This window comes from Mycolicibacterium elephantis DSM 44368, assembly GCF_004014805.1.
Lineage (GTDB): Bacteria > Actinomycetota > Actinomycetes > Mycobacteriales > Mycobacteriaceae > Mycobacterium > Mycobacterium elephantis.
In genome coordinates, this window is sequence record NZ_ATDN01000010.1 from 1 (window position 1) to 56,431 (window position 56,431).

The 56,431-nt window shown below is 67.2% G+C and carries 58 protein-coding genes and 1 pseudogene (1 of these 59 cut by a window edge); 17 read left to right on the top strand and 42 right to left on the bottom strand.

The genetic code is table 11. The features are described from left to right. From MELE44368_RS08345 to MELE44368_RS08395, 11 genes are all read right to left on the bottom strand, one after another. On the bottom strand, window positions 1-813 hold an 813-nt coding region (locus MELE44368_RS08345; RefSeq protein WP_128108086.1), incomplete at its 3' end, for a DUF222 domain-containing protein. A 67-nt stretch (window positions 814-880) separates the two neighbouring features. Next, on the bottom strand, window positions 881-2,581 hold the full coding sequence (locus MELE44368_RS08350) for a PE-PPE domain-containing protein (protein WP_164890061.1): 1,701 nt from the start codon (window positions 2,579-2,581) through the stop codon (window positions 881-883). Between the two features lie 101 nt (window positions 2,582-2,682). Next, complete coding sequence (locus MELE44368_RS08355; protein WP_241566525.1) at window positions 2,683-3,006, bottom strand: cupin domain-containing protein; 324 nt, start codon at window positions 3,004-3,006, stop codon at window positions 2,683-2,685. 92 nt (window positions 3,007-3,098) lie between these two features. Beyond that, window positions 3,099-3,608, bottom strand: a complete 510-nt coding sequence (locus MELE44368_RS08360) for an Rv2253/PknI dimerization domain-containing protein (RefSeq protein ID WP_128108088.1) — start codon at window positions 3,606-3,608, stop codon at window positions 3,099-3,101. Then, on the bottom strand, window positions 3,608-4,882 hold the full coding sequence (locus tag MELE44368_RS08365) for a cytochrome P450 (RefSeq protein ID WP_128108089.1): 1,275 nt from the start codon (window positions 4,880-4,882) through the stop codon (window positions 3,608-3,610). Before MELE44368_RS08365 ends, MELE44368_RS08360 begins: the two co-directional genes overlap by 1 nt. Continuing rightward, window positions 4,879-5,508 (bottom strand): TetR/AcrR family transcriptional regulator, encoded by a 630-nt coding sequence (locus MELE44368_RS08370; protein ID WP_128108181.1) that lies wholly within the window; start codon window positions 5,506-5,508, stop codon window positions 4,879-4,881. The genes MELE44368_RS08365 and MELE44368_RS08370 overlap by 4 nt, the downstream gene beginning before the upstream one ends. A gap of 56 nt (window positions 5,509-5,564) precedes the next feature. Beyond that, entirely contained in the window at window positions 5,565-6,002 is a 438-nt protein-coding gene (locus tag MELE44368_RS08375; protein ID WP_128108090.1) for a nitroreductase family deazaflavin-dependent oxidoreductase, read from the bottom strand. A 6-nt stretch (window positions 6,003-6,008) separates the two neighbouring features. Next, complete coding sequence (locus MELE44368_RS08380) at window positions 6,009-7,265, bottom strand: cytochrome P450 (RefSeq protein ID WP_128108091.1); 1,257 nt, start codon at window positions 7,263-7,265, stop codon at window positions 6,009-6,011. Continuing rightward, window positions 7,262-8,050, bottom strand: a complete 789-nt coding sequence (locus MELE44368_RS08385) for an SDR family NAD(P)-dependent oxidoreductase (protein WP_128108092.1) — start codon at window positions 8,048-8,050, stop codon at window positions 7,262-7,264. Before MELE44368_RS08385 ends, MELE44368_RS08380 begins: the two co-directional genes overlap by 4 nt. Beyond that, a complete protein-coding gene (locus MELE44368_RS08390) occupies window positions 8,047-9,267 on the bottom strand; it encodes an amidohydrolase family protein (protein WP_128108093.1) in 1,221 nt (406 codons plus the stop codon). Before MELE44368_RS08390 ends, MELE44368_RS08385 begins: the two co-directional genes overlap by 4 nt. Then, window positions 9,264-10,688 (bottom strand): aldehyde dehydrogenase family protein, encoded by a 1,425-nt coding sequence (locus MELE44368_RS08395; RefSeq protein ID WP_241566526.1) that lies wholly within the window; start codon window positions 10,686-10,688, stop codon window positions 9,264-9,266. The genes MELE44368_RS08390 and MELE44368_RS08395 overlap by 4 nt, the downstream gene beginning before the upstream one ends. 217 nt (window positions 10,689-10,905) lie before the next feature. Between MELE44368_RS08395 and MELE44368_RS08400 the strand changes: the two genes are divergently transcribed. From MELE44368_RS08400 to MELE44368_RS08425, 6 genes are read left to right on the top strand one after another with little or no spacing between them, the layout of a single operon-like run. Next, window positions 10,906-12,096, top strand: coding sequence for an MCE family protein (locus MELE44368_RS08400; protein ID WP_128108095.1), 1,191 nt, complete (start codon window positions 10,906-10,908; stop codon window positions 12,094-12,096). Next, the gene (locus tag MELE44368_RS08405; protein ID WP_128108096.1) at window positions 12,093-13,121 is read left to right on the top strand and encodes an MCE family protein; all 1,029 of its coding nucleotides are present in this window, start codon (window positions 12,093-12,095) and stop codon (window positions 13,119-13,121) included. Before MELE44368_RS08400 ends, MELE44368_RS08405 begins: the two co-directional genes overlap by 4 nt. Continuing rightward, complete coding sequence (locus tag MELE44368_RS08410; protein WP_128108097.1) at window positions 13,114-14,169, top strand: MCE family protein; 1,056 nt, start codon at window positions 13,114-13,116, stop codon at window positions 14,167-14,169. Before MELE44368_RS08405 ends, MELE44368_RS08410 begins: the two co-directional genes overlap by 8 nt. Window positions 14,170-14,171: 2 nt before the next feature. Then, window positions 14,172-15,479, top strand: a complete 1,308-nt coding sequence (locus MELE44368_RS08415; RefSeq protein WP_128108098.1) for an MCE family protein — start codon at window positions 14,172-14,174, stop codon at window positions 15,477-15,479. Then, complete coding sequence (locus MELE44368_RS08420) at window positions 15,476-16,720, top strand: MCE family protein (protein WP_409366111.1); 1,245 nt, start codon at window positions 15,476-15,478, stop codon at window positions 16,718-16,720. The genes MELE44368_RS08415 and MELE44368_RS08420 overlap by 4 nt, the downstream gene beginning before the upstream one ends. After that, complete coding sequence (locus MELE44368_RS08425) at window positions 16,720-18,153, top strand: MCE family protein (RefSeq protein ID WP_128108100.1); 1,434 nt, start codon at window positions 16,720-16,722, stop codon at window positions 18,151-18,153. Before MELE44368_RS08420 ends, MELE44368_RS08425 begins: the two co-directional genes overlap by 1 nt. Before the next feature lie 4 nt (window positions 18,154-18,157). On the opposite strand, the gene MELE44368_RS08430 is transcribed toward MELE44368_RS08425, so the two are convergent. The 5 genes from MELE44368_RS08430 to MELE44368_RS08450 are packed head-to-tail and all read right to left on the bottom strand — an operon-like array spanning window position 18,158 to window position 23,438. Beyond that, window positions 18,158-19,351, bottom strand: coding sequence for a thiolase family protein (locus tag MELE44368_RS08430; RefSeq protein ID WP_128108101.1), 1,194 nt, complete (start codon window positions 19,349-19,351; stop codon window positions 18,158-18,160). Further along, window positions 19,348-19,761 (bottom strand): Zn-ribbon domain-containing OB-fold protein, encoded by a 414-nt coding sequence (locus MELE44368_RS08435; RefSeq protein ID WP_241566527.1) that lies wholly within the window; start codon window positions 19,759-19,761, stop codon window positions 19,348-19,350. The genes MELE44368_RS08430 and MELE44368_RS08435 overlap by 4 nt, the downstream gene beginning before the upstream one ends. Continuing rightward, window positions 19,758-20,972: a CaiB/BaiF CoA transferase family protein gene (locus MELE44368_RS08440; protein WP_128108102.1), complete on the bottom strand. Its 1,215-nt coding sequence runs from the start codon at window positions 20,970-20,972 to the stop codon at window positions 19,758-19,760. The genes MELE44368_RS08435 and MELE44368_RS08440 overlap by 4 nt, the downstream gene beginning before the upstream one ends. A 14-nt stretch (window positions 20,973-20,986) precedes the next feature. After that, window positions 20,987-21,823 (bottom strand): mycofactocin-coupled SDR family oxidoreductase, encoded by an 837-nt coding sequence (locus MELE44368_RS08445; protein ID WP_128108103.1) that lies wholly within the window; start codon window positions 21,821-21,823, stop codon window positions 20,987-20,989. 10 nt (window positions 21,824-21,833) lie between these two features. Next, window positions 21,834-23,438: an AMP-binding protein gene (locus MELE44368_RS08450; RefSeq protein ID WP_128108104.1), complete on the bottom strand. Its 1,605-nt coding sequence runs from the start codon at window positions 23,436-23,438 to the stop codon at window positions 21,834-21,836. A gap of 95 nt (window positions 23,439-23,533) precedes the next feature. Here MELE44368_RS08450 and MELE44368_RS08455 point away from each other — a divergent pair, with 95 nt between their 5' ends. Continuing rightward, window positions 23,534-24,361, top strand: coding sequence for a carbon-nitrogen hydrolase family protein (locus MELE44368_RS08455; RefSeq protein ID WP_128108105.1), 828 nt, complete (start codon window positions 23,534-23,536; stop codon window positions 24,359-24,361). Next, window positions 24,358-25,311, top strand: coding sequence for an LmeA family phospholipid-binding protein (locus MELE44368_RS08460; protein WP_128108106.1), 954 nt, complete (start codon window positions 24,358-24,360; stop codon window positions 25,309-25,311). Before MELE44368_RS08455 ends, MELE44368_RS08460 begins: the two co-directional genes overlap by 4 nt. A gap of 3 nt (window positions 25,312-25,314) precedes the next feature. Here MELE44368_RS08460 and MELE44368_RS08465 read toward each other — a convergent pair whose 3' ends face one another. Together MELE44368_RS08465 and MELE44368_RS08470 are read right to left on the bottom strand one after the other, a co-directional pair. Further along, window positions 25,315-27,024, bottom strand: coding sequence for a zinc ribbon domain-containing protein (locus tag MELE44368_RS08465; RefSeq protein WP_128108107.1), 1,710 nt, complete (start codon window positions 27,022-27,024; stop codon window positions 25,315-25,317). Beyond that, a complete protein-coding gene (locus MELE44368_RS08470; RefSeq protein WP_128108108.1) occupies window positions 27,021-28,667 on the bottom strand; it encodes a S53 family peptidase in 1,647 nt (548 codons plus the stop codon). The genes MELE44368_RS08465 and MELE44368_RS08470 overlap by 4 nt, the downstream gene beginning before the upstream one ends. Window positions 28,668-28,672: 5 nt before the next feature. Here MELE44368_RS08470 and MELE44368_RS27495 point away from each other — a divergent pair, with 5 nt between their 5' ends. Further along, window positions 28,673-28,909, top strand: coding sequence for a hypothetical protein (locus tag MELE44368_RS27495; protein WP_206613724.1), 237 nt, complete (start codon window positions 28,673-28,675; stop codon window positions 28,907-28,909). Window positions 28,910-28,958: 49 nt separating this feature from the next. On the opposite strand, the gene deoC is transcribed toward MELE44368_RS27495, so the two are convergent. The 6 genes from deoC to MELE44368_RS08505 all read right to left on the bottom strand — a co-directional run bounded on the left by deoC (window position 28,959) and on the right by MELE44368_RS08505 (window position 32,920). Then, the gene (gene deoC, locus MELE44368_RS08480) at window positions 28,959-29,654 is read right to left on the bottom strand and encodes a deoxyribose-phosphate aldolase (protein WP_128108110.1); all 696 of its coding nucleotides are present in this window, start codon (window positions 29,652-29,654) and stop codon (window positions 28,959-28,961) included. 2 nt (window positions 29,655-29,656) lie between these two features. Further along, window positions 29,657-30,073, bottom strand: a complete 417-nt coding sequence (locus MELE44368_RS08485) for a DUF2599 domain-containing protein (protein ID WP_128108111.1) — start codon at window positions 30,071-30,073, stop codon at window positions 29,657-29,659. Continuing rightward, window positions 30,073-30,354, bottom strand: a complete 282-nt coding sequence (locus tag MELE44368_RS08490) for a DUF2516 family protein (RefSeq protein ID WP_046752623.1) — start codon at window positions 30,352-30,354, stop codon at window positions 30,073-30,075. Before MELE44368_RS08490 ends, MELE44368_RS08485 begins: the two co-directional genes overlap by 1 nt. Window positions 30,355-30,402: 48 nt before the next feature. Further along, complete coding sequence (locus tag MELE44368_RS08495; protein WP_128108112.1) at window positions 30,403-31,023, bottom strand: heparin-binding hemagglutinin; 621 nt, start codon at window positions 31,021-31,023, stop codon at window positions 30,403-30,405. 65 nt (window positions 31,024-31,088) lie between these two features. Beyond that, a complete protein-coding gene (locus MELE44368_RS08500) occupies window positions 31,089-31,502 on the bottom strand; it encodes a helix-turn-helix domain-containing protein (protein ID WP_128108113.1) in 414 nt (137 codons plus the stop codon). Between the two features lie 89 nt (window positions 31,503-31,591). After that, window positions 31,592-32,920, bottom strand: a complete 1,329-nt coding sequence (locus MELE44368_RS08505; RefSeq protein ID WP_164890062.1) for a DUF445 domain-containing protein — start codon at window positions 32,918-32,920, stop codon at window positions 31,592-31,594. A gap of 103 nt (window positions 32,921-33,023) precedes the next feature. Here MELE44368_RS08505 and MELE44368_RS08510 point away from each other — a divergent pair, with 103 nt between their 5' ends. Together MELE44368_RS08510 and MELE44368_RS08515 are read left to right on the top strand one after the other, a co-directional pair. After that, a complete protein-coding gene (locus tag MELE44368_RS08510) occupies window positions 33,024-33,722 on the top strand; it encodes a TetR/AcrR family transcriptional regulator (protein ID WP_128108114.1) in 699 nt (232 codons plus the stop codon). Between the two features lie 19 nt (window positions 33,723-33,741). Next, window positions 33,742-34,584: a polyphosphate kinase 2 family protein gene (locus tag MELE44368_RS08515; RefSeq protein WP_128108115.1), complete on the top strand. Its 843-nt coding sequence runs from the start codon at window positions 33,742-33,744 to the stop codon at window positions 34,582-34,584. A gap of 6 nt (window positions 34,585-34,590) precedes the next feature. Here the strand turns inward: MELE44368_RS08515 and MELE44368_RS08520 are convergent, their stop codons facing one another. From MELE44368_RS08520 to MELE44368_RS08540, 5 genes and pseudogenes are all read right to left on the bottom strand, one after another. Then, complete coding sequence (locus MELE44368_RS08520) at window positions 34,591-35,598, bottom strand: aromatic/alkene monooxygenase hydroxylase subunit beta (protein WP_128108116.1); 1,008 nt, start codon at window positions 35,596-35,598, stop codon at window positions 34,591-34,593. A gap of 4 nt (window positions 35,599-35,602) precedes the next feature. After that, window positions 35,603-35,914 carry an MmoB/DmpM family protein gene (locus tag MELE44368_RS08525; protein ID WP_128108117.1) on the bottom strand — a complete coding sequence of 104 codons (312 nt, stop codon included), beginning with the start codon at window positions 35,912-35,914 and terminating at the stop codon, window positions 35,603-35,605. A gap of 34 nt (window positions 35,915-35,948) precedes the next feature. Then, window positions 35,949-36,344, bottom strand: a pseudogene (locus MELE44368_RS08530) (Rieske 2Fe-2S domain-containing protein); the annotation flags it as partial. Beyond that, complete coding sequence (locus MELE44368_RS08535; protein ID WP_128108118.1) at window positions 36,238-36,483, bottom strand: toluene-4-monooxygenase system B family protein; 246 nt, start codon at window positions 36,481-36,483, stop codon at window positions 36,238-36,240. The gene MELE44368_RS08535 and the pseudogene MELE44368_RS08530, both read right to left, overlap by 107 nt. Before the next feature lie 4 nt (window positions 36,484-36,487). After that, window positions 36,488-37,984: an aromatic/alkene/methane monooxygenase hydroxylase/oxygenase subunit alpha gene (locus tag MELE44368_RS08540; protein ID WP_128108119.1), complete on the bottom strand. Its 1,497-nt coding sequence runs from the start codon at window positions 37,982-37,984 to the stop codon at window positions 36,488-36,490. Window positions 37,985-38,206: 222 nt separating this feature from the next. Here MELE44368_RS08540 and MELE44368_RS08545 point away from each other — a divergent pair, with 222 nt between their 5' ends. Beyond that, complete coding sequence (locus MELE44368_RS08545) at window positions 38,207-38,698, top strand: beta-class carbonic anhydrase (protein ID WP_128108184.1); 492 nt, start codon at window positions 38,207-38,209, stop codon at window positions 38,696-38,698. Between the two features lie 77 nt (window positions 38,699-38,775). Beyond that, window positions 38,776-39,327: a MarR family winged helix-turn-helix transcriptional regulator gene (locus MELE44368_RS08550; protein ID WP_164890063.1), complete on the top strand. Its 552-nt coding sequence runs from the start codon at window positions 38,776-38,778 to the stop codon at window positions 39,325-39,327. A gap of 34 nt (window positions 39,328-39,361) precedes the next feature. Here the strand turns inward: MELE44368_RS08550 and aceA are convergent, their stop codons facing one another. Next, entirely contained in the window at window positions 39,362-40,648 is a 1,287-nt protein-coding gene (aceA, locus tag MELE44368_RS08555) for an isocitrate lyase (RefSeq protein ID WP_128108120.1), read from the bottom strand. A gap of 235 nt (window positions 40,649-40,883) precedes the next feature. Next, window positions 40,884-41,699 (bottom strand): acyl-[acyl-carrier-protein] thioesterase, encoded by an 816-nt coding sequence (locus MELE44368_RS08560; protein ID WP_128108121.1) that lies wholly within the window; start codon window positions 41,697-41,699, stop codon window positions 40,884-40,886. Between the two features lie 100 nt (window positions 41,700-41,799). Between MELE44368_RS08560 and ramB the strand changes: the two genes are divergently transcribed. After that, entirely contained in the window at window positions 41,800-43,215 is a 1,416-nt protein-coding gene (gene ramB / locus MELE44368_RS08565; protein ID WP_128108122.1) for an acetate metabolism transcriptional regulator RamB, read from the top strand. A gap of 10 nt (window positions 43,216-43,225) precedes the next feature. After that, window positions 43,226-43,777 (top strand): carboxymuconolactone decarboxylase family protein, encoded by a 552-nt coding sequence (locus MELE44368_RS08570; protein WP_128108123.1) that lies wholly within the window; start codon window positions 43,226-43,228, stop codon window positions 43,775-43,777. A gap of 9 nt (window positions 43,778-43,786) precedes the next feature. Here MELE44368_RS08570 and MELE44368_RS08575 read toward each other — a convergent pair whose 3' ends face one another. From MELE44368_RS08575 to adh, 7 genes are all read right to left on the bottom strand, one after another. Then, the gene (locus MELE44368_RS08575) at window positions 43,787-45,175 is read right to left on the bottom strand and encodes a phenylacetate--CoA ligase family protein (protein WP_128108124.1); all 1,389 of its coding nucleotides are present in this window, start codon (window positions 45,173-45,175) and stop codon (window positions 43,787-43,789) included. Window positions 45,176-45,185: 10 nt separating this feature from the next. After that, entirely contained in the window at window positions 45,186-45,455 is a 270-nt protein-coding gene (locus tag MELE44368_RS08580; RefSeq protein ID WP_128108125.1) for a hypothetical protein, read from the bottom strand. Then, a complete protein-coding gene (gene lpdA / locus MELE44368_RS08585) occupies window positions 45,452-46,846 on the bottom strand; it encodes a dihydrolipoyl dehydrogenase (protein ID WP_128108126.1) in 1,395 nt (464 codons plus the stop codon). The genes MELE44368_RS08580 and lpdA overlap by 4 nt, the downstream gene beginning before the upstream one ends. Before the next feature lie 62 nt (window positions 46,847-46,908). Next, the gene (locus MELE44368_RS08590) at window positions 46,909-47,388 is read right to left on the bottom strand and encodes a hypothetical protein (RefSeq protein WP_128108127.1); all 480 of its coding nucleotides are present in this window, start codon (window positions 47,386-47,388) and stop codon (window positions 46,909-46,911) included. After that, window positions 47,381-47,659 carry a putative holin gene (locus tag MELE44368_RS08595; RefSeq protein WP_128108128.1) on the bottom strand — a complete coding sequence of 93 codons (279 nt, stop codon included), beginning with the start codon at window positions 47,657-47,659 and terminating at the stop codon, window positions 47,381-47,383. The genes MELE44368_RS08590 and MELE44368_RS08595 overlap by 8 nt, the downstream gene beginning before the upstream one ends. A gap of 27 nt (window positions 47,660-47,686) precedes the next feature. Beyond that, complete coding sequence (locus MELE44368_RS08600; RefSeq protein WP_128108129.1) at window positions 47,687-48,139, bottom strand: DUF779 domain-containing protein; 453 nt, start codon at window positions 48,137-48,139, stop codon at window positions 47,687-47,689. A gap of 80 nt (window positions 48,140-48,219) precedes the next feature. Then, window positions 48,220-49,743 (bottom strand): aldehyde dehydrogenase, encoded by a 1,524-nt coding sequence (adh, locus tag MELE44368_RS08605; RefSeq protein WP_128108130.1) that lies wholly within the window; start codon window positions 49,741-49,743, stop codon window positions 48,220-48,222. A gap of 64 nt (window positions 49,744-49,807) precedes the next feature. Here adh and MELE44368_RS08610 point away from each other — a divergent pair, with 64 nt between their 5' ends. Continuing rightward, complete coding sequence (locus MELE44368_RS08610; protein WP_128108131.1) at window positions 49,808-51,853, top strand: prolyl oligopeptidase family serine peptidase; 2,046 nt, start codon at window positions 49,808-49,810, stop codon at window positions 51,851-51,853. Here the strand turns inward: MELE44368_RS08610 and MELE44368_RS08615 are convergent. Both MELE44368_RS08615 and efeO read right to left on the bottom strand, forming a co-directional pair. After that, on the bottom strand, window positions 51,810-53,069 hold the full coding sequence (locus tag MELE44368_RS08615; RefSeq protein ID WP_128108132.1) for a Dyp-type peroxidase: 1,260 nt from the start codon (window positions 53,067-53,069) through the stop codon (window positions 51,810-51,812). The genes MELE44368_RS08610 and MELE44368_RS08615 overlap by 44 nt on opposite strands. After that, window positions 53,066-53,989, bottom strand: a complete 924-nt coding sequence (efeO, locus tag MELE44368_RS08620; RefSeq protein ID WP_128108133.1) for an iron uptake system protein EfeO — start codon at window positions 53,987-53,989, stop codon at window positions 53,066-53,068. Before efeO ends, MELE44368_RS08615 begins: the two co-directional genes overlap by 4 nt. Before the next feature lie 140 nt (window positions 53,990-54,129). On the opposite strand from efeO, the gene MELE44368_RS08625 reads away from it, so the two are divergent. Next, window positions 54,130-55,035, top strand: a complete 906-nt coding sequence (locus MELE44368_RS08625; protein ID WP_128108134.1) for a crotonase/enoyl-CoA hydratase family protein — start codon at window positions 54,130-54,132, stop codon at window positions 55,033-55,035. Between the two features lie 135 nt (window positions 55,036-55,170). Here the strand turns inward: MELE44368_RS08625 and MELE44368_RS08630 are convergent, their stop codons facing one another. Together MELE44368_RS08630 and MELE44368_RS08635 are read right to left on the bottom strand one after the other, a co-directional pair. Further along, on the bottom strand, window positions 55,171-56,151 hold the full coding sequence (locus tag MELE44368_RS08630; protein ID WP_128108135.1) for a DUF2889 domain-containing protein: 981 nt from the start codon (window positions 56,149-56,151) through the stop codon (window positions 55,171-55,173). Window positions 56,152-56,179: 28 nt separating this feature from the next. Beyond that, window positions 56,180-56,431: the 3' end of a hypothetical protein gene (locus MELE44368_RS08635; protein ID WP_083042924.1), read on the bottom strand. 600 nt of this gene lie beyond the right edge of the window; only the last 252 of its 852 coding nucleotides appear in the window; the start codon falls outside the window, past its right edge; its stop codon occupies window positions 56,180-56,182.

A 56,431-nucleotide genomic window follows, 5' to 3' on the forward strand; every position in this document is an offset into this window, starting at 1 on the left:
CGCAGTGGTGGGGGTGGTGGTGATGGCGTGGATGACGATGGCGGTGGCGCGGGGGTCGGGGGCGCTGGCGCGTGGGCAGTGTGGGCTGTTGCAGTGACACGCCAGCTGCTCGGCTCCGGCGGCGATCGCACCCAGGGCGGCGGCGCGGCGTTGACCGGCGCTGCGCGGATCCGCATCGCACACGCTGGTGCTCAGCTCGAGGATGCGTTGGTGTAGCAGCGCGGCATCGGGGGCGGTCAGCCGGCCATACACGGAGGCGGTGCCGGTGGCGTCATCGGGCTTGCCGATCTGCACATCGCAGTTGCGCGCGGCTTCATGAAAGCGCCGCCGGGCATCGGGGTCATGGGTTTCCACGATGGCGTCGATGGCCAACTCCAGGCGCTGCTGCGACAGCGCGCCCCACCCGCGGGCGTGCTCGGCGATCGCGGCATCGATACGGGCGGCCAACTCCGCGCTGATGACCAGGTGGGTGCGCCAGGTGATGGTGGACACCAACGCCGCGCTAATGGCCCCGGTGCTGAACAGGGCGGCGACCTTGGGTAGCCGCTCGCGCAAAGCGAGCCCGATGGCCAGTTGTTGTTTGGCGCGGTGATGGCTGATGCCCATCGCCGCGGACACTTCGGCGGCCGCGCACGCCCACAGATCCACCAGCCACTTTTGGCGTTCGTCGTCTTCGGGTTCCGTCGCGCGTGCGGCCAGCTCCCCGGCCGCGGCCAGCCGCCGCGCCGCGGCCTGGGCTTCGGCGCGGGTGCAGGCCTGGATCTCGGCCACCAGATCGGCCTCCTCGACCGACCGAAACTCCGAACCGAACATACGTTCGATACTGCCAAAGGGGTCTGACAAAACAGACCCCGCAGGTCAGCGGCTTATCTGGCCTAGTTCATGCAGCGGTCCCAGTACTCGACTTGGTGCCGCCCTGACCGGCTGCCGAGTCCCCGGTGCCCGCGTTGTCCGCCGTACCGGGGGTGCGCGACGCCGGTTTCTCAGCGACATCGGTTCCGGACGCGGTCGTAGAGAATTCGGTCTCCGAAGACGTTTCCTCGTCCTCGGACAGAGCGTCATCCTCCGCTGGGGTTCCGTCCGCTTCCAGGACTTCGTCCTCCGCCAAGGTCTGGTCCTCCGACAGGGCCTCTACGTGTGGATCGACCTCTTCCTCCGCGACGGTGGCATCCTCGGGTAGCGCTTCGTTCCCCATCGCAGTGGCGTCCTCAATCGAAGAGTCGTCATCCACCGTCGTCTCGGCAGCCAACGGAGTGGCGTTCTCTGACTCATCCTCGTCGAGGCGCAGCGGCTGCCCCGCGGATCGACGGGTGGTCTCGTTCTCGGCAGCGGAGGAGGCGAGGTCATCTGTTTGCACGGTGGGCACGCCGAGATGCGGAGCAATACGACGCAGGATGTGGATCAACGTGTCAGTCAACACATTCGGAGGCGCATCAGGACGCGGATACAGCAGGTTGTCCTCTGCCCACGCCGTCAACGGGAACAGCACCGGGTCGATGATCAGATTGAGCAAATCGGGCACGCCCAGCGAATTCAAGACGCTGTCAAACGCCGTCGCCACTGGCCCCTCGATCGCCGCGAACGCTTGGAACGGATTGAAGTAGGTGTTCAGCTGTCGCACCGCATTGCGGTAAGGAACACCGATCACATTGGCCGACAACGCCTCCAACGACTCCAGTTGCGCCGTCAACAGTTCGTAGCCCGGAAGTTGGCCGCCGAAGATCCTTGCCGCGTTGTTGGCGCCCTCGACAACCGCTCCCGCGAGCTGGATCGCGAAGGTCACCGGATCGATCACCGGAATCAGCTGCGCCGGTGTGGGTTCCCCGAACGGGATCGTGCGGTCGTAGCCCGCATCGACCAGCACCCTGAAGAATGGTTCGAAGACGTCGATGACCTGTTCAGGTACTCCGAACAGACGGAAGGGGTCGAACAGCGGCAGATCCTCGGTGGGGATCCAGTAGTAGGTGGTGTCACCGTATTGCTGGACCACGGTGCCCGGGACGTATTTCGGGCTGTTGGGATCGAGGCTGACCTCCGGACCGTAGAGCGCGTGCACGAACAGCACACCGAATATCGCGTTGAGGGTCGCCACCGGGTTGAACAGAAACTGCGGGGTGTCGGCCAGACCGTCGAACTCACGCACGATGTCGATCGTCTCGAACCCGAGGTCGGTGGGTGCCGCGCCGTTGAAGGTGAAGTCGAAGAACGGGATCGTGATGCCTGCCAACCGCGAAGCGATCCCGCCGTTCGGCCGGTTCCCCACCCCGATACCCACGAAGATGACTTCGGGCACCTCCTCCCCCCGTGCCTTGCGTTCCGCCAGCTCTGCTTTCACCCGCATCGTCACCACGGTGCTCTGTGAGAAGCCGAACACCACGAACGGTTCATTCTGCTCGGCCATGGCATCGAGCAGCAGGTCGATGCCGCCCTCGACGGACCCGTTGATCCCGATGATCTGTGAGCGTTGCCGCACTGCGATCGGGGTGTACCCCGCCGCGTCGGGAACGGTCGGTGCGATGAAGTCCCTCACCGCAGAGTCCATGAATCCCTGGCTGGGAACGGGAAATGTGGTGCCATCCATGATGAGTGCGTTGGTAAGCAGCCGCACGGCTGTGGGAAGCGTTGTGGTCCAACCCAACGCGGCTGTAAGGGTCAGTGCCAGCAATGAAAGCAGGAACCTGTTCACGCGCCGCCCCGGTCGGCGGTGCGTTGCATCGCGTCCATGCATTGCTGCAGGGCGAACGCCGGGTTGAACTCGATGTGCTTGGTGGGTCCGGAGTATTTCAGGATGTGTCCGGCCGGGAAGAAGTACACCTCACCGGCCACTGCTTCCTCGTCGGGCCGGTCGGTGTTGGGATACGTTGCGCTGACTGCTCCTTCAACGACATAGCCGTAATGCGGGCACATGCACAACCCGCCGGGCAACCCGCCGATCCGGTAGAGCTCGGTGCAGTCCAGCGGGTGAACGACCGAAGTGAAGCCGACCTCCATATCACCCCACTGCACCGAACGGAATCCGTCTCCCGCCGCAGGCCAGCGGCCACCGCCGCCACTCGGAAGATCGGTTGGTTTGGCGTGTGGCATATCGGCCTTTCGGGTCAGTCCAGCTTCTCCAGCCGGAACGGCATCTCGATTTCGGTCTTCTCGTTGAGGCTGCAGCCGCCGCTTTCACCCGACGTCTTGTCGAACCCGGCGAACAGTCGGGAGCCAGGCAGCATGAACCCGTCGTCACCCACGGGAAAGAAGCGGTAACTCTGGTGACCCGTCACCGTTCTGCCGCTGCCGTCCGCGCACCGCTGCCAGTCGGCTAGATCGCGCTTGACGATGTATTCGCCGTTGCGGACGGTGATTTCGGCACTCCAGCCCGCGTCACTGTCCACAGTGCCGCTGCAGGTGACGACGTTCGTGCACGTCATGGCGATGGTCCACACGCTTCGGACGGTGGCCTGGTTGCGGCGGACTTCGTTGGTGGTGGCCCAGCCGCCGTTCGAGGTGGCCAGGAAGGTGCCGTTGAGGGCCCAGTCGGCGGCCGCGTGCGCGCGGGGCGCGGCGACGGCGCCGGCCACCACAACCGCGGTCAGCGCCGTCACCAGAGTCGCAACGCGCATCAGCTCACCGGCGTGAACCGAAGGTGCAGATCGGTCAGGCCCCGCAGAATGTAAGTCGGCTCGTACGTCAGCCGTCGGGCATCGGGCGGTCCGTGGAATCGCTCGTCGAGGTCGATATCGGTCATCCGCGCCAAGATTCGCTCCAGCGACACCCTTCCCTCGACACGCGCCAGCGGAGCGCCGGGACACGAGTGCGCCCCGCGTGCGAACGCGATCTGCTCGCGCACGTTCTTGCGGTCGAGCCGGAACTCGTGCGGGCACTCGAACCTGTCCGGGTCGCGGTTGGCCGCCGCCGCGGAGATCATCACCGTCGTGCCGGCAGGGATATCCACTCCCCCTAGCGTCGTCGACCGCACCGCCAGCCGGAATTCGGTCTTGACCGGGCTTTCCATCCGCAGCGCTTCTTCGATGAAGATCGGCACGAGGGTGGGGTCGTCACGCAGGCGCTGCTGCAGTTCTGGCCGCTCGCACAGGATCAGCAGGGCCGCACCGAGCAGCTTGGCGGTGGTCTCCTGGCCGGCACCGAACAGGAAGCTCGCCGTGCGCACCACCTCGGTGACCGCGGGTTGGGAGCCGTCGGGGTACGTCGCCGTGGCGAGATCGCTCAGCACGTCGTCACCCGGGTGGGCGCGCCGCTCTTCGATGTACGCGCTGAACTTCTCGTCGAGAAACTCCAGCGGGTTGATCGCCGCCGCATCACCCTCGATGTTCCCCATCAAATGCGGGTTGGCCAATGCGTCCCGGAACTCTTTGTGATCCTCACGGGGGACACCCAGTAGGTCAGCGATCGCCAACAACGAGAACGGCTTGGAATACGCGGTGAGGAACTCACATTCGCCGCTGTCGACGAACTCGTCGAGCTGGCTGTCGGCCAGCTCCCACAGGAAGTCCTGATTGGCCTTGAGCCGACTGGGCGTCAGAAGGCGCGACAGGATCGAACGGGCCCGGGTGTGGTTGGGCGGGTCCATCGCGACCATGTGCTCGTGCAGCGGCATCTGGGTGCGGTGCGCGTCGATCTGGTCGCGGATGTCGTCCCCTTCGGGGGTGAACGGCAGCGGCGGGAACGGGCCGCCCACGGCCACACAGTTCGACCACTGCTCGGCGTCCTTGAACACCTCGAGAGTCTCTTCGTATCCGGTGACCGCTACGACACCGTGATGCGGTTCTCTCACGGCCCGACCCTGGCTGCGCAGGTACTCGAAGTACGGATGCGGGTCGGGTACGAAAACCGGGCTGGTGAAGAAGTCGATGTCACCGAAATCGGATTTGGTCACTGATCAACACCTTTCGCGAACTGAGGGGTGCCGCCGAGTGCGGTCAGGCAGAAGTTCCACAGGTTGTCCTTGACGAGCTTCAGTTCACCACGACTGTCGTCGGCAAAGGCGTAGAAGTGATAAACCGACCGGACCAACTCGCCGAGGAACCACGAGTCCCATTCCGGATCAGAAGGCTTGAGAAGCCCCATTTCGATCGCCGTCTCGACCTCGGTACGCAGCAGCTCGATGAATGGCTTCTCGGCTTCGGCGAGCTCCTTGGGAAACTGCCGGTGCAGCCGCCACCGGGTGGACACCACGAATTTCGCCAACGCCGAATCCTGACGGTCGCCGTCGAGGCGTTCCAGCGTGCTCGTGATGTAGAACCGCAGACGGTCGAGCGGATCAGTGCGTCCGCTGGCCGCTTGCGTCCACCGCTCGCACGCCTCGGTCATGGCGTCGCCGATCAGTGCCAGCAGTAGTTCGTCCTTGCCGGCGAAGTAGCGGTAGAAGGTCTGGAGTGCAACGCCCGCCTCCGCGACGAGTTCCTGCGTGGTGAATTGGTCGCCCTTGGTGGCGATCAACCGCCTTGCGGCATCGAGCATCTGCCCGACGTGCTGGGCGATCCGCACGCGTGAGCGCTGCACCGCCGCGGACCGTTCGACGGCGCGTTCGACCCACGTTTCGGAGGGTGCTCCTCCGTTCATGATGTCGGAGACAACACGACGACGGGAATCGGCCGATCCGTCCGTGCTTGGTAGACATCGTAGTTCGGCCACAGCCCGGTCATGATGCGCCACAGCCGTGGTTTCTCCTCGGCGGTCGCGGTGCGCCCGGTCACGGCGATGCGCTCATCGCGCACCTGGATCTCGGCGGCGGGGTGAGCCCGGAGATTGAGGTACCACTGCGGATGCATCGGAGCGCCTCCCATGGAGGCCACGACGAGGTAGTCGTCGCCGTCGCGGCCGAAGATCAGCGCCGACGTCCGCGGCCGGCCACTGCGCCTGCCCGTGACCGTGAGCAGCAGGGTGGGCACACCGTTCCACAGGTAGCCCACCTCGCCGCCGGTATCGCGGTAGGCCGCGATGTGATCGTCACCGACCAGCGTGAGATCTGGTGCGGTGTAGTATCTTTCGGTCATAGCACCTCAGGCCGGGTCGAAGAGGACGGGAATCGCGGTCGCGCCGCGTTCGTACAGGCCGACGAACCGGGGTGGTTCGGCGTCGGGTTCAAGTCGCAGGTTCGGCAGGCGGTCCAGCAACGCCGAGATCGCGACGGCCATCTCGGCCCGGGCGACGTGCATACCCAGACAGATGTGTGCGCCCTGCCCGAAGCCGAGGTTCGGCCGCAGCGGGCGGTGGATGTCGAACTCGTCGGGACGGTCCCATCGCCGCGGATCCCGGTTGGCCGCACCGATGTTGATGTGCACCACCGAGCCGGCGGGTATTTCCACGCCGCCGAGTTCGGTGTCCCGCATCACCCAGCGGGAAAACATCGGATCGGTCGGCATCCAGCGCACCGACTCCTCGATCGCCGGCCGCAACAACGAGCGGTCCTGCCGTACGGCGTCGAGCATCTCCGGGCGTTGCAACAGCGCGGTCAGCGTCGTGCCCATCTGCTTCCACGTGGTGCCCGAACCGGCGCCGAGCAACAACAGGACAAAGGAATCGATCTCGCGTTCGGTCAGGAACGTGGTGTGCCCGTCGTCGTCGGTGATCTCCGCCTGAACCAGCACGCTGATCAGGTCGTCCTGCGGCTGTTCGCGCCGCGCCGCGATCACCGGGCGGATCAGTTCGATCACCCGCTGCGGGTCGCGCGCGAGCGCCGCGCGTATCTCGAGTGCCTGCTCGACGGGAACCCCGAAACTACCGGTGATCGTGAGAATCGGGATGGCCGCGCAGAAGTCGACATTGAGCTCCGCATGACCGTCACGCGCGAACCCGTCGATCAGCATGTCGACGGTCGCCGAGATCCAATTGTCGATCCACCAGTTGCAGTTCGACGACAAGAACGACGGCTGCACCAGCGCGCGGTAACGCTTGTGCTGTGCACCGTCCATGGACAGCATGCTGTTGGTCAGACCCAGCGGGCCGTTGTCGAGGTCGACCGGTTCGGGCGACGATGCGAACACGTCCGGATCCCGGTGCGCGGCAAAGCATGTCTCGTAGTCGAACAACGTGAAGTGGGGCCGGTCAGGATAGGGCAGGCCGTGGAAGTACATCGCGCCCTCACAGCCGGTGAGCTCGTGCAGAACGCCGGGCAGCACGGGCCCCTGCTCACGTAGCCGATGCCAGATCGGATACGGATCTTCCTGGTAGGCACCACCGCTGAGCTCGTTGTAGGAGCTGCGCAGGTCGAACAGTTCGCGCAGACGCTCGCGGTCCAACAGCTGGGAGGTGCTCATCGGGCCACGTACCCTCCGTCGACCGGCAGTGCCACCCCGGTGACGTTGCGCGCCGCGTCGGACACCAGGTACAGCGCGGCCTCCGCACAGTCCTCGGCGGTGATCGCACGGCCCAGAGGGTGCTGTGCGCCGACCTTCTCGGCGATTCCGGCACGCTGCGCTTCGCCCACTTCCAAGCCGCCCGCCGCCATGAAGCCGGTCAGCGGCATGGCCGCCGGGCAGATCGCATTCACCCGGATGCCGAACGGTGCGGCTTCGATCGCGACCGCGCGGGTCAGCTGCAGCACGCCGCCTTTCGTCGCGCCGTATACCGGACCGCCCCACGCCACCAACCCGGCCACCGAGCCGGTGTTGAGGATCACGCCGCCGTCGCCCTGCGCTTTGAACTGCAGCACAGCGTGTTTGCAGCCGAGGAACACTCCCCCGAGGTTGACCGCGACCAACCGGTTGAAGTCCTCGAGCGTGTGGTCCTCGAGGGTTGCGCCGAGCCGCGGGGTCGGAATTCCGACGTTGTTGAAGACGATGTCGAGCCGGCCGAACGAGTCGACCGCAGCGGCGATCATCGACCGGACCTGCTCGTCGACCGACACGTCGACACCCACCGCGACCGCGGTGCCGCCGGACCCCTCGATCCGGCGGACCGTCTCCTTGGCCTGGTCGAGGTCGACATCGGCCGCCACCACCCGCGCACCTTCTTCGGCGAACCTCAGCGCGGACGCCCGACCCACTCCCGAGCCGGCGCCGGTGACGACGGCGCTCTTGCCGTCGAGGACTCCGCCGCTCATGCGCTCGCCAGCACGGGCGGCTCGGCGGGGGTGAAGCGGTACAGCTTTTCGGCATTGCCGCGCAGCAGCTTGTACTGAATGCCTTCCGGCAGGTCTTTCATGGTGCTGCGGGCGACCTCGATGCAGTCCGGCCAGGTGGAGTCCGAGTGCGGATAGTCGGTCTCGCACATGATGTTGTCCTCGCCGAGCTCGTCGATGCTCTTGATCGCATGACGGTCCTCGATGATGCAGCCGAAGATGTGGTTGCGGAACGTCTCGCGGATATCGAGCGTGTCCAGATCCGCTGCGTTGCCTGCGTGACCCATGAACTTCGTGCCGCGCTTGACCCAGTACCGCTGCTTGTCGAGGACCTGCTCGGCGCGTTCGAGAAAGTAGGGCATCCAGCCCATTTCGCCCTCGGACAGCGCGATTTTCAGGTTGGGGTAGCGCTGGAACAACCCGCTGAACAACCAGGAGAGCATGGTTCCCGACGTGCGGGAGGCGCCCCAGGTCAGATTGGCCATGAACGGCGCGTCACTGCAGATCTTGGGTAGCTGCGACGACGAGCCGACATGCATGCTGGCCACCATCCCGGTCTCGTTGGCCGCCGCCATCACGGGCTCCCAGTATCCGTCGGGATCGTGAATGGTCGGCAGCCCCAACGGCTCCGGGTTCTCCGAGAAAGCGAACGTCGTCACGCCCCTGGCCGCCATGCGCTCGATCTCCCTGGCCGCCAGCGGTGGATCCCACATCGGGATCAACATCAACGGGATGTACCGGCCGGCGGCCGCCGCGCACCATTCCTCGACAAGCCAGTCGTTGTAGTGCTGCAGGCATTCGAACCCGAACTCACGATCGCTGGCTTCCATGAAGAGCTGCCCGCAGAACCGGGTGATCGTCGGGAAGCACAGCGAGGCAAGCACACCCGCACGGTCCATGTCCTCGACGCGCGCCTTGGGGTCATAGCAGCCCGGACGCATCTCGGCATAGGACAGCGGTTCGGGGCTGAACTCCTCCTTGGATTTGCCGACCACCGCGCTCAACCCCGAGTTCGGGTAGCGCTTTCCGTCGTAGACCCACATGTCGACCCCGTTCTCGTCGGGTTCCATGTGCGGCGCCTTGTCGCGGTCCTTGGCGGCGACGCGGTCCACCCAGAGGTTCGGTGGTTCGAGGATGTGGTCGTCGACCGAGATCAACCAGTTGAGGTCATAGTTGGCTGCATCGCCGTCAGCGCTCATCGTGAAAGCTCCCCTATCGACATGTGTTTGACTTCCTGGAACTCGCGGATCCCGTCGGGGCCCCGTTCGCGGCCGAGGCCGCTCTGCTTGTATCCGCCGCTGGGGGCGTAGGCCGAGAACACTGTGGTGTTCACGTTGACCGCCCCGGTGCGCAGGCGACGCGCCACCTGCACCGCCGTCGCCACATCCGCCCCGTACACCTGGCCCGAGAGTCCGTAGATGCTGTCGTTGGCGATCGCGATTGCGTGATCGAGGTCGCGGTACCCGAGCACCGCGATCACGGGGCCGAAGATCTCATCCTGCGCAGCGGGATTGGCGTTGTCGGGAACCTCGAGCACGGTCGGTTCGACGTAGTAGCCGCGGCTCAGCCCGGCCGGCCGGCCGCCGCCGCAGACCACCTTGGCGCCGTGTTCCTCGGCCGACGCGATGATCCGCTCACACTTGTCGCGCTGTGCGGCGCTGATGACGGGCCCCATGGCGGCGTCGGACTGATCGGGCGGTCCCACCTTGATCGAACGATAGGCACCGCTGACCGCCTCCACCGCCTGCGCGCGCAGATCCTCGGGAACCAACATGCGCGTCGCGGCCACGCAGGCCTGTCCGGCGGTGCTCATCACCACCATCGCGGCACCCGCGGCGACGCGGTGAATCGCATCGGGCAGATAGATCTGCGCCGACTTGCCGCCCAGTTCCAGCGAGACCCGCTTCACTGTCGGCGCCGCCTGCGCCAGTATCTTTCGGCCCGCCAGGGTGGAGCCGGTGAACGACACCATGTCGACGGCCGGATGGGTGGTCAGCAATTCCGCAGCAGCAGTGCCGGATTCGACGACGACGCTCAACGCACCGGCGGGCAGCCCGGCCGCGTCGGCGGCCATACCGAAGACCAGCGACGAGATCGGCGTCAACGGACTGGGTCGCAAGATGACCGAATTGCCTGCCATGAGCGCCGGTATGAGCTTCTGAAAGCCCATGATCAGCGCGGCGTTGTAGGGCGTGATGGCCGCGACCACCCCGACCGGCTCATGCCTGCGGATGCTCAACGCGACCCGGCCGCGCACGAGATCGTCGACCGGAACGGGGCTGGCCTCTTCGTGGGTCATCGACTGGTACAGGTCGATGGTCTGGCGGGCCAGTCCGACCCCGGCACGCAGCTGCGTCATCTCCGCGAACCGGGTGGGTTGGCCGGCCTCGGCGACCATGGTGGGCACCAGGATCTCGGCGCTGCCCTCGATGTGGTCGACGAACGCATGCAGGATCCGTGCCCGGTCCGCCACTGCCAAGTCGGCCCACAGGCCGGCGTCGAAGCTGCGGCGCGCCTCGCCGATGGCGTGCTCGACCTGATCGAGCGGGGTGACGGTGACGTCGGCGACGTGGGTCTCGTCGGCGGGATTCTCGACGCTGACCACGTCGTCGCCGGTCACCCAGCAACCCGCAACGTATGTCCGCCGCTCCGCGAGAATCGCCACATCGCCCCTTTTCCGCGTTAACCGACCACGTCACAGTAGAACATAGTTCTACTTTTGACCATCTTGAGGTTCTGAAATTCGCTGTGTATTCTTCTCGTCACCACAAGTGTGAGATTTCGGTCACATCCTAGGGGGAGCCGTTGGTCGCCGCTAGCAAGTCGCTGAACGCTTCATGCGTCCCGGCTTGAAGCCTCGGCTGCTGGCCGGGTCGCTCGCGGTGCTCGGCATGGCCGGCGTCGTCGCGCTGGCGATCGCGATGTTCAACGGCAGCTTCACCGCCACGGTGCCGCTCACCGTGCTGACGGACCGCGCCGGCCTGCTCACGGATCCCGGCGCGCGGGTCAAGCTGAACGGGGCCCAGATCGGCACGGTCTCAGAGATCACCGAGCTGCCGAACGGTCGCGCCGCACTGAAGCTCGCGATCGAACCCGCCCGGATGGCGCTGCTGCCCGACAACGTCGATGTCCAGATCGGCGCCAACACGGTGTTCGGCGCCAAGTCAGTCGAGTTCGTCCCCCCGCCAGACCCCTCGACCGTACCGCTGCGCGCGGGCCAGGTGCTCGATTCCGAGCATGTGACGGTCGAGGTGAACACGATCTTCGAAGACCTCAACGCCGTTCTGCAGCACGTCGATCCGGTCAAGCTCAACGAGACCCTGGGTGCGATGTCAACGGCGCTGACCGGTCGCGGTGAAACGTTCGGCCGCTCGTTGCGAGACTTCAACTCCTTTCTCGCAAAGATCGAACCGAGCCTGCCTGCGCTGAGCCGCGAGCTGCAGGCGTTTCCCGATGTCGCCACCGCTTACGCCGACGCCGCGCCCGACCTCATGTCGATCATCGACAACGCCAGCCAAATCAGCCGCTCGCTGGTCGACCAGCATTCGGCCCTCGACAGATTCCTGGTGTCCAGCATCGGGTTGGCCGATATCGGCAACGACGTCATCGGCGGCAATCGTGAGCCGCTCACCGACCTGATGCGGCTCATGGTGCCGACCACCGACCTGACCAACGAGTACCACGAGGCCCTCACCTGTTCGCTGACCGGCGTCATCGCGTTCGCGCTCAAGCCGCCCGCGCCGGTGCCCGGCGTGAATGACCTCGGCGCCCTGACGCTGGGGTTGGAGCGCTATCGCTATCCACAGGACCTGCCGAAGGTCGCCGCGACTGGTGGACCGCAATGTGAAGGGCAGCTGCCGCTGAAGTTCAACACGTACCCGCCCAAACTCGTCGCCGACGTCGGCACCGACCCGACCCGGTACGGCAACCAGGGCCTACTGCTGAACTCCGACGGTCTCAAACAGTGGTTGTTCGGCCCCATCGACGGCCCGCCGCGTAACACCGCACAGTGGGGTCAGCCGGGATGAGCCTGACGCGGACCATTCTCAAGTTCGGCGCCTTCGCCGCCGTCATGACGGTTCTCACCGCCAGCCTGTTCTTGATCTTCGGTGAATTCCGAAGCGGTTCCAGCCGAAGCTATTCGGCGGTCTTCGCCGACGTCTCGAGCCTGGAGCCGGGTGATTCGGTACGGGTGGCCGGGGTTCGGGTCGGCACCGTCGGCACCGTCACGTTGCGACCCGACAACACGGTGTTGGTCGGGTTCGACGCCGACGAGGACGTGGTACTCACCAGCGGCACGCGCGCCGCGGTGCGGTATCTCAACCTCGTCGGTGACCGGTACATGGAACTCGTCGACGGTCCAGGATCAACCCAAATGCTGCCTAGCGGTGGACAGATACCCGCGGACCGCACGCAGCCGGCGCTGGACCTCGATCTGCTGCTCGGCGGGCTCAAACCGGTGATCCGGGGACTGGATCCCGACGACGTCAACGCGCTCACCAACGCACTGGTGCAGATCTTCCAGGGCCAGGGCGGCACCTTGCAGTCGTTGCTCAGCCGGACCTCGTCGTTCTCGAACACTTTGGCCGACAACAACACCGCGCTGGAAAGCCTGGTCGACAACCTCGACGCGGTGCTAGCCATCCTCGGTGAGGAGGGTGAGCGGTTCTCGGGTGCGCTGGACCGGTTCGAACAGCTGACGTCGGAGTTGGCCGCCGACCGCAACACGATCGGCGATGCCGTCACCGCGCTCAGCACCGGCACGGCGTCGATCGCGCGGTTGTTGTCCGAGGCCCGTGCCCCGCTGGCGGGAACGGTCGACGAACTTCACCGGGTGGCTCCGCTATTGGAGAAGGACAGGGACCTCATCGAGGTTTCGCTGCAACGCGCACCCGAGAACTACCGCAAGCTGGCCAGGGTCGGCTCCTACGGCAGCTTCGTGAACTACTACCTCTGCGGTATCACGGTGCGCGTCACCGATCTTGAAGGCCGCACGGCTGTCTTCCCGTGGATCAAACAACGAGACGGAAGGTGTGCGGAACCGGATGCTTAAGTACCGCGGCGCCAACCGGAAGCGGGCCGGCTTCATCGGAGTCCTGCTCATGGTGTTGGTCGTCGCCGTCGGGCTGCAACCCGAACGCCTGATGTCGTGGGCCACCGCGGTCCGGTACTACGCCGAGTTCGCCGAGGCAGGCGGGCTGAGCCCCGGCAACGAAGTCAAGGTCTCCGGGGTCAAGGTCGGCACCGTCACCGACGTCGCGTTGGGCCGACACGGTGCGGTCGTGACGTTCGTCGTCAAAGACACTGTGCGCCTCGGTGATCAGACCACCGCGCACATCAGGACGGGGACGCTGTTGGGTGCGCGGATCCTCACGCTGGAGCCCGACGGTGGGACCGCCATGAATTCCGGCGACATGATTCCGCTGTCGCGGACCGGATCGCCCTACTCGCTCAACGAGGCGGTCAACGACTTGACCACCAACGTCGCCGCGACGGACACCGCCACGCTGAACCATTCCCTCGACACACTGTCGGCCACCCTCGACCAGATCGCCCCGACCCTGGGACCCACCTTCGACGGGCTGACCCGGCTGTCGCGGTCGTTGAACAGCCGCAGCGAGACACTGGGCACGCTGTTGCAGAACGCCGCCGCGGTCACGCAGGTGCTCGCCCAGCGCAGCCACCAACTCAACACGCTGATTCTCAACGCCAACGACCTGCTCGCGGTGCTGGTGGAACGCAGGCAGGCGATCAGTGAACTGCTCGCCAACACCAGCGCCGTCGCCAAACACCTGACGGCGCTGGTCAAGGAGAACGAAGCCGAGCTCGCCCCGACGCTGGACCGGCTCAACGCGGTGACCGCGATGCTGGAGAAGAACCGCGACAGCCTCTCCGCGGCGCTCCCGGGGCTGAAGAGGTTCGAGATCACCACCAGCGAGGCGGTTTCCAGCGGGCCCTACTACAGCGCCTACGTCCCCAACCTCATACCTCCCCAGTTGCTCCAGCCGTTCTTCGACCACGCGTTCGGCTTCCGGGCGGGCGATCCGCACATGCCACGCGCGCTGTTCCCGTGGCCGCGCAACGGGATTCCGGGAGGCTAGCGATGACGCGGTCGAAGTCTGTCCTGCTCGCGGCGCTGATCGTCATGTTGGTCGCGGGCACCGCGGTGGTGGTGCGCCAGACACTTTTCGCACCGAAGATCATCACGGCCTACTTCTCCTCGGCCACCGGGCTGTATCCGGGCGACGACGTCCGGATCGTCGGGGTGAAGGTGGGCCGGATCCGGTCCATCACCCCGCAGCCCGACCGGGCCGAGGTTACCATCGAGGTGGACCACGACGTGCGGGTCCCCGCCGACGCCAAAGCCGTCATCGTCGCGCAGAACCTGGTCGCCGCGAGGTACGTGCAATTGGCGCCGTTGTACCGCGAGGGCGAGCCGCAGATGCCGGACGGCGCGGTCATCGACCAGGCGCGCACCGCGGTTCCGGTCGAATGGGACGAGGTCAAGGAGCAACTGTCCAGGCTGGCAACCGAACTCGGACCGGACAGCACACTATCCGGTAGTTCGGTGGGCCGGTTCATCGAAAGCACCGCCGACGCCATGGACGACAACGGCGCCAAGCTGCGGGAAACCTTCGCGGTGCTTTCGAAGCTCGCGCGCACCCTGTCCGACGGCAGCGGCGACATCGTGGCCACCATCGAGAACCTGCAGACCTTCGTCACCGCGTTACGCGACAGCAGCGACGACATCGTGCTGTTCGGGAACCGGCTGGCCACCTTCAGCACCGTCTTGGCCGACAGCAGAAACGATCTGGAGGCCGCGATCGCGGAATTGGGCGTGGCTGTGGGCGAGATCCAGCGCTTCGTCGCGGGCACCAGGGACAGGACCGCCGAACAGGTGCAACGTCTCGCCAACGTCACGCAGGTACTGGCCGACCATCGGTCCGATGTGGAGAACATCCTGCACGTCGCGCCTACGGCGTTCGCCAACTCCTACCACATCCTCAACCCGAATGTCCCTGGCGCGCTCGGCACGTTCGTGCTCACCAACTTCTCCAACCCAGTCGCGTTTCTGTGCGGCGCGATCGGTGGCATCGCCAACGCCACCGCGCCCGAGACCGGCAAGCTGTGCGCCGAATACCTCGGGCCCGCGCTGCGGTTGCTCAACTTCAACATCCTGCCGCAGCCGCCGATCAACCCGTTCCTGATGCCGTCCTACACCCCGGACAAGGTGGTGTACGCCGACCCCGCGCTCGCACCCGGCGGGGGCGGTGCCGCCGATCCACCGGAGCCGCCGCCGGCGGTGTCGGCCTACACCGGGGCCGGTGACGCGCCGCTGCCGCAGGCCCCGCCGTCGCTGCAGGGCATGTTGTTGCCTGCCGAAGTCCCGGGAGGGTCACCGCCATCGTGAACACGCGTGCCTTACGACGAAGCGCCGCGGCCGGGATCTGCGCCGCGGTGACGCTCACCTCGTGCGGATTCGGCGGGGTGAACACGCTTCCGCTTCCCGGTGCGGTGGCCAGCGGTCCTGGTAACGACTTCTATCACGTACAGATCGCCAATATCGGGACGCTGGAGTCGAATTCGCCGGTAATGATCGACGACGTGGTGGTGGGCAGTGTCGGGACCATCGACGTCGTCGACTGGCATGCCGAGGTCGAGGTGCGGGTGAAACCCGGCACCGTGGTGCCCGCCAACGCGTTGGCCACCGTCGGGCAGACCAGCCTGCTGGGCTCGATGCACGTGGCGCTCGACCCGCCGATCGGTGAGCCGCCGGCCGGCCGACTACAGCCGGGCTCGACGATCGCGCTGAATCGGTCGTCGACCTATCCGTCCACGGAGCAGACGCTGTCGTCGCTGTCGGTGATCGTCAACGCCGGCGGGCTCGGGCAGATCGGTGATTTCATACACAGCACCGCCACTGCGCTCTCGGGCCGAGAGGCCGACGTTCGCGACCTCATCGCTCGGCTCGACACCTTCGTGGGAACGGTTGACGAGCAACGGGATCGGTTCGCCGCCTCCATCGAGGCGCTGGACCGGCTCACCGGTGTGCTGGCGGCTCAGCGGTCTGACATCACCGACGCGCTACACACGGTGCCGCCGGCGCTCGACGTCCTACTGCAGGAACGCGTCCAGTTGGTCACCGCGATGCAGAAGCTGGGCGAGTTCAGCGACACCGCGACCGAACTGATCAACTCCACCCAGGACGACCTCGTCCGCAACCTGACGAATCTCGAACCGACCCTGAAGGCCCTCGCCGACGTCGGTCCGTACCTCGGCACGGTGGTGGCCTACCTGCCGACATATCCGTTCTCGCAGAACTTCATCGACCGCGCTATCCGCGGCGACTACATCAACATCTTCGCGGCCATGGACCTGACCGTGCCGCGGCTCAAACGCTCGTTGTTCCTGGGTACCCGGTGGGGCGACCCGAACGCCGACTTCGTCCCCGCACCGGGCGACCCGGTTCACCTCAACTACACCTACGCACCGCTCAACGTCGGTATGACGCCGCCCGCGCCGTTGGATGTACCCCGTCCGCAGACCGCACCAGATCCCGTTGCGCCATCGGTGCTTCCGGTGGCCCCGCCGGTGCCGACGCCGCCATCGCCTGCGATCTTCGCCGGGCCCTACCCCGCCGGGGAGAGCTGATGCTCAGCCGCATCGTCCGCACCCAGCTCATCGTGTTCACCGTCGCGGCGGTGATCGCCATGGCGGTGATGGTGTTCGGCTATCTGCAGGTGCCGACATGGCTGGGCATCGGGCACATCAAGGTGACCGTGCAACTGGACGGCACCGGCGGGCTGTACCGGTTCGGCAACGTCACCTACCGCGGCGTGCAGATCGGCAAGGTGTCCAGCGTGGAGCCGACCGCCTCGGGCGCCACCGCGGTGCTCTCCCTGAAGGATTCGCCGCGCATCCCCGCCGACGTCGAGGCACATGTGCGCAGTGTGTCGGCCGTCGGCGAGCAGTACGTCGACCTGGTACCCCGCGGCGACGGGCCCCCGTTCCTGGAGAACGGTGCGGTGATCGGCAAGCAGGACACCACCATTCCTCTCAAAGTGGGCCCGGTGCTCGACGAGCTCAGTGCCATGGTCAAGAGCGTGCCGAAGCAGAAGCTGTCCGATCTGCTCGACGAGTCGTTCCTCGCGTTCGACGGTGCGGGCTACGACGTGGGGTCGCTGCTGGACTCGGGCGCTCGGATCGCCGCCGACGCCGACGCCACCGCCGACCGTACCCGCATTCTCGTCGAGGACAGCGAGCCGCTGCTCGACTCGCAGGTGCAAAGCACTGAGACGCTGCGGGTCTGGGCGCACAGCCTGAGTGCGGTCACCGGTCAACTCGTCGACAGCGATCCGGACATCCGCACGGTGCTCGACACCGGTCCCGGCGCCGCCGACGAGATCGCACGCCTGCTTGAGCAGGTGAAGCCGACACTTCCGGTGCTGCTGGCCAACCTGACCACGGTCGGCGAGATCGGCGTCACCTACAACCCGTCGCTGGAACAACTGCTGGTGCTGCTGCCGCCGTACGTCGCCGGCTTCGGTTCACTGTCGCAGCTGAACAATCCGGTGGGCCTGTCGTTGGGCGGCTTCTCGTTGATGAACGGTGATCCGCCGCCGTGCACGGTGGGCTTTCTGCCGCCGTCGCAGTGGCGTTCACCCGATGACGAGACGGTGATCGACACACCGGACGGGTTGTATTGCAAGCTGCCGCAGGATTCACCGATCGCGGTGCGCGGAGTGCGCAACAACCCGTGCATGGGTAAGCCGGGAAAGCGGGCGCCGACGGTGGAGATCTGCAACAGCGACGAGCCGTACAAGCCGCTGGCGATGCGCCAGCATGTGTTGGGACCGTACCCGTTCGATCCAAACCTGGTGTCGCAGGGGGTGCTTCCCGATGACCGCGTGCTGCCTGACAGCCACACCTTCGCGCCGATCGAGGGGACGCCGCCCCCTCCGAACGCCGCTGCCGTACCCTATGACCCCCGCACCGGCCGCTACATCGGGGACGACGGCCAGGTCTATGAGCAGACCGATCTGAAGAGGCAGCCGACGACGTGGCAGGAGCTGTTTCCGCACTGATCCGTCAGATCGGCGCCGACGAGTACGCCACCACCCCGCCGAAGTGCGGTGCGGCCTGACACGCCAGGCCGATCGACACTTCGCGCTGCCGGTCACCGGCGCGCCGCGACAGCTGCAAATAGCACTCCAGCATCTGCGGCACGCCGTGCATGCGGCCGTTGCCGAGCGCACCGCCCCCCGACAGGGCGGGCACCGCGCCGGGACGGTCGGCGTCGATGCCGCCCGCCTCGACAAAGCGGTGGGCCTCCCCCACCGGGCAGACGCCGAGCACCTCGAGCCAGAACCACACCAGCGGCGAGAACCCGTCGTAAACCTGTGGCAGGTCAACGTCATCGATGCTCAGACCGGTCTCGCGCCACAGCCGCGCCGCGGTGCGCGCTCCGCCGTCGACGATGTCGTCCAGCGGCCAGTGCATGGGCAGCCGGCGCGGCGGTGGCGCGCTGCCGGCGTAGCCCGCGACGTATACCGGTGGGTGCGGCAGATCCCGTGCCCGCTCGGCGGTGGTGAGGACGAACGCGGCAACGCCGTCGACCGGGATGTCGCAGTCCAGTCGGCACACCGGATCGACCAACTGCGGTTCGGCGAGGTACTCCGCCGTGGTCAACTGCCTGCCGTGCCAATACGACCACGGCAGCCGGGCGCCGTTCCTACGGGCTTCGGTCACCACCGCGGCCATCGACTCCCGGCGGGCGCCGAACCGCTGCAGGTACTCGTTGTAGGGCAGCGCGATCATCGCCAGCGGGCCGAAAAGCCCTTGCGGCGCCGACCATTGCGCGGCTCCTCGTACCTCCCGCATCGGGTTGCCGTGGTAGCTGCCCGCCGGGTTGTGCAGCGCGCGGTGCACCACGACATAGTCCGCCGCGCCGCTGATCAACGCGTTGACCGCCATGCCGACCGAGCCGCTGAGCTGCCCGATGCCGTCGAACCCGGCGACGTAGGCCGGCGTCGCGCCGAGGCTGCGCGCCAGCCAGGTCGGGGAGACGATCGTCACGCCGTCGACGAGCTGATGTCCGCCTGCGCTCGGCAGCATGGCGGAGCCCACGAAGCCGTCCACCACGTCCACCGTCAGCCTCGCGTCGGCGATCGCGGCGCGGGCGGTGTCCACCGCCACCGCTCCCAACGGGCGTTTCGCGCGCCGTTCGATCGCGCTGTGCGCATAGCCGACGACGGCGACCCGGTTGCGGATGGGATCGCTCATCGCGCCAACTCGAAAGCGGGAACGGCCATTTCGTCCGAGAGGTCCTCGAATGCCACCCGCACCGCAGCACCGAGGTGCAGGTCGGCACCCACGCCGTCGAGCAGGCGGCCGATGAGCCGCAGGCCCGGCTGTTCGGCGAGTTCGACGTCGACGAGGACGAACGGCAGGTCGAAGCCCGGCAGGAACGCCTGGCGCACCACCGTCCAGGACCGCACCGTGCCGCGACCGCTGACGGGGGTGAACTCGTAGCGGGGATCGGTGGAGCCACACGCCGTGCACACGACGTCGGGCGGCATGGTCAGCACCGCGCACCGACCGCATCGGGCGACGGTCAGAACGTGTTGCGCGGCCGCCGCCCAGTACGGCGCCGATGTCTCGTCTGGCACCGGCAGCGGGCGTTGCGATGTCACGGAATCACGCCCCGCTCGGCCAGCGCGCCGATGCGGTCCCAGTCATAGCCCAGCTCCTCCAATACCGCCTCGGTGTGCTCACCGTGTTCGGGCGCGCGCCGCAACTCGGGCGGCCGTTCGTCGAATTGCACCGGGACACTGGGTAGGCGATAGGTGGTTCCGTCGTCGGTCACCACATCGCCGATGTAGGAGTTGGCCAGCACCTGCGGGTCCTCGGCGACCTCGGCGATCGTCTGGATCGGCGCCCACGGCGCGTCCAGCTGCGCCAGCGTTTCCTTCCACTGCGCCAGCGTGCGTTCGGCGAAGACCGCGTCCAGTTCGGCGACGCATGCGGCCGCGTTGGCGCGCCGGGCGGCCAGATCGACGAACCGCGGATCGTCGGCCAGCTCGGGCCGTCCGACGGTGCGGCAGAAGTCGGCCCAGTACCGGTCGCCCTGCAAGAACATCAGCTGGATGTGCCTGCCGTCCTTGGTGCGATAGGTGGCGGTCAGCGGGTTGACCATCGGGCCGCGGCCCGAAACCGGTTGCGCTTCACCGCCGTTGAGGGTGGCCAGCAGGTCGGAGGACAGCATCCACATCGCGGTCGCCAGCAGCGAGACGTCGACCACCGACCCCGTTCCCGTGCGGGTCCGTTTGAGCAAGGCGGCCGAAATCCCGAACGCGAGCGCCATCGCGCCGTTGCGGTCACCCATCGCCCCGCGCTGGCTGATCGGATAGTCGCGTTCGGCCGGGGTGAGCATGTGGCCGACGCCGCCGCGCGCCCAGAACGCCGAGCTGTCGTAACCCGGCTGATCGGCGTCGGGACCACGCACGCCGAAGCCGTGCCCGCGGGCGTACACCAGGTGCGGGTGGCGTTCGCGCACGGCGTCGGCGCCCAGGCCCAAGCGGTCCAGCGCGCCGGGACGAAAGCTGGTGAGCAGCACGTCCGCCGACGCCAGCAGATCGTGCAGCACGTCGAGGCCGCCAGGGTCACGCAGGTTGAGCGCGACGGAGCGCTTGCCGCGATTCGCCAGTGCCATGGACAGATTGACGCCGCCGCGGTCGGTTCCGATGCCCTGGGTGGCGAGCCCGCGGTACGGGTCGCCGTCGAGTCGCTCCACCCTGATCACGTCGGCTCCCCAATCGGCGAGCAAGGCGCCGGCGACGGGCACGAAGACCCACTGGGCCAGTTCGATCACCCGGATTCCGTCAAATGCGCCGCTCTGCGTCATCGCCCGCCTTTCGGCTACTTCAGGCAGCTGCCCGCGTCGATCGGAAGCGGGACGCCGGTGATGTAGCGGGACTCGTCGGATGCCAGAAACAGTACGGCGTTGCTGATGTCGACGGACTCGACCCACGGAATCGGCAGCATGTGAAACATCTGACAGATCGGCTTGATGTCCTCGGGTCCCGGGTTGTCCAGGTCGGGCCGGAAAGCCTTGTAGGTGGACTCGTTCAGCAACAGGTCGGTGCCCACATGGGTGGGATGCACGGAGTTGACTCGGATCGAGAACTGCCCCAGTTCGACGGCGAAGGTTCGCATCAGCCCGACCACGCCGTGCTTGGCGGTGACGTAATGGCCCACGTGCGGATAGGCTTTCAGGCCTCCCACCGAGCTCGTCAGGATCACCGATCCTCCTCGGTCGCCGGCCTTGATGTGCGGCACCGCGGCCTTGACCGATTTCCACACCCCGGACAGGTTGACGTCGAGCATCTGCTGCCAACGCGGTTCGTCCATCTCGTCGAGCATCGCACCGGGCGTGCCGATTCCGGCGTTGGCGACGACGACGTCGAGGCGGCCGAGTTGTTCCACTCCCGCGTCGACCGCGGCTTTCAACGCCTCGAAGTCCCGCACGTCCACCTCGGCGGTCACCACGCGCCGGTCGAGCGCCTTGACCAGGTCGGCGGTTTCGGCGAGGTCGGCGGGTGAGGCGCCCGGTTCCGGCGTGCCCTCGATGTGGCGGCAGACGTCGACCGCGATGATGTCGGCGCCCTCCTGAGCCAGCCTGACCGCGTGACTGCGGCCCTGGCCTTTCGCCGCGCCGGTGATAAGGGCCACCTTGCCCGCTACCCGTCCGGTCACTTCAGTCTCCTCACAGTGCGTGTGTACGTTGAACCTGCTGCCGCACAAGGTATTTCTGGACCTTGCCGCTGGCCGTGCGCGGGAAGTCGTCGGCCTGGTGCAGCTCCTCGGGCCATTTCTGCCGCGCCACCCCCGCGGCGTCGAAGTGGGCCCGCACCTGCTCCCGGTTCGGCATCGCCTCCCCGGGCCGGACCCTGAGCACGGCGACGACCCGCTCGCCGAACCGCGGATCCGGCGCGGCCACCACGATGGCCTCGGCCACCTGCGGCATCGCCAGCAGCACCTCCTCGACCTCGATGGCCGAGATGTTCTCCCCGCCGCGGATGATGACGTCGGCCTTGCGGTCGGTGATCGTCAGGTAGCCGTCCTCGTCGAGCACCCCGACGTCACCGGTGTGATACCAGCCCTCGTCGTCGAACGCGCGCCTGGTGAGCTCGGCGTCGAGGTAGCCCAGGCACAGATCCGGTCCGCGGGAAAGGATCTCGCCGTCGGGCGCGATCCGGATTTCCACCCCCGGCCGTGCGTTTCCGTCCGTGTACAGCCGTTTCTCCGGCGCCGCATCGGGTCTCGAGCCGGTGATCGACGGATGCTCGGTGCTCCCGTAGGACCGGGTGACGACGAGCCCCAGATCGGTCAACCGACGGGTGACCGCCACCGGCACGGCCGACCCCCCGAGACCGAGGTAGGGCATGTACTGCAGATGTTCGTCGGTGAAGTCCGGGTGGTCCAGCAGGCTGGTGATGAAATACGTTGGGCCACCGCCAAAGCCGACACCGTCGTTCTTCACCAACGCGAGCACCGCCGCGGGGTCCCACGCGTCGCAGAGGTGCACCGGCAGGCCCTCCAGCACCGGGCACAGCAGCCCGCCGAGCATGCCGATGAAGTGCCCTACCGGCAGCGCCATCAGACTGCCCGCCGGGTTGTGCACATGGTTGGCCGCGAGCTGACGGATCTCGCATCCCAGGGTCTGGTGGCTGTGCACCACGCCTTTGGGGTCGCGGGTGGTGCCCGAGGTGAACGCGATCAGGGCCGGTCCCGCCGGATCGGTTTCGGCGACGCCCGCCATCGGCTCGGCCGCCAGCAGCGCGTCGAAGTTGTCCTGCCCGTGCGAACCCACCACGCCGACGACCGGCACGTCGCCGCACAGATCGGGGTGGTACTTCATCCGCCCGAACTCGGTCGCGGTGATGAAGACCCGCGGTCGCGCGGTCCCGAGAATGTGGCTGAGTTCCTTGCGGCCGTAGAAGTGCACGATGGGCACGACGACCGCGCCCAGCAGCGCCGAGGCCCAGAACGTCGCAGCCGCTTCCATCCAGTTCGGCAGCTGGAACGCCACGACGTCGCCCGGCCCGACGCCGCGCGCCCGCAGCCCGGCCGCCAGCCGGCGGGCCACCCGTTCGACATCGCCGTAGGTGCCCGCGTACGGCCGCTGGTCGGAATGGACCCGGAACACGACGTCGCGCCGCGACTGCAGGGCCGCGCACAGCTGGTCGCCGAGGGTGTCCGACGTCCACCAGCCCTCGGACTCATACCGCGTCCGCAGCGCGGCGGGGATGTCGCGACTGCGGATCACCGACTCTCCCTGTCCAGGTGGCAGATGGGCAGGTGTCACCATAGCAAGGCTCTCGCTGTACGAGAGTCATATTCTACTTTTACATGCAGGTTATGTGACCTCACGGCGCCACGATCACGACAAACTAGGCTGGCCGCATGCGGATTGCGCTGGCGCAGATCCTCAGCGGCACCGAACCTTCGGCCAACCTGGGGTTGGTCGAGGACTACACGCGCCGCGCCGCCGACGAGGGCGCCCGACTGGTGTTGTTCCCCGAGGCGACGATGTGCCGGTTCGGGGTGCCGCTCGCGCCCATCGCGGAGCCGCTCGACGGGCCGTGGGCGTCGGGCGTGCGGGCCATCGCCGAGCGCGCGGGCGTGGTCGTCGTCGCGGGCATGTTCGTGCCGGCACCCGACGGACGGGTGACCAACACCCTGATCGCGACCGGCCCCAGCTCCGACGGTTACATCGACACGCACTACGACAAGATCTACCTCTACGACGCGTTCGGCTTCAAGGAGTCCAAGACCGTAGCGCCGGGCCGTGAGCCGGTGACCATTGAGATCGACGGCGTCACTGTCGGCCTCACTTTGTGCTACGACGTCCGCTTCCCCGAGCTGTATGTCGAATTGGCCCGCCGCGGAGCGCAACTGTGCACCGTGCACGCCTCATGGGGCAGCGGCGACGGCAAGCTCGACCAGTGGACGCTGCTGGCCAGGGCCCGCGCGATCGACACCACCGGCTATGTCGCCGCCGTCGACCAGGCCTACCCCGGTGACGACATCGCAGCGGTCGGTCCCACCGGGGTGGGCGGCAGCCTGATCGCCTCGCCGGTGGGCGAGGTGCTGGCCTCGGCGGGCCCCGACCCGCAGCTGCTGGTCACCGACATCGACCTGGCCGCGGCCGAGAAGGCCCGTCAGACGATCGCGGTGTTGAGCAACCGCGCGGAGTTCATCTCGTCGGGTAAGGCAGAATCGCGGGGATGACTGATCCGTGGTCCCGCCCGGAGCCGCCCGGCCCACCACCGCAACAGCCCGGCCCACCACCGCAACAGCCCGGCCCACCGCCACAGTTCCCGGCAGGCCCGCCGCCCCAAGGTGGCCCGCCACCGCAGGGACCGCCGCCACCGCCGCCAGGGCCCCCGGGTCCGCCGCCCGGGCCGCCGTCCGACGAAGAGGACGCGTCGCTGTTGGGCAAGCTCGCCAACCTGTTGCGCGATCCGCTGTCGATCGTGCTCGTCCTCGTCATCGTGTTGGCGCTGGCGTTCGCCGGCGTGCTCGCCGGTGAGCTCTACGCGCGCAACCGGGCCAACACCGTGGTGGCCAGCGTCGTGGAATGTGTGGTGGAGGATCAGGCGAGCGCCTCGTTCGGCGTCATGCCCCCGTTCCTGTGGCAGCACATGACCGGCCACTACACGAACATCCACATCGAGACGGCGGGCAACCAGGTCCGCGAAGCCAAGGGCATGAAGGTGACCCTGACGATCAAGGATGTGCGCCTCGAGGACACCGCCACCTCGAGTGGTTCGGTCGGCTCGCTGGTCGCGAACATCACCTGGACGACCGACGGTATCCGGCGGACGATCGCCGATTCGATTCCGCTCGTCGGCGCATTCGTCAACGGGGTGACGACCAACCCGTCCGAGGGCACCATCGAGCTGCAAGGAACGCTGGGCAGCATCAAGGCCAAGCCCACCGTCGTCAACGACGGCATCTCCCTGCAGGTCACCGAATTGACCGGGTTGGGTTTCACGCTGCCTCGCGAGGCCGTGCAGCCGGCGCTGGACGTGTTCACCGCTCAGCTGACGGAGAACTATCCGATGGGTATCTCGGCGGATTCGGTGCGGGTCACCGATTCCGGTGTGGTGAGCCAGTTCTCGACGAAGAACGCGTCGATGCCGAAGGGCGAACAAGACCCCTGCTTCGCGGAACTCTAGGGCTCAGTCGTTCGGGTCGCGCCACCGGAAGCTGTTGACGTACTTGCCCATATCCATCGCGAGCTGAAGATTGGCCGCGGACGGATGCCCGGGCCCGTCGTCGGGAGTGAACTCGTGGTAGGGCCCGATCGCCGCGGCCACCAACGCGTAGTCGTGTTTGACGGCGACCATGACGATGAGCCGTAGCCGGCTGAATGTTCCACTGGCGCCCTGCGGGTATTCGTCGACGACGACGCCGTAGCCGGGTTCGTATCCGACCATGGCGTTGGGGATCTCGTAGTCGGTGACGGCGTCGGGGAAGCGCTCGCGGATCAGGTCTCCGGCGATCTGTTCCGCCGACTGGTTGTGTGCCGGCATCCCGAACAGGTGCATGGTGCCGGTGTCGCCGCCGACGAACTCCAGCTCGACCCCGTCCGGGTTCAGCGTGGCCTCGTAAGCCGTTCCCGGGCCCGGGTATTGCACCGTGAACGCGCCGTCGCTCGAAACAAACCGCGGGTTGGAGTCGACCTGCTCTCCGAACGGCGGACGCCCGCAGTCCGGCGGGCAGACGAACGCCACGGGAGGCGGGGTGAGCACCGCCGCGGCGGCCACCCCGCCCGCGGCCGCGACGCCGACGCAAGCGCCCAGTACGGTGAGCACCCGGGTGAGGCTGGTCTGACGCACCGGCGCGGGTGACTCCGCCGTCGTTGCGCGTCGCGCGGCACGCGACGTACGCGACGCCGCGAGGCTGGCCACCCCGCAGTTCGGGCAGAACGCGGTATCGGCGACGACGTGCTCACAGTGCGCGCACACCACACGCCGGTCCGGATCAGCGGCCTCGTCGGGCTCATGCAGCAGCACGTGCTGCAACCCGATCCGCAGTGCCAGCAGGGCGACCATCGCGATCGCCACGTGCAGCGCGAAATGCTGACCGTGCAACAGCGGGGACACCTCGAGCAGCCCCTGGCCGGCGTAAAGCCCAAGGGCCACAAGCACACTGACGACGATCATCCGTGTTCGCCCCGACCACAGCGCGGTGCCGACCAGGCCGCCGATCGCCGCGGCGGTCAACGGAATCGCCGCACCCACGATCCCGGCCATCGTCACCATCCCGCTGACCGGCCAGCCCTTGGCGGTGATGCCGGTCGCGAACTCCGGAGCCAACCGGGTCAAGGACGCCGCCGCGGTGAACGTGAGCGCGCTCCATGAGCCGAGCGCGAAGCCGTCCAACGATTCGCGGTCGGACTGGCGAAACGCCCGCGTCACGCCCACCGGGATGAGCATGAGCACCGCACTGATGACCGGTATCGCGACGCCGAGAACATAAGCGTGCGTGTCGGTTTCGGGGCCGAACAGCGCGATGTCGTACGCGTCGGCGAACATCGCCCCGAGCAACCACGCCCACCCGACACCGATGCCGACCCCCAGCACCGTGGTCAGCGCCAGCGAACGCAGCGGCAGATCGCGATGCGCATCGGCCTCGTACAGGTACAGCGCGAACACGATCGGCAGCCCGAGCGCGCACACCACCATGAGCGGCGCCTGCCAACGCAGCAGCGCCAACCCGATCGCCGTCACCGCCAGAGCGGCCAACGCCACGCGAAATGGGGTGCGGGAGCGGTGCGGCAGGCGCGGGAACAACGAGCTGGCCGCCGCGAGCCGCAACACGGGTTCCCACGCCGCCGCGGCGTAGGCGCCCATGCGCAACCGGCCGCGACCGTCCCGGGTGCTCACCGCGGGGCCGCTCCGGTCTGCAGGTCGAGCAGGTTGCGCGCGAGGTTGTAGGTGTTGGGGCTGCCGAGCCCGGTGACCAGGTCGTAGCCGGGTTGGGCGAGGTCGACGGCGTTGCCGCCGCGGCGCACGTCGCGGAAGCCGGGCAGGTTCGATCCGGCGGCCACCCGGTACAGCTGCGGGTTGAGGTTGCCCAGCGGGCGGCCCCCGTTGGCGACGATGTACTGGTTCATCAGCACGGTCAGCGCGGCCCAGATCGGCGCCGCCTGGGACGTGCCGCCGCCGAGCACCTCCCGCTGGTCGAAGATGAACCGCACCCCGGTGAACGGGTCCGCGACCGCGGCGACGTCGGGTGAGAGCCGTTTACCCTCGGTGTCGCGATCCACCGCCAATTTTTCCTGCCATGTCGGGCGGTCGAAAAACTGCGACACCCCGCCGCTACTGCCCTGCGACAGCGGCGAATCCACCCATGCGTGCTCGGCGCGCCACTGACCGCGCGGCCCGGTCGACAACGTGGTACCGCCGACCGCGGTCATGGTCGGCAGCGATGCGATGGAGTCCAGCCCGACGTCGTCCGGACCCGGCGGCGACGACCACTCGTCGCCGCCTTTGCATTCCAGCCCCCCGTTGTCGCCGCTGGCGTCAAACGCCGACGTGCCGTTCTCCTGGGCCGCCGTCAACGCCGCATGCACCGGAGCGAGATCGGCTGCGGTCACCAGCTTTTCGCAACCCCAGCCGATCGACAGGCTCCACACCGCACCGGGGAACTGCCGGTCGACCGACTCGAACAGCCGGCCGATCTTCTCGTAGGCGCCGTCACCCTCGACGGTCGGTCGGGCGTTGACCACCACGAGCTGCGCGTCGGGTGCGATGGCATGTGCCACTTGCAGATCCATCGCTGTCTCGCCGCGGGTCTCTTCGGGTTTCCCGCCCACCCAGATCGGCGTGAACCGCGGCAACCCGGACGTGTCCGCGAACATGTCGAGGTCGTCCTGCTCAGCGCCGTCGAACGCGAAGAACACGATCGTGGCGCCCTTGCCGGTGAAGCCCGCATCGGCGAGCGGTGTCGCGTTGTACACCTCGAGCAGGCCCGTCGGCGTCAACCCGCCCTTGGGCACGTCGAGCGGAAAGAACCCGGGTGCCAGTCCGGAAACCTTGGTGTGGTGCGGCGTGTAGCTCATGATCCGGCCGACCTCGGTGACCGATCCGCGCAACGGCATCGGCACCGACGGCTGCGCCGGCGACGCGTAGAACAGCTGCCCTTTCGGACCGCGGAAGTCGCGCACCGGTACGTCGAACGCACGCGCGATGTCCTCTGCGGCGCCCTCGACGATCGCCCAAGTGTCACCGGAACGCCATCGCACCCGCAGGTTTCGGGCCTCGGCCCAGTCCATCACCGCCGACGGTCGATCCGCCGCGGCGAGCGTGACGGTGAGCTGAGCGTGGGCGGCGCGCGATCGGCCCAGATCGGTCGAACTGGCCAGCAGCGCCGCAAACGGGCCGGTGATCAGCTCCGGAGTGCGTGGCGCACATCCGGCCGACGCCCCGATCAGCAGCGCGGCCCCGACCACGGCCGCGACCCGGCGGCTACTGCCCCCGAGGACCGTGGTGGGGACCAGGAGTCGGACCTGGGGCGGGCGGCGCATAGACGGTGGGTGAGAACGGATTCGGCCCGGGGTCGATGCGTGGCGCCTTCTCGGTCGGCGAGACCGGGGCCGCCGGGGCCGACGTCGTGGCGGTCGTGGTGGTGGTGGTCGTCGTCGTCTCGGGGGCCTGCTCCTCTTCGCTGGAGCAGCTCGCCGTGAGCGCACCCATGGCGACGATGGCACCCATGCCGGCAACGGCCGCAACCCGGCGAGGCCAACGGTTCTGTTCAGTCATCTCGTGATCCTATCCGTGCGTTGCCCTCAGAGCCAGCAAATTAGATATGACGTCAATTAGACGCGCTGATCGTACTTGATCCCGTCGAGCACCGTGCGCGTCCCGGAAAGACCCAACCGGGTCGCGCCCGCGTCGAGCATCGCGATGGCGTCCGCCGCGGTGCGGATGCCGCCGCTCGCCTTTACCCTGATCTGGGGACCGACCGCGGCGACCATGATCTCCACGGCACGCACCGACGCCCCGCCCGCCGGGTGGAAACCGGTCGAGGTCTTGACGAAGTCCGCACCCGCTTCCGCGGCTGCCGAGCAGGCATCGGCGAGCGCACGCTCCCCGACGAGTTCCAGCAACGCCGCGGACTCGACGATCACCTTCAGCGTGACGGCTTCGCCGACCGACGCGCGTACCGCTGCCACGTCGGCCCGCACCGCTTTGAAGTCGCCCGCCACCGCGGCGCCGACGTCGATCACCATGTCGATCTCGTCGGCGCCAGCAGCCGTGGCGAGCCGCGCCTCTTCTGCCTTGACGGCCGAAAGATGTTTGCCTGACGGGAATCCCACGACCGCGCAGATCTTCTGGGCGTCCGACCGCGACCGAGCCGCCACCGAAACCATCGACGGCGACACGCATATCGCGTACACCCCGAGTCGGGCGGCCTCGTCGGCCAGTCGCTCGACGTCGGCCTCGGTGGCCTCCGGTTTGAGCAGGGTGTGGTCGACCATCGCGGCCACGTCCGCGCGACTGTAGGAGCCCACCGCTAGAACGGTTCTTCGGTGCCGCCGGGGTTGCACCCCGCGTACGCCATGGCGTCGTCGCTGACCTCGGGCCGCCACGGTTCCAGGTTCCAGCTCGACTTGCCCGGCTCCACGAGCTCGGCGTAGTACCAGTGGCATACGAACTGTGCCCGCATTCCGGGGAGGTCGGCGTCGGGCGAAAGTGCCAGCACCTCGGCCCAGGCCTGGGCAGGACCGATCGGGCTGGCCAGCGCGGCGGCCTCGCGCCCGGACTCGGTCGGGTACACCCTCAGGCTCGACAGGTCGCCCCACTTCGCCCACTCGACGTCGTCGATGTACGGCGGGGCGGGCGTCGTCGGGTCGGCCGACCCGACGGGCGCGAGCGCGACCGCGCCCACCACACCGGCCGCCGTGACGGCGAGCGCCAGCAGCGGGCGCACTACCGCGACTTTCCCTGGACTTCCAAGATCTTGGGTCGTACGTCGACCAGATAGACACCGGCCGCGACGGCCGCGATTGCGGTGCCCATGATTCCCAGCACCAGCGCCAGCAATGCCCCGATTCCGAGGATCACCAGCCACACCGGCTTGGTCAGCTTGTCGACGGCCGTATAGGCGTCGGGGCGCTGCATGGCGGCGTGCACGAACGCGTACACGACCGTCACCAACACGGCGATCTGCAAAAAGAAGAGGACGTAACCCACTAGGCCTTCGAGCTGCACGCCGTCAAGCCTATGCGGGTTACGCCCTCTGGGCGAATTTCCGCCGAACTACTTCTGCGTGACCTTCTTCGCCGCGGCCTTCTTGGCAGGTGCCTTCTTGGCGGGCGTCTTCTTCGCCGCAGCCTTCTTGGCAGGCGCCTTCTTGGCCGGCGCCTGCTTCTCGGCCTTCTTCGGCAGCTCGACGCCGACCAGCTTGGCGGCCCGCTCGCCGACCGCGCGGGTCTGCGCGGCGACGTTGCCCAGCGCCTCCTGCGTCAGCTCGACAGCCTGGTCGGTGTAGCCCTCGACGCGCTCTGCGGCGTCGGAGAGGCCGGGCTGGCTGCGCAGCCGCTCCAGCGCGACCTCGCCGCGCTCGACGAGCTTGTTGTACGTGCTCTGCGCGGCGTCCGCGTAGGTCTCGGCGAGCTTGCGCAGCTCGTCGCTGCTCAGCCGCTCACGCAGCTCCTCGAACTGCGACGGCAGCTCTTCCTGCAGCTTGCTGATGCGCTCGCGACGCTCCTCGAAGGTGGTGCGGGCGTCGCTGCGGGCGTCACCGGCACGCTCACGCAGGGTCGCGACGATCTCGTTGACCCGCTCCAGCGCCAGGTCGGCGGCGCCCACCGCGGCGAGCAGCGGAGCCTTCAGGTCGTCAACGGTCGGCTGGTTCTTGGCGGGGGTGTTCTTCGCCATGGTCGTGGTTCCTTTCGAAGTTGGTTAGTGGTCAGTGCGTGGATGGGTTGGTCAGTCGGAATTCGTCAATCAGTCGGCTCCTCGTCTGCCTGCGTGGCTTGGGCTTCGTTCTGCTGACAAAACGACGTGTAGATGTCGAGCAGCACCTGCTTCTGCCGCTCGGTGATCGCCGAGTCGGTGATGATGGCGTCGCGCACCTCGCTGGTCTCGCCCGGTTCGAGGATCCCGGCCCGCACGTAGAGCACTTCCGCGGAGACCCGCAGCGCCTTGGCGATCTGGTTGAGCACGTCGGCAGAGGGTTTGCGCAATCCCCGCTCGATCTGGCTGAGGTAGGGATTGCTGACACCGGCCTTCTCGGCCAACTGACGCACGGATACCTGTGCAGCCTCACGTTGCGAACGGATGAAGGTGCCGATGTCTTGTGCAGCGTTCTGCGCGGCGCTGGACACGACGACGGCGAGGTTTTCATCCTGCGACATGCAAGCCCCCTCGTGCGTTGGGTATCCGGAATGCGACATTTCCACCCTACGACGCAGTGCTAACTTTTGCAAGCACTAGTTAGCGCAGGTCAGAACAGTAGTTGGGCTACCGAATAGATCACCAGGCCCGCCATCGCGCCCACCACGGTGCCGTTGATCCGGATGAACTGCAGGTCACGGCCGACGTGCAGTTCGATGCGCCTGCTGGCCTCGTCGGCGTCCCAGCGCTCGATCGTCTCGGTGATGATCGCGGTGATCTCCACCCCGTACTCGCCGACCAGGTGCGAGGCGGCGCGGATGATCCAGCCGTCGACCTTGTCGCGCAGGTCGGCGTCGTCGCGCAGGCTCTCCCCGATGTGCACCACGGAGTCGGCGATGCGGGTTCGCAGCGCCGAGGAGGGGTCGTCGACCGACTCGAGGATGATGCGTTTGGCCGCGCTCCACGCGGTCTCGGCGGCCCTGGCCACCTCATCGCGGGCCATGACCTGTTCCTTGACGTTCTCGGCGCGCTGGATCGTCGCCTCGTCGTGCTGCAGGTCGTCGGCGAACTCGAACAGGAACCGGGTGGCCGAGCGCCGCAGTTCGTGATCGGGGTCGCGGCGCACCTTGTCGGTGAAGTCCATCAGCTCACGGTGGATGCGGTCCCCGACGAGATGATCGACCCATCGCGGCGACCAGGTCGGCGAGTCGCGTTCGACGACGCGCTCGATGATGTCGCCGGCGTTCAGGGACCACTGGAAGGCCCGGTCGGCGAGCAGCTGAAGCAGCGCTTCCTGCCGGTGTTCGGCCAGCAGCGTGGCCAGCACCCGCCCGATCGGCGGGCCCCACAGCGGTTCGGCGAGCCGTTTGACGATCATCCGGTCGAGCACCTGCTGGACGTCCTCGTCGCGCAGCATCTCCACCAGAACCCTTAGCACCCTTGAGGTCTCGGCCGCCACCCGTGCGGCGTGCGCGGGCTCGCACAGCCACTTGCCCAGCCGGCCCGCCACGTCGGCGTCGCGCAGCTTGGTCGCCACCACCTCCGGTGACATGAAGTTCTCGCGGACGAAGTTGCCGAGCCCTTCGCCGAGTTGATCCTTCTTGCGTTTGATGATCGCGGTGTGCGGGATCGGGATCCCCAGCGGGTGCTTGAACAACGCGGTGACCGCGAACCAGTCCGCCAGCGCGCCCACCATTCCGGCCTCCGCGCCGGCTCGGACGTAGCCGACCCAGCCGGGTGCGCCGTGGGACTGGGCCCAGGTGCAGACCAGGAAGATCACGGTGGCGCCGACGAGGAAGGACAGCGCGACGATCTTCATCCGGCGTAGGCTGCGGCGCCGCTCGGCGTCGGCGAAGCTGTCCACGCCCGCGAGCGACTCGGCGAAACTGGGACGGTCCCGGGTCACGGCGCGTCGGCCGGTGTCGGGTCTGTGTGCCACCACACCATCATCCGCTATGCCGCGCGGGGCCGGCCGGTCCGAACGCCCGAAGTCAAGATCAGCCGTACTATCGGAGGAACTAGGGAAACGGATCACGGAGAAAGTGGCACAGCAGAACGAGGCCGTGGCGGTCAAGACCGACGGGCGCAAACGGCGGTGGCACCGGCACAAGGTGGAACGCCGAAACGAGCTGGTCGACGGCACTTTGGAAGCCATCCGGCGCCGCGGAAGCAACGTCAGCATGGACGAGATCGCGGCCGAGATCGGCGTCTCGAAGACGGTGCTGTACCGCTATTTCGTCGACAAGAACGACCTGACGACCGCGGTGATGATGCGGTTCGCGCAGACGACGCTGATCCCGAACATGGCCAGGGCGTTGTCCTCGGACCTCGACGGCTACGAGCTGACCCGCGAGATCATCCGCGTGTACGTCGAAACGGTGGCCGCCGAACCCGAGCCCTACCAGTTCGTCATGGCCAACAACTCCGCGAGCAAGAGCAAGGCCGTTGCGACCTCCGAGCAGATCATCGCCAGGATGCTCGCGGTGATGTTGCGCCGGCGCATGAACGCGGTCGGCATGGACACCGGCGGCGTCGTGCCGTGGGCCTACCACACCGTCGGCGGTGTGCAGCTCGCCACACACTCGTGGATGAACGACCGGCGTATGAGCGCCGACGAGTTGATCGACTACCTGACGATGCTGTCGTGGAATGCGTTGCGCGGCATCGTCGAGGTCGGCGGATCGCTGGAGAAATTCCGCGAGATGCCGCATCCGTCTCCTGTGCTCCCGCCGAAGGACTAGCCACGGCTAGCCTTCCAGAATGTCCTCCTCCGAAATCCCGCGCCTGCTGAGGTTCCGCGCCGGCGACAAGGTCGCCGATATCGATCCGCGTGCCACACCGGGTTTCGACGGCGACAAATCGGACGGCGCCGAGCGGCAGAGCGAGCGCAGCACGCGGCTGGCCGAACTGCAGGAGCTGCTCTACGCCAACCACAGGGCACGCGACGACCACCGCTCGGTTCTGTTGGTGTTGCAGGGAATGGACGCCGCGGGCAAGGGCGGGATCGTCAAACACGTTGTCGGCGCCGTCAATCCGATGGGCGTGCGCTATACCGCCTTCGGCAAGCCGACCGAGGAGGAGCTCGCGCACCACTACCTGTGGCGCATCCGCAAGGCGTTGCCGCCCGCTGGACATATCGGCGTGTTCGACCGATCCCACTACGAAGACGTGCTCGTCGTGCGGGTACACGACCTGGTGCCGCCCGAGGAGTGGGAGCCGCGCTACGACGAGATCAACGCGTTCGAGCGCGAACTCGTCGACGGCGGCATGACGCTGGTCAAGGTCGCGATGTTCATCTCCCTCGACGAGCAGAAGGAGCAGCTGCTCGAGCGGCTGGACGATCCGACGAAGCACTGGAAGTACAACTCGGGCGACGTCGACGAACGCAGGCTGTGGCCGAAGTACCAGGAGGTCTACCAGGCGATGCTCGATCGCACCTCGACCGATTTCGCGCCGTGGCACGTCGTGCCGTCCGACCGCAGGTGGTACAGCCGGCTCGCCATCACCGAGCTGCTCATCGAGGCGCTCAAGCGGCTCGATTTGTCATGGCCGCCAGCGGATTTCGACATCGAGACCGAACGCCGTCGGTTGATGGAGTCCTGACCGGAGCTACCCGTCCGCGCGCCACTTCCCGGTGAACGCGGCGACCGATGCAGCGACCTGCGCGGTGGCGCCGGCCGGTTCGGGAAAGGCGTTGGCCAGCCCCTCGACCGCCCGATCGGCCAGCGGACGCCACTTGTCGATCCAGCCGACGACGACGGCGCGGTTGTCGGGGTTGGCGCTGAGCGCATAGCGGGCCAACGCGACATGCCAGTCCTGGTTACGCACCGTGTCGACGTTCGACTCCTGCAGGAGCGCTGCGGTCAGCTGATCGCCGTGATCGATCGCCAGCTGCGCGAACACCTCCTTGTACAGCGCGTCCAGGGCCGGCTTGAGCACCAGGTTCAGCGCGACGAACGACTCACCCCAGTCGTAGGCGATCAGCAGCTTCTCCAGCGCTACGCGGGCCGGTTGCCACACTGGGTCGTCCTCCCAGATCTGGCGTGTCGCTTCGGTATTGGCTAGATGCGTACCGTGTGTCAACGACAGCGACTTAGATCGATAGCCCACCCACTGCAGGGCGCGCAGCTCATCGGCCGCCTGGAAGTACGCCGCGTTGGTGATGTAGGCGCTGGGCGCCAGTTGGCCGACGTAGAGGCTGCTCAGCTGCAGGACATGGAACAGGTAGCGGGCCGGGGTGTAGAGCCGGGCGAGGGTCTTTACCCAGGCCTGGCCCAAGCCGGTGTCGAGATCCTGCGACTCGTAGCGGTCGACGACGCCTTCGGCATAGACCTCGCGGTCGTGCTGCAGCGCGATGTAGCGGCGGTAGTTCAGCGCGGCCGGGTCGCGGAAGCCCTCCCAGTCCGGCGCCTGCAGCGCCGACCCCTCGCGGTACTTCAGGTACCACTGGTTGATCGGCGCGTTCGGATCGAGGTCGAACGGCGCGGGTTTGCGGTTGAAGTGATAGTGGAACTTGCCGGTGACGATCTCGTATTCGGAAGGCTTGCGCCGGGTTTCACCGGCGATACTCCAGGTTTTCAGCCTGCGCGGGGTCGCGCTGGAAGTGGTGCTGGTCAACGTCTCAATCCTCTCGATCCAGGTACCAGTGCAGTTCGTCGTCGCCGAGATAGCGGATCCGGCCGGCGAAGCCGACGAGCGCCGGCTCCAGCGTGTGCAGCGGGAACTCCTGTCCGGCAGCCTCTTCCAGGCTGGCGCGGGTGATCCGCAGGAACCGCGGGGCGTGGATTCGCACGTATCCGGCATGGTCGTCGATGGTGATCTCGGTGTCCGGGTTGTCGGCCTGGGCGGCTTCGATGACCGCATCGACGATTGCGGGGTCGAAGCCCCGCACCACCGGCCCGACGGGTTTGTCCTGTTCTGCGGCCGCGGTCATCGAGGCTCTCTTCTGTCAGTGAGATGGCGATCCGGTCGCCGTCCAACCGGACCTGATGGCGGGTGAGCGTGCAGTTGTCCGGGTTCACGCCGGCGCCAGTGTCGAGGTCGAACTCCCAGCTGTGCGCCGAGCAGGTGAGTACCCCGTCGGTCACCTCACCGTCGACCAGCGGGAAACCCGCATGCGGGCACAGCCCGTCGTACGCGCGGATCTCCCCACCCGGCAGGTGCGCCAACAGGATCGGGCGATCCTCGATGACGACCTCAATGACGTCGCCCTCCCACAGGTCGTCGAGCGTGGCCACCGGGATCCAGGTGTCGGCGTCAAGCATAGAACGCCTCGACGTGATCGAGCGGACCGACGCCGGCGGCGCCGATGCGTTCCTGCGGATCGAGTACTTTGCCGTTGTGCCGCAACCGAATCGGTACATCACGCTTGGCGACTCGGTGCCCGACGACGTGGTGGGCGATCGCCGCGCCCACCGCCTCGACGGTGTCCTCGTCGTCGACGGGGATCAGCAGTTCCAGCACATCGCCCTCGAACAGGGCGGTCAGCGGTAGCAGTGCCATTGGTTCAACCCTTCGTCCCGTTGTGCGCCCACGCGTAGTTGTCGGCGTCCTGGCCCTGCTCCTCGGGAGACAACCCGAAGTACTGCAGCACGGTGCCCAGATCGGGCGGGCTGACCTCCCCCGACAGCACCCGGTCGATCAGCGACTGGTGCCCGGCGAACCGGTCTGGGCGCTGGGTGAAGATCCACTTGCAGGGCTCGGAGCAGAACACGTACTTACGGCCGTTGTGCACATGCGTCGGCGGGGTGGCCTCGGTGTGTGCGCCGACGAGAACACCCGCGGCCCGCACGATCGGCAGCTGGCACAGGTTGCACGTGATGGGCAGCGTCTCCGGCAGCGTTGCGGCGATATCGCCGTTGCGCACATTCTCGGTGATGACGTCCCAGTGCCGGCCGAAGTGCCGATTCCAGCCGGGGTACTTCTCCTCCAGCCAGAGCCGTTCGGCCTTCGACACGCCGGCGTCGGGGTTCCACCACACGGTCGGCCGGTAGTACCACACCCCGAGGTGGATGGCGTGGTGATACCAGGTCAGCTCGTTGATGAACTCATCCCAGTACCAAGGGAATTCGAGTCCGTAGTCGCGGAACTGGTCCGCGAACTGCTTGACCACCCAGTCCTCGATGAACTCCTTGAAGCTCATCCGCCGGCTCTCCAGTGGGGTGTAGTAGTCCATGGACAGGCCGGTGAGCAGCGCGAAGATGCGCCACGCCCGCCAGAACATGTGGTCGATGAGGAACTGGCCCCAGTCCTTCTCACCATTGTCGATGAGCACCTTGATGGTCGGTTCGCCCTGCTGGGCGTGCCGCGCCTCGTCGGTCTGGATGGAGCTGATCAGCGAGCCGAACTCCAGATCGCCGACGTCGATGGCGTCGGCGGCCATCCCGAGAAACTGCAGATTGGTGAACCCCGTCTCCAGCGTGAACGTCAGCTGCAACGCGATCGACAACGCGTCGTTGGCGACGAACATGTCGTCGAACAGGTACCGCACCGCCAGGACGATCCAGTTGTTGGTGTGAAACGCCTTGAGCGCCCAGTCGCCTCGCGGTTCCTTGTCCAGCAGGCCGTACGGGAAGAACGTCTGGATCTGCCCGTGCCGCACCTCGTCGAGGGCGCCGAACGTCGCGGTGTTGCGCCAGGCCGCCGATCGACCGAACCGGCCCATCCGCGCCTCGCCGATGGAGGCGAGGTACTCCGGCATCGAGATCGCCCCGTAGTGCGCGACGATGACCGACTTCCAGCCGGGATCGAGCTGGTCGAACAGCTTGGAGCGGGCGACCGCGTTCTTCAGCGAGTAGGTCGTGGTGTCCTTGGTGACCTGGTTGTGCACGTACTCGCGGTACGTGATCTTGTACGGCTCATCCCATTTGAGCCAGGCCTCGGCCGGAACCCGGTGGGTGCCCGACAACTCCTCGGGAAACACCTCGTCCTCGCTGACGTAGCGGAACGCCCAGTTGGTGTCGCGGGCGAGGTCATACCAGTCACTGCGGGAAAGCTGGGGCATTCGCGCGTCCTGTCTGTCGATGAGAGCTGGTTTGGGCTGTGTGACGCGCGTCGACCGGTCGGTGCACGCGATGCGGACATCATGGAAGAGATTCCGAGGAGTCCTAAGAATTTCGATCAGCCTGATTCGCTACCTTCGGGCCAACCCGTGGCGGCAATACCATCCGAGCCGTCTACTTCGGCCTGTCGAAGCGAGGCCGACCGAATCGACGAAGGGATGGACGTGTCGGTCACCGACGAATATCTAGCCAACAACGCCACTTACGCCGAAACCTTCTCCGGCCCGCTGCCGCTGCCGCCGAGCAGGCATGTCGCGGTCGTCGCGTGCATGGACGCCCGACTGGACGTGTACCGAATCCTCGGCCTCAAAGATGGCGAGGCACACGTCATCCGCAATGCCGGCGGGGTGGTGACCGATGACGAGATCCGTTCGCTGGCGATCAGTCAGCGCCTGCTCGGCACCCGCGAGATCATCCTGATCCACCACACCGACTGCGGCATGCTGACTTTCACCGACGACGAATTCAAGCGGCAGATCCAGGAGGAGACCGGAATCAAGCCGGAGTGGGCCGCCGAGTCGTTCTCCGATGTCGAGGAGGATGTCCGGCAGTCGCTGCGCCGCATCGAGGCCAGCCCGTTCGTCACCAAGCACACCTCGGTGCGCGGGTTCGTCTTCGACGTGGCCACCGGCAAGCTCAACGAGGTCACGGTCTGAGGAGCGACGGCTCCCGCCACGGGAGCCTCGACGCCAAGATCGTCGCGGCCCTCGATCTGGCCGGTGCCGCACTGCAGGTGCTGGCCAGGCGGGCGGCGGCGCGTCATGGGCTGTCGGTCACCCAACTGCGGGTCCTGGGCTGGCTGCACGTCGGTCCGCCGCCGCTGGCCCGCAGCACCACGCTGGCCCGCGAGCTCAACGTCGCCGATCCGACGGTCAGCGATGCGATTGCGGCGCTGATGCGCAAAGGGCTGGTGGAACGCCGGCGCGACCCCGACGACCGGCGCCGGCACGACCTGGCGTTGACGCGCGAAGGGCGAACGGTAGCAGCCGATCTCGCGCGCTGGCCCGCACCGGCGGAGATCGCCACCTCGAAACTCGACGGTGCGGCCGCCGAGGACCTGCTGCAGAGCCTGTCGGAGGTGTTGGCGCGGCTTCAGGAGCTGGGCCTGCTGCCCGTGTTGCGGGCCTGCAGCACGTGCGCATTCCTGGGGACCGCCGAAGATGGCGGGTACCGCTGTCTGGTCGACGGCGCCCCGATGACGGTCACCGATCTGCGGGTCGACTGCGTCGACCATCGCGAGCGTCCCCCGGGGCGAAGTGGCCAGTTATGCAGCGCGAATTCATGAAACGCGTGTCATAACTGGCCACCCGACGACGTTGTCAGTGGAACTGACCCTCTTCGGTCGAGCCCTTCAGCGCGGTGGTCGAGCTGTTCGGGTCCACCGTGGTGGCGATCCGGTCGAAGTAGCCGGCGCCCACCTCGCGCTGGTGCTTGGTCGCGGTGTAACCGCGCTCCTCGGCGGCGAATTCGCGCTCTTGCAGCTCGACGTACGCGCTCATCTGGTTGCGGGCGTAGCCGTAGGCCAGATCGAACATCGAGTAGTTCAGGGCGTGGAAGCCGGCCAGCGTGATGAACTGGAACTTGAAGCCCATCGCGCCCAGCTCCTTCTGGAACCGCGCGATCGTCGCGTCATCCAGATGCTTCTTCCAGTTGAACGACGGCGAGCAGTTGTAGGCCAGCATCTGATCGGGGAACTCGGCCTTGACGCCCTCGGCGAACTTCTTGGCCAGCTCAAGGTCCGGCGTTCCGGTCTCCATCCAGATCAGGTCGGCGTACGGCGCGTAGGCCTTCGCCCGCGCGATGCACGGCTCCAGACCGTTCTTCACCCGGTAGAAGCCCTCCTTGGTGCGCTCACCGGTGATGAACGGCCGGTCGCGCTCGTCGACGTCGGAGGTGATCAGGGTCGCGGCCTCGGCGTCGGTGCGGGCGATGACGACCGTGGGCACGTCGGCGACGTCGGCCGCCAGGCGCGCCGAGGTCAGCGTGCGGATGTGCTGCTGGGTCGGGATGAGCACCTTGCCACCGAGGTGGCCGCACTTCTTCTCCGAGGCCAGCTGGTCCTCCCAGTGCGAACCGGCGACACCCGCGGCGATCATCGCCTTCTGCAGCTCGTAGACGTTGAGCGCGCCACCGAAGCCGGCCTCGCCGTCGGCGACGATCGGGGCGAGCCAGTTCTCCACCGACGTGTCACCCTCGACCTTGGCGATCTCGTCGGCGCGCAGCAGCGCGTTGTTGATGCGGCGCACCACCTGCGGCACCGAGTTGGCCGGATACAGGCTCTGGTCGGGGTAGGTGTGACCGCTCAAGTTGGCGTCACCGGCCACCTGCCATCCGGACAGGTAGATGGCCTTCAGCCCGGCGCGCACCTGCTGCACGGCCATGTTGCCGGTCAGTGCGCCGAGGGCGTTGACGAACTCCATGTCGTGCAGCTGGTTCCACAGCACCTCCGCGCCGCGGCGGGCCAGGGTGTGCTCCTCCACGACGGTGCCCTGCAGAGCCACCACATCCTCGGCGGAGTACTCGCGGGTGACGTTCTTCCACCGCGGGTTGGTGTCCCAGTCTTTCTGGATCTCTTCGGCGGACCTCGGCTTACCGACCGTCGACATGGTTGCCTCCAATGTGTGAGAGTTGCTAACAGCTGAGCGACAAAACTGTCGTAATAATCCGAGCATGCCCTACGCCATAACAGCAGGTCCAGTCGTTTCAGTTGTCAAGTTCAGCGAAGGCTCAGCAAAAACTTGCAAAGATTGCGAAGAACGATTTCGCTGAACCGTTTCAGTTGTTACCCACCGGTAACACATTTCCGCAGGTCAGTACGCCCGTACTGTTAAACGGGCGGAGTCAGAGCTCGAAGATCGCGGCGACGGCTTTGGTCTCCTCGCCGACCGCGTATGTGAGCGTTGTAACAGTGCGATCGGTCAGCTCCGGGCCGAATTGATCGGTCGATCCGGGCGGGTACACGTGCGAGATGATCTCCAGCTTGTCGCCGAGCGCGACGGCGGCATCGTGTTCGATCGCCACCCGGATCGGCTTGCCCTGCAGTTCGGGCGTGGAGAACAGGTAGTCCTCGATCACCGTCCAGTACACGGAGTTGTTCATGTGGTCGAAGATGTCGATGTCGGCGACCCGGACCGGATACTCCCGGATCTGTGCGGCATCCTCGCGGCTGCCCGGTTTCAGGTACGGCTTCCAGCGCAGGCGATTGACCTCGGTGGTGCGCCGCAGGCCCTCGATGAAGTCGTCGGCGATGCGCGCGGGCCCCTGGGTCTCGCGGTTGATGTTGATCCAGAACGCCTCGGATTCCATCAGCCCGCCCTTGCGCCCGTCTATGCGTACCCGCATCTCGCACCACCGGTTCGACGTGCCCGAACACCAGCGGCGCAGCCGCAGCATGTCCTGGAACTCGATGGGTCTGATCAGGTCGATCATCGTGCGCCGGACGATCCAGAGCGGGTGTGTCTCCTCGTAGCCGAGCTCACGCAACTGGTCGGAGCCGATGTCCTGGATGTGGCGGGTCGCGGCGTCGAAACGCAGCCGGCCGTGGCGGTCGATGTCGGCGACCCGTAGCGGCCACTGCCTGTCGAACACGTCGGGATGCGGGTCCGGCACCGGCATCATCACCTTCGCCAAACCCTGGTCACCTGCGCTAGCCGCCATGGGTGTTTCTCTCCTGTGTCCCTACCGCTAAATCCTCCCACAGCCGCGTCCCTGCCAACGATGCGAAGGCGGCCTTCACAGCGAGGTTAAGGTGGGTGACGTGGCCAAGACATTCGTTGGTTCGCGGGTCCGTCAGCTCCGGACCGAACGCGGACTGAGCCAGGCCGCGCTCGCGCAGATGCTGGAGATCTCGCCGAGCTATCTCAACCAGATCGAGCACGACGTGCGCCCGCTGACCGTGGCCGTGCTGCTACGGATCACCGACGTGTTCGGGGTGGACGCGACGTTCTTCGCATCCGAGGACGACACCCGGTTGGTGGCCGAACTCCGCGAGGTCACCATCGACCGCGACGTGGACGTCGACGTCGACCTCGCGGAGGTGGCCGACATGGTGAACTCCCATCCGGCCCTGGCCCGCGCGATGGTGAACCTGTACCGGCGCTACCGGTTGACCACCACCCAGCTGGCGGCCGCGACCGAGGACAGGTACTCCGAGGGCAGCGGTAGCGGATCGATCACCATGCCGCACGAGGAAGTCCGCGACTACTTCTACGAGCGGCAGAACTACCTTCACGAACTGGACACGGCCGCCGAGGATTTCACCATCCGCATGGGCATGCACCGCGCGGAGCTGCGGCGCCAGCTGGCCGACCGGCTCACCATGGTGCACGGCGTGCACATCGTGCAGCGAAGCGATCTCGGCGACACCGTGCTGCACCGATTCGATCCGGACACCAGGACGCTGCAGATCAGCGATCACCTGTCCTCGGGTCAGACGGTGTTCAAGATGGCCACCGAACTGGCCTACCTCGAGTACGGCGACCTGATCGACAAGCTGGTCGAGGAGGGCAAGTTCACCAGCGCGGAGTCCGCGATCCTGGCCCGGCTCGGGCTGGCCAACTACTTCGCCGCCGCAACGGTGTTGCCCTACCGGCACTTTCACGAGACCGCCGAGAGCTTCCGCTATGACGTGGAACGGCTCTCGGCGCACTATTCCGTGTCCTACGAGACCATCTCGCACCGGCTCTCGACGCTGCAACGGCCGTCGATGCGCGGCGTGCCGCTGTCGTTCGTGCGGGTAGACCGCGCCGGGAACATGTCGAAACGCCAGTCGGCCACCGGCTTTCACTTCTCCGCCAGCGGCGGTACGTGCCCGCTGTGGAACGTCTACGAGACGTTCGCCTATCCGGGCAAGATCATGGTGCAGATCGCCCAGATGCCCGACGGACGCAACTACATGTGGGTGGCCCGCACCGTCGAGCGCCGCGCCCGGCGCTACGGCCAGCCCAGCAAGACCTTCGCCATCGGGCTCGGCTGCGAACTGCGCCATGCGCACCGGCTCGTCTACTCCGAGGGACTGGACCTGTCCGGGGACAACGCCACGCCGATCGGCGCCGGATGCCGGGTCTGCGAGCGGGACAACTGCCCGCAACGCGCCTTCCCCGCGCTGGGTCGGGCGCTCGACCTCGACGAGCACCGCAGCACCGTGTCGCCCTACCTGGTGAAGCAGCCCTAGACTCAATTTGGTGAGTGCAATCGAGCCCGCGCGCATCGCGCCCGGCGGATTCAAGGAACTCGGCCCGCTCAACTGGGCCATCGCCAAGCTCGGCGCACGGGCGATCCGGGCTCCACGGTTCAGCCTGTTCAATGTCCTTGGCCAGCATCGGCTTCTGTTCCTGACCTGGCTGCCCTACAGCGGAATACTGCTCGGGGTGCTGAGCAAGCTCCCGGTGAAAGACGCCGAGACCGTCATCCTGCGCGTCGGTCATCTGCGCAACTGCGAGTACGAGTTGCAACAGCATCGTCGGCTGGCCCGCACCCGCGGCCTGGGCCCGGAGCTGCAGGCCAAGATCTTCGAGGGCCCCGACGCCGAGGGCCTGACCGACCGGCAACGCGCGCTGATCACCGCCACCGACGAGTTCGTCGTCACCCGCGGCGTGTCTCCTGAGACATGGGCGACGCTCGCCCGCCACCTGACCAAGCAGCAGCTGATCGAATTCTGCATGCTGGCAGCGCAATACGACGGGCTGGCCGCGACGATAACCACACTCAAAGTGCCGCTGGACTTCCCGGATTAAGCCCGTCGATCAGGGCTTCACCTCCGAGTAGACCTGGCGGAATTTGCCGCTGCGCGGGTGCACCCGCGGCGGCTCGGCGGCCACCTGGACGTCCACCGGGCTCGCACCCAGCCCCGCGAGATGGTCCCGCAAGCGCGCCCGGACCCGGTCCTCGACCTCCCCCCTGGTTGCTGTCGGCTGCACCGTCAGGCGAACGACGAGCCTCGCCGGACCTGTCTGCACCAGCTGACACCGTGCCATCCCGGGCGTCTGCTCGGCGACCGTCGCGATGGCCAGCCCGGATACGTCGACGACGCGACCCGCAGCACCGGTGAACCTCAGCACATCACCGGTTCGCCCACGTACGTCGATCTCCGGAAACGGGCTACCGCAGGGACAGGCCGCCGACCGCATGGTGACGCGGTCCCCGAGCGGATACCGGATGACGGGCTGGATGCGGTTGGCCAGGTTAGTCACCAGCACGTCGTCGGATACCCGCCCCGGCGGCGTCGGCTGATGGTTCGCATCGACGGGTTCGACGATGTACCAGTCGGTGTTGACGTGCAATCGCTGATGGGCGCACTCGTAGGTCAACCCGGGCGCTTCCGACGCGCCGTAATAGCTTCCGACCCGACATCCGAATGCCGCTGAAATCTGTTGGCGCACAGTGCTGGTAAGCGTTTCACCGGCCGCGATGACCAGTATCGGCCGCAGGTGCAGGCGGCCGGCGGCCTGTTCCTGCGCCAAGACCTGCAGCACGCTGGGATAGCCGCTCAGCAGCACCGGTTGGAAGTCGTTGAGTTCGGCAACCAGGGTGCTCAACGGCGCCAGCGCCGAGAACAGCCGCTGCGATCTCGCACGCCACGGCAGCATGCGGTGCCTGCGGGCGATCATGGTGTTCGCCAGGTAATGCCCGTCAGTGACGAACACCGCGGCCATCCGGCCCTTCCCTCGAGCCAGCGCCCACAGGGTGGGTAGCGACAACAGCGCCGTGGACACGCTGCGGACGTAGCCCAGGGCGTTGTAGACGGCCAGCGCGCCATGGTCGTGCAGCAGAATCGCCGGCGTTCCTGTGGCGCCCGAGGTCGTACACACGATGTAGCGACCCAAGAAGTCGGACCCGATCAGGCTCGGGTCGGCGATGAACGTCTCGACCCGGTCACGGCGCACCGCCCGGTCGGTGACCCAGTCGTCGAAGTCCGCCATCAGCTCACCCTTGGTGATGACCGGGAGTTGATCGACGCCGGAAAGATGCTCGGGCACATCGCGGTAGCGTTCGGCAAGCAGAGGCGAGCCGGCGCGCGCGTAGTCGACGAGCTCCCGCAGACGACGACGTTGACGTCCGACGATGCCTGCCTGCCCTTCCCGCGCGGCGCGCCGGCAATCGCAGGCAGCGCTTACATCGGTCCGGACGCTCACCCGTCGCAGGCTACAGGTAGGTCACGCCGAGAACGACCAGCGAGAACAGCACCGGCGAGATTGGCAGCGCGCACAGAAACGCCGCCAGCACCTCCGACTTGCGTTGGTACGCACGCCAGCCCAGCACTCCACATACCGCGCCGAGGACGAACGACAGCGCGGCGACCACCAACACCCAGCTGCTGACCGTGCTGGTCGCGGTGGCCAGCGAGATCCCGGCCAGCCACAGCACATGGCCGACCAGCAGTCCGCCGATACCGGCGACCCAGATCGCTCTCAAAAGTTGATCATGTGGCCGGCCAGCCCGTGGAAGCACTCCTGCAACGCCTCGGACAGCGTCGGGTGGGTGTGCACGTTGCGGGCCAACTCGTTGACGGTCAGGTCCCACTTCTGCGCCAGGGTCAGCTCCGGCAGCAGTTCAGAGACGTCGTGGCCGATCAGGTGGCCGCCGAGCAGCTCACCGTGTTTTCCGTCGGCGATGACCTTGACGAACCCGCTGGGATCGCCGAGCCCGTGTGCCTTGGCGTTGGCGGTGAGCGGGAACTTGGCGACCTTGACGTCGTAGCCCTCGTCGCGCGCCTGCTCCTCGGTGAGCCCGAAGCTGGCGACCTGCGGCTGGCAGAACGTCGCCCTGGGCATCATCCGGTAGTCGCCGAGCGCCAAAGTCTCTGCACCCGCGATGGTTTCGGCCGCGACCACGCCTTGCGCCTCGGCGACGTGCGCCAGTTGCAGCAGTGCGGTGACGTCGCCGATCGCGTAGATGTGCGGCACGTTGGTGCGCATGTAGTCGTCGACGCCGATGGCCTTGCGGTCGGTGAGCTGAACGCCGGCGGCGTCGAGCCCGTAACCCTCGACGTTGGGGGCAAAACCGATGGCCTGCAGCACTTTGTCGGCCTTGAGCTCGTCGGACTTGCCGTCCTTGCTCACCTGGACCGTCACCGTCGAACCGTCATCCTCGATGGACTCGACCTTCGTGCCGGTGAGGAGCTTCACGCCCAGCTTCTTGAACTGCTTCTCGATCTCCTTGGAGACCTCGGCGTCCTCGTTGGGCAGCGCGCGCGGCAGGAACTCGACGATCGTGACGTCCACGCCGAAGTTGCGCAGTAGGTAACCGAACTCCATCCCGATGGCGCCCGCGCCCGCGATGACGATCGACGACGGCAGCTCGCGCGTCATGATGAGTTCTTCGTAGGTGACGACGTTTTCCGACAGCGACGTGCCGGGCACCAGCTTGGTGCTGCTGCCGGTGGCGATGATCGCGTTGTCGAACGTGACCGTCTCGGTGCCGCCCTCGTTCAGGTCGACCTCGAGGGTGTTGGCGTCCTTGAACTTCCCGTACCCGTGGATCTCGGTGATCTTGTTCTTCTTCATCAGGAAGTGCACACCGGTGACGCGACCGTCGGCGACCTTGCGGCTGCGGTCGAACGCCACCCCGTAGTCCATGGTCGGCTCGCCGCTGATGCCGAACAGCTTGGCGTCCTTGGTGATGATGTGGGCGATCTCCGCGTTGCGCAGCAGCGACTTCGACGGGATGCAGCCGACGTTGAGGCAGACGCCGCCCCAGTACTTGGGTTCGACGACTGCGGTGTTCAGCCCGAGTTGGGCGGCGCGAATGGCCGCGACGTATCCGCCGGGACCGGCTCCGAGAACAACGACGTCATAGTGAGTCACGTTCATCACCCTAGTGCCAAGACCAGCGGCCATGGGCCGGGCGCGAATCTATGAAGCCCGCGTCAGTACGGGATCAGGCCACCGAAGCAGCGGCTGGCGTATTCGCAGAACTTCAGGCCGTGTAGCACCGCCGCACCGCCGGTCGCCGCCAGCGGGGCCGACATCACCGCGATCGCCAGTGCCGAGATCACGGGCCGGTCCGGAACCATCGCCATGATTAGGCCCGCGACGGTGCAGACCATCACGAACACCAACACGACGAACACCGGCGGCGTCTTGTCGATCGACTGGAACCACCAGTAGTACATGCCCCACCCGGCCGCGCCCGCCACGATCCACACGCACGCCACCACCCCGACGAACATCCAGCGCTTGAGGAACTGGTAGCTACCGGCGACGACGAGCGGGTGCGCCGGGGCGGGCAACGGCTCCGACGGCGGCTGGTCGGCCGGGGCCGAAACGGGCACTTCGCCGGTGAACAGCGGTGTGTAGGGCTCGGTCGGCTCGCCGGCGAGGACCTCGGGGCCCGCGGTGTCAGGCACCGTGCACCACCTGCATCGCGACCAATGTCCCGAACCAGCCGGGAGCGATGGCCAGCACGAACGCCCCGACGGTGGTGACCCAGCGTCGGCCCGACAGCAGGATCGTCAGCATCCCGACCGCGCTGGGCACGCCGACCACCAGCGCGATGACGATGTCGGGCCGGACCGTGGCGGTGACCAGCACCATCGCGGCGATTCCGGTGATCACGCCGACCGCTGCCCCGACCAGCATCGCGCTGGTCAGCAGCCATGGGCGCGGCAGCGGTATCACGCTTTCGAGGTTAACGCCGAACGGGCGTCAGACCTCTGAGCCACGCCCCAGCGGCGGTGTCGGTGTCGGGCGCACGCCCTTGGCGAAATCCGCGCCGGTGACCGGTGCCTGCTCGGCCAGCAGCGTGTTCTCCGCGTCGGTGAACGCCCGGCCGCGAGACAGGAACCGCATGCCTTCGGGGGCCTCGACGCTGAACCCGCCGCCGCGCCCGGGCACGACGTCGATCACCAGCTGAGTGTGTTTCCACGCCTCGAACTGCGGGCCCGAGATCCACACCGGCACGCCGTTCCCGACGTCGAGGATTCCGAGCAGGATGTCGCGGTCGCCGACGAGGAACTCGCCGTCGGGGTAGCACATCGGCGAGGAGCCGTCGCAGCAGCCGCCGGACTGGTGAAACATCAGCGGGCCGTGTTTGGCCTGCAGCCTGGCCAGCAGGTCCGCGGCCGCCGCGGTGATCAGCGCCCGCGGCGGCACCCCCACGCCCTCCGCCGAACGTTCCGTACCACTCGAATTTCCGCCGGAATTTCGAGTGGTACGGAACGTTCGCGCCGATCGGGAGATCAGAAGAAGCCCTGCGCCTTGTCGCTGTAGGACACCAGCAGGTTCTTTGTCTGCTGGTAGTGGTCGAGCATCATCTTGTGGTTCTCGCGGCCGATGCCGGACTGCTTGTAGCCACCGAACGCCGCGTGCGCCGGGTAGGCGTGGTAGCAGTTCGTCCACACCCGCCCGGCCTTGATGTCGCGCCCCGCCCGATACGCCGTGTTGCCGTTGCGCGACCACACCCCGGCGCCGAGCCCGTACAGGGTGTCGTTGGCGATGGCGATCGCGTCGTCGTAATCCCTGAACGACGTGACGGCCACGACCGGGCCGAAGATCTCCTCCTGGAAGATCCGCATCTTGTTGTGGCCCTCGAAGATCGTCGGCTGCACGTAGTACCCGCCGGACAGGTCGCCGCCGAGTTCGGCGCGCTCACCGCCGGTGACGACGCGGGCGCCTTCGTCCTTGCCGATCTCGATGTAAGACAGCACCTTCTCCAGCTGGTCGTTGGACGCCTGCGACCCGATCATGGTCTCGGTGTCCAGAGGATCGCCCTGGCGCACCGCCTTGGTGCGGATCGCGGCCAGCTCGAGGAACTCGTCGTAGATGTCGGCCTGGATCAGCGACCGCGACGGGCACGTGCACACCTCGCCCTGGTTCAGCGCGAACATCGTGAACCCCTCCAGCGCCTTGTCCTGGTAGTCATCCGCGGCGGCCATCACGTCGGAGAAGAAGATGTTCGGGCTCTTGCCGCCGAGTTCCAGGGTGACCGGGATCAGGTTCTGCGACGCGTATTGCATGATCAGCCGGCCGGTGGTGGTCTCCCCGGTGAACGCGATCTTGGCGATTCGGTTGCTCGACGCCAGCGGTTTGCCCGCCTCGAAGCCAAACCCGTTGACCACGTTGATGACTCCGGCGGGCAACAGGTCGCCGATCAACGACATCAGGTACATGATCGACGCCGGCGTCTGCTCGGCGGGCTTGAGCACGACGGCGTTGCCTGCCGCCAGCGCGGGCGCCAGCTTCCAGGTCGCCATCAGGATCGGGAAGTTCCACGGGATGATCTGGCCGACGACCCCGAGCGGTTCGTGGAAGTGGTAGGCGACGGTGTCGTCGTCGATCTGGCTCAGCGAGCCCTCCTGGGCGCGGATGGCGCCCGCGAAGTAGCGGAAGTGGTCGACGGCCAGCGGAATGTCGGCGTTGAGCGTCTCGCGGATGGGCTTGCCGTTGTCCCACGACTCGGCCAGCGCGATCGACTCGAGGTCGGCCTCGATGCGGTCGGCGATCTTGTTGAGGATGTCGGCGCGTTCGGCCGGCGCGGTCTTCCCCCACTGCGGTGCGGCCGCGTGGGCGGCGTCGAGCGCCTTGTCGATGTCGGCTTCGGTGGACCGCGCGACCTCGCAGAACGGCTGACCGGTCACCGGAGTCGGGTTCTCGAAGTAGTCACCGGAGACGGGTGGCACCCACTGGCCACCGATGAAGTTCTCGTAGCGGGTCTCGTACGCCATCAGTGCGTCCGCCGAACCGGGACGAGCGTAGACGGTCATCAGCGACTCCCTCCTCAGACGGTGTAACCGACCTCACACTACGCCGAGCCGCCACAATGGCTCTGTGACGGCTGACGGAACCGACGACCCGTACCTCTGGCTCGAAGACATCAGCGGCGAAGAGGCGTTGGACTGGGTGCGCAAGCACAACGAACCGACGCTCGCCAAGTTCGGCGGCGAACGCTTCGAGCAGATGCGCGCCGAGGCGCTGGAGGTGCTCGACACCGACGCCCGCATTCCCTATGTGCGGCGTCGCGGCGAGTACCTCTACAACTTCTGGCGCGACGCCGACAACCCGCGCGGGCTGTGGCGGCGCACGACCCTGGAGAGCTACCGCAGCGAGGAACCCGAGTGGGACGTGCTCATCGACGTCGATGAGATTGCGTCCGCCGAGGACGAGAACTGGGTGTGGGCCGGCGCCGACGTGATCGAGCCCGGCTACCACCTGGCGCTCGTCCAGCTTTCGCGCGGCGGCTCGGACGCCGCGGTGGTGCGCGAATTCGACATGGCGACAAGACAATTCGTATCCGGCGGGTTCGAGCTGCCCGAAGCCAAGACACAGATCACCTGGGCGGACGAGAACACCGTCCTGGTCGGCACCGACTTCGGCGAGGGTTCGCTGACCGAGTCCGGCTATCCCCGCCTGGTCAAACGCTGGCGCCGCGGTCAGCCGCTCACCGAGGCCGAGACGGTGTTCAGCGGGGCGGTCGACGATGTCATCGTCGCGGCGGCGGTGGACCGCACGCCCGGATTCGAGCGCACCATGATCAGCCGGGCGATCGACTTCTTCAACGACGAGGTCTACGAACTGCGCGGCGAGGAACTCATCCGCATCGACGCGCCCACCGACGCCAACGTGTCGGCGCACCGCGATTGGCTGCTGATCGAGTTGCGCACCGACTGGTACACGGGGACGGCGCAGTACGTCGCCGGGTCGCTGCTGGCCGCCGACTACGACGAGTTCCTCGCCGGCACCGCGGAACTGGTGGTGGTGTTCGAGCCCGACGAGCACACCTGCCTGAACCAGTACGCCTGGACCCGCGACAAGCTGGTGATGCTGACGCTGGCCGACGTCGCCAGCCGCGTCGAGATCGTGACGCCGGGGACCTGGCAGGCCGAGCCGGTGCCGGGGTTGCCCGACAACACCCACACGGTGATCGTCACCACCGACGACCTCGGCGACGAGGTGTTCCTCGACTCCAGCGGGTTCGACACTCCGTCGCGCCTGCTGCACGGTCCGGCGGGCGGCGAGTTGACCGAGATCAAGCGGGCGCCGTCGTTCTTCGACGCCGCCGACCTGGTGGTCACGCAGCATTTCGCCGAGTCCGACGACGGCACCGTGATCCCGTATTTCGTTGTGGGCCACCGGCATGTCGACGCGACGGGACCGACGTTGCTCAGCGGTTACGGCGGGTTCGAGGTCGCCAACACACCCAGCTACAGCGGTGTGCTCGGCCGGCTGTGGTTGGCCCGCGGCGGCACCTACGTGCTGGCCAACATCCGCGGCGGCGGTGAGTACGGCCCGAGGTGGCACACCCAGGCGATGCGCGAGAACAGATATCTCGTGCACCAGGACTTCGCTGCTGTGGCAAGGGATCTCGTGGCGCGGGGCATCACCACCGTCGAGCAGCTCGGCGCGCAGGGCGGCAGCAACGGCGGGTTGCTGATGGGCGTGATGCTGACGCAGTACCCGGAGCTGTTCGGTGCGCTGGTGTGCAGCGTCCCGCTTCTGGACATGCGTAGGTTTCACCTGCTGTTGGCGGGGGCGTCATGGGTTGCCGAGTACGGCGATCCCGACGATCCGGCGGACTGGGAGTTCATCTCCAAATACTCGCCGTATCAGAATATCTCCGCCGACCGTCGCTATCCGCCGGTGTTGATCACCACCTCCACCCGCGACGACCGGGTGCATCCGGGCCACGCCCGCAAGATGACGGCGGCGCTCGAGGCGGCCGGCCATCCGGTGTACTACTACGAGAACATCGAGGGCGGGCACGCCGGCGCGGCCGACAACGCCCAGATCGCGTTCCGGTCGGCGTTGATCTACGAGTTCCTGTGGTCGGTGCTCAGCCGACCAGCTCGTCCCCGAGGAACCGGTCGGGTCCGGTGACGCCGGGCAGGACGAAGAAGAAGCCGCCGCCGACCGGCAGGATGTACTCCTCGAGCGGTTCGCCCTTCAACCTGCTCTGCACGGTCAGGAATCCCTTCTGCAGGCTGCGCTGGTAGGCGATGAAGGCCAGCCCCTGATCGAGCCGGCCCGCCCCGTCGAAGCCGCGCGAGTAGTTGAATCCGCGGCGCAGGATCAGGTTTTCGTCGGTCTGCGGGGTGCGCGGGTTGGCCAACCGGATGTGCGCGTCGAGCGGGATCCGCTTGCCGTCGGGATCCGAGGGATAGTCGGGGTCGGCGAATTCGTCGGACATGCCCAGCGGCGCGCCGCTGATCTTGTTGCGTCCGAAGATCGCCTCCTGCTCGGCGAGCTGGGTGCGGTCCCAGAACTCGACGAACATCCGGATGATGCGCACTGCCTGGTATGACCCGCCGACCGCCCACTGCGGCTCGCCGTCGTCGGAGCCGACCCACACGTGCCGGTCCATCACAGCGGCGTCGTTCACATCCAGGTTGGATGTTCCGTCCTTGAACCCCAACAGGTTACGCGGTGTGGTGGCTTCCGAGGCCCGGCCGGCGCCGATGCCCCGGGCGTAGCCGTCGACCATCCATCGCAGCACGAGGTCGCTTCGGGTGCGCCGCATCAACTGACGCAGCGCGAACTGCACGGTGTCGTTGTGCCCGGCCTCGAAGATGATCGACAGATCGCCGTGCGACAGTTTGGGGTCCAGCCGGTCGTTGGCCAGAAACGGCATCGTGACCAGTTCTCTGGGCTTGCGGTCGGCCAGCCCGAACCGGTCGTCGAACAGCGACGCCCCGACCCCCACCACGATGGAGAGATTGTCGGCGGGCGGCTTGTCCCCGAGGATGCCGGAGTCCACCGGCGGGTATTCCGGGTCCCGCACCTCCGGCGGCCTGCCCGCCATCAGGCCGCGGATCTCGTCGGTGAGCGCGGCCAGCGTGTCCGCCAGCGCGGCACGGTCCTTGGACAGCACGTTGAACGACGCCACCAGCCCCTGCTCGGGCACGGGCAGCGCGGTGATGCCGGTTTGGTGCGGACCCTCGAACGGCACGAACGCGGGCTGGGGCGCGGCGGCCGGTCCGTCGTCGCGTGCGCAGCCGACCAGGCCGGCGCCGACGCCGACGGCAGCCCCGGTGCCCAACGCCCCAGTCACGAAGGCCCGGCGTGAGATGCCGGCCCGGCGCAGCCGCGGAGTCACTTCAGCTTCAGCACCCCTGCGACTTGAGACATGTTCTCGGAGAGCCCGGCGAGCTCCGCCTTGAGTTTGTCGATCGTCGGCGGGTCGACGGTCACGCCGGTGCAGCGCGGGGACGGGTAGGGATCGTTCTCGGTGCAGAACAACACCCAGCCGTCGCCGCGGCGCAGCGGGCGCATGGTGTCGAACACCGAGTTGATCCCCGCGTCGATCTTGCCGAGCAGCGCCGGATCGGCTTGCACGAGCGCGGGATTCAACTTGCCGACGGCGTCACGGGCGCCTTGGAGGTTGGCGTCGAAGTCCCATAGGTCGGTCTTGGAGTAGCGGTCCTCCTCGCCGGTGATCTTGCCTTCCGACACCTCTTCGATCAGCTCCGCGGCGCCGTTGGCCACATCGACCGGTTTCACCTCGACCGAGGGGAACTGCTCTTTGAGCGCCGCGACGTCCGAGTCGAGCTGGTCGGCGAACGGGGCGGCGCCCTCGGTGGTGTTCTGCTCGAACAGGATGTACTCCAGCCGGTGCCATCCGGTGAACTCGGGATCGTCGGCACCGGCGAAGTCGTCGACGCGGGCGTCGATCTTGCGGTCGATGTCTTCGACCAGACCCGCGATCGGCTCGATGCGCTCCCACGGCACCCGCGACGGGGCGTAGGCGTCCTGCGCTGCCTGCAGGTCGCCTGCGCGCACGGCGTCGGTGAAAACCTTGACGACGCGCTGCAGTTCGTCGATGTTGCTCGCGACGTAGGCCTGGTAGTCGGCGGCCGCCTTGTCCAGCACCTCAGCGGGAACCGCTGCCGCCGCGGACGTCGTGGTCGCGTCGGCGGTCGTGGTGGCGTCGGTGCTCGCGGAGTTCCCGCTCGAGCAACCGGCCAGGATGAGGCCGGCGGCTGCCACGGGCGCGCACCATGCGGTGTAGCGGTTCATCTGGTACCTCTCGGTTGGGGCGAGGCTGAACATAGCACTTAGCGCAGGCTAACGGAGGGTCACCTAACCTGGCGGGCTCGGGGTGGCGGCGATAGAGCAGAAAACGTGTGCCGATCCCGCACTCGCGCCACACTGCAGGCATGCCGACAACGCCGCAGTTCGAAACTCTGCTCTACCAGGACCAACCGCCCGTCGCCACCATCACGCTGAACCGGCCGGAACGCCTCAACACCATCGTGCCGCCGATGCCCGACGAGATCGAGGCGGCCATCGGCCTGGCCGAGCGCGATCCCGCGATCAAGGTCATCGTGCTGCGCGGGGCCGGGCGCGCGTTCTCCGGCGGGTACGACTTCGGCGGCGGCTTTGCGCACTGGGGTGAGGCGATGAACACCGACGGCCGCTGGGACCCGGGCAAGGATTTCGCGATGGTCAGCGCCCGGGAGACCAGCCCACACCAGAAGTTCATGGCGATCTGGCGCGCGTCCAAACCCGTCATCGCGCAGGTGCACGGCTGGTGCGTCGGCGGCGCCAGCGACTACGCGTTGTGCGCCGATATCGTCATCGCCAGCGACGACGCCGTCATCGGCACGCCGTACGCCCGCATGTGGGGCGCCTACCTGACCGGCATGTGGCTGTATCGGCTGAGCCTGTCGAAGGCCAAATGGCATTCGTTGACCGGCGAACCTCTCACCGGAAAAGAAGCCGCCGCAATCGAACTCATCAACGAATCGGTGCCCTTCGAGAACCTCGAGGCCAGGGTGCGCGATGTCGCGGCCAAGCTGGCGAAGATCCCGCTGTCGCAGCTTCAAGCCCAGAAGCTGATCGTCAACCAGGCCTACGAGAACATGGGCCTGGCCTCCACCCAGACGCTCGGCGGCATCCTCGACGGGCTGATGCGCAACACCCCCGACGCGCTCGGATTCGTCGAAACCGCTGCTAAACAAGGTATTCGGACCGCCATCGAACAGCGCGACGGCCCGTGGGGCGATTACAGCCAGGCGCCGCCGGACAAGCGGCCCGACCCGTCACACGTCATCGAGCCCTAGAGTCACAAGTCGCCAATTGGGGTGCAAATCGGCTCGAATCTGCCCCCACTTGCGGCGAAACTGCAGTTATTGTGCTGGCTACTCGCACTTTTCCGCGATAAGTGCAGTTTCGCGGCAAATGCAGTAAGCGCCACCTCAGATGCGCGCGCGCAGCTCGATAAGCGCGTCCAGGTCGCCGAGCGCGCGCAGGGTGTCGTTGAGGTGCGTGCAGGTGCTGGTGCCGACGAACTCGCCGCGAATCCGGCCGCGCAGCTCGGCGACCGTCATGCCCTGTACCCGGCGCGCGCTGCCGATCGCACCCGGACATTCCTGCCACGGCAACACCCGCACCTCGGCCCGGATCGAGGTGAGCGTCCGCGTCGACGTGTCCACCGAACCCGCCACGGTGTACTCGTGCACGATCGTCTCGATCCCGTCGCTGTCCATGTGCGAGTCACGGAAGTGCGCGTCGAAGTCCGCCGAGCCGTCGTCGGACGGGCGTAGATCGAGCCGCCGGTATCGGCGCATCCCGTTGGCACGCAACGGTTCAACGGCGTGCACAGAGAAGTCTAGCGGGGGCGCCGCGGGACCGTGTGCGGTCGGGATCATGTCGTGACGCCGGGCGAACGACACCATCGAGGCGTCGGACGCGAACCCCGCACAGATACCCGTGATGCGGTCCGCAGTCCCCTCGGGAAGTCTCTCCTCGGTGCCGAGTTCGGTCGCCGTGTGCTGCTTCGCATAACCGGATACCAGCGCGGCACCGACCCAGTCGTCGAGCAGCAGGTGCAGAAGGCTGGCCCGCCGCGCTTCGCCGGGCAGCAGCTTTCCCACCGTGGAGCGAAAGCCCGGCCCGACGCGGTGGCCCACCAGCCGGCCCAGCCGGTCGTCGTGCGGCACGGCGGAGATGTCGTCGACAACCCGGTCCGACAGGTGCGCGCGGATGCCGAGTTGGCCGAGCACACGCGGCGCGCCGGATCCGCCCACGACGTCGCCGGCGCGCAGGTCGACGACGGAGTCCTGGTCCCCGACGGGATGGGTGTCGATGGTGCTGGTACGGCGCAGAGCGCCGGCGATCAGCGGCGGCGACGCCTCGACGGGCTGCTGCGGGCCGAGGATGTCCGACACGAACGGCATGGGTCGACCGTACCAATGCGAAGCTGTACTAAGTGTCGCGGCGGCGCCACCCGCCCAGCATCGCCACCAGCACGCCGAACACCACCAGCGCGGCGCCGGCGGCCAGCGTCAGGTTGAGCCAGTGGTGCAGGCTGTCCTCGGCGTGCACGACGACCGCGTCGGCGATGAGACGGATGTCGCCGGTGGTGCGGTTGAGCGCGTCGTTCACATGCCCGCGCGCCACCTCCAGGCCGGCCCATCCGGCAGCGCCCACGATAAGTGCCGAAACCCCCAGCGCAGC

What these genes read in the sequence shown, in the direction of transcription:
- MELE44368_RS08515 (WP_128108115.1), top strand. Translation starts at nt 33,742, where the DNA reads ATGTCCTCCTCCGAAATCCCGCGCCTGCTGAGGTTCCGCGCCGGCGAC.
- MELE44368_RS08405 (WP_128108096.1), top strand. Translation starts at nt 12,093, where the DNA reads ATGAGCCTGACGCGGACCATTCTCAAGTTCGGCGCCTTCGCCGCCGTC.
- MELE44368_RS08535 (WP_128108118.1), bottom strand. Translation starts at nt 36,483, where the DNA reads ATGGCACTGCTACCGCTGACCGCCCTGTTCGAGGGCGATGTGCTGGAA.
- MELE44368_RS08380 (WP_128108091.1), bottom strand. Translation starts at nt 7,265, where the DNA reads ATGAGCACCTCCCAGCTGTTGGACCGCGAGCGTCTGCGCGAACTGTTC.
- MELE44368_RS08460 (WP_128108106.1), top strand. Translation starts at nt 24,358, where the DNA reads ATGACTGATCCGTGGTCCCGCCCGGAGCCGCCCGGCCCACCACCGCAA.
- MELE44368_RS08375 (WP_128108090.1), bottom strand. Translation starts at nt 6,002, where the DNA reads ATGACCGAAAGATACTACACCGCACCAGATCTCACGCTGGTCGGTGAC.
- MELE44368_RS08625 (WP_128108134.1), top strand. Translation starts at nt 54,130, where the DNA reads ATGCCGACAACGCCGCAGTTCGAAACTCTGCTCTACCAGGACCAACCG.
- MELE44368_RS08525 (WP_128108117.1), bottom strand. Translation starts at nt 35,914, where the DNA reads ATGACCGCGGCCGCAGAACAGGACAAACCCGTCGGGCCGGTGGTGCGG.
- aceA (WP_128108120.1), bottom strand. Translation starts at nt 40,648, where the DNA reads ATGTCGACGGTCGGTAAGCCGAGGTCCGCCGAAGAGATCCAGAAAGAC.
- MELE44368_RS08360 (WP_128108088.1), bottom strand. Translation starts at nt 3,608, where the DNA reads ATGCGCGTTGCGACTCTGGTGACGGCGCTGACCGCGGTTGTGGTGGCC.
- MELE44368_RS08540 (WP_128108119.1), bottom strand. Translation starts at nt 37,984, where the DNA reads ATGCCCCAGCTTTCCCGCAGTGACTGGTATGACCTCGCCCGCGACACC.
- MELE44368_RS08385 (WP_128108092.1), bottom strand. Translation starts at nt 8,050, where the DNA reads ATGAGCGGCGGAGTCCTCGACGGCAAGAGCGCCGTCGTCACCGGCGCC.
- MELE44368_RS08350 (WP_164890061.1), bottom strand. Translation starts at nt 2,581, where the DNA reads ATGGATGGCACCACATTTCCCGTTCCCAGCCAGGGATTCATGGACTCT.
- MELE44368_RS08500 (WP_128108113.1), bottom strand. Translation starts at nt 31,502, where the DNA reads ATGTCGCAGGATGAAAACCTCGCCGTCGTCGTGTCCAGCGCCGCGCAG.
- MELE44368_RS08400 (WP_128108095.1), top strand. Translation starts at nt 10,906, where the DNA reads ATGCGTCCCGGCTTGAAGCCTCGGCTGCTGGCCGGGTCGCTCGCGGTG.
- MELE44368_RS08455 (WP_128108105.1), top strand. Translation starts at nt 23,534, where the DNA reads ATGCGGATTGCGCTGGCGCAGATCCTCAGCGGCACCGAACCTTCGGCC.
- MELE44368_RS08410 (WP_128108097.1), top strand. Translation starts at nt 13,114, where the DNA reads ATGCTTAAGTACCGCGGCGCCAACCGGAAGCGGGCCGGCTTCATCGGA.
- MELE44368_RS08415 (WP_128108098.1), top strand. Translation starts at nt 14,172, where the DNA reads ATGACGCGGTCGAAGTCTGTCCTGCTCGCGGCGCTGATCGTCATGTTG.
- MELE44368_RS08450 (WP_128108104.1), bottom strand. Translation starts at nt 23,438, where the DNA reads ATGGTGACACCTGCCCATCTGCCACCTGGACAGGGAGAGTCGGTGATC.
- adh (WP_128108130.1), bottom strand. Translation starts at nt 49,743, where the DNA reads ATGACCGTCTACGCTCGTCCCGGTTCGGCGGACGCACTGATGGCGTAC.
- MELE44368_RS08425 (WP_128108100.1), top strand. Translation starts at nt 16,720, where the DNA reads ATGCTCAGCCGCATCGTCCGCACCCAGCTCATCGTGTTCACCGTCGCG.
- MELE44368_RS08630 (WP_128108135.1), bottom strand. Translation starts at nt 56,151, where the DNA reads ATGCCGTTCGTGTCGGACATCCTCGGCCCGCAGCAGCCCGTCGAGGCG.
- MELE44368_RS08470 (WP_128108108.1), bottom strand. Translation starts at nt 28,667, where the DNA reads ATGCGCCGCCCGCCCCAGGTCCGACTCCTGGTCCCCACCACGGTCCTC.
- MELE44368_RS08440 (WP_128108102.1), bottom strand. Translation starts at nt 20,972, where the DNA reads ATGACGCAGAGCGGCGCATTTGACGGAATCCGGGTGATCGAACTGGCC.
- MELE44368_RS08495 (WP_128108112.1), bottom strand. Translation starts at nt 31,023, where the DNA reads ATGGCGAAGAACACCCCCGCCAAGAACCAGCCGACCGTTGACGACCTG.
- MELE44368_RS08430 (WP_128108101.1), bottom strand. Translation starts at nt 19,351, where the DNA reads ATGAGCGATCCCATCCGCAACCGGGTCGCCGTCGTCGGCTATGCGCAC.
- efeO (WP_128108133.1), bottom strand. Translation starts at nt 53,989, where the DNA reads ATGAACCGCTACACCGCATGGTGCGCGCCCGTGGCAGCCGCCGGCCTC.
- MELE44368_RS08390 (WP_128108093.1), bottom strand. Translation starts at nt 9,267, where the DNA reads ATGAGCGCTGACGGCGATGCAGCCAACTATGACCTCAACTGGTTGATC.
- MELE44368_RS08560 (WP_128108121.1), bottom strand. Translation starts at nt 41,699, where the DNA reads ATGGCGGCTAGCGCAGGTGACCAGGGTTTGGCGAAGGTGATGATGCCG.